The organism is Gillisella vitis (genome assembly GCF_021559775.1).
GTDB lineage: Bacteria > Pseudomonadota > Alphaproteobacteria > Rhizobiales > Rhizobiaceae > Allorhizobium > Allorhizobium ampelinum.
This window is the reverse complement of record NZ_CP056047.1, coordinates 403078-460748: the sequence shown is the minus strand read 5'-3', so window position 1 is coordinate 460748 and position 57671 is coordinate 403078. Positions and strand designations below refer to the sequence as shown.

Sequence of the window (57671 nt, the reverse complement as noted above, 5' to 3'; positions counted from 1 at the left end):
CTGCCTATCTGATCTATCTCTCCTTGAAGCTGATCGGTGCCAGGGTTGCCAATGCCAAATCCGCGCCACAGCCCCTGACCTTTATTGAGGCGGCGTCGTTTCAGTTCATCAACCCGAAGGCATGGGTCAAGGCGACAACAACAGCGTCGATCTTCATGCCGACCGGAACCTCCATCCTTGCTTCCGGCGTGGCGATTTTTACCGTCTGCACAGCTGTGAACATCGTCTCTTCATCGCTCTGGGCCAGTTTCGGGGTCGGCATTCGCTCGCTTCTGTCCAACCCGACCTATCTGCGCGTGTTCAATTACACCATGGCCGCGCTGCTGATCGGCACCGCGATCTATGTCGTCATGAATTGACCAATTTTCTCACCAAACCTCCGAGGCCAGCATGAATGTTCTTCTTCTTTCGCGCGTGGACAATGAGATCCTCGAGGATCTGGCCACGGATACCTTGCTCTTCCGCCATGACCTGGTCCGCAAGGGGCCTCGGCACCTGTCGCGTTTCCTGCGGCAAAATCCCGTCTCGGTGATTGTTACCGCCGACAGGGTGGACGCCGATGTGCTTGCCGAATGGTCGCGCGCCGCCAACAAGCCCGTCTATGTCGCGGTTTACGGCGAAGCGGGAACCGACAAGGCCTGGCAGCGGCAATTGGCAAACAGCCAGATCACCGTTCTCGGCCCGGCGACCAGCGTGGTTGCCGCCTTCAGGGATGCCGAACAATGCATCTGCAACGATCAGTTCGGCGGTGGCGTCCATACGGATCTGCGCGAAGAGGTGACATTCATCGGTGCCGGTATCGTCAATCTGATCACCGCCCATTACGCCATCGAGGCAGGCTATAGTGTCCGGATCATCGATGCCCGGCCTGATCCGCGCCGCAAGACCGATTGGCGATCGCTGGGATGCAGTGCGGGCGGTGGCGACGCGCGCATGTTTACCCTGTCAGAAATGGACAATTACAATTGCCGTAACATCCATGGTGACATGAACTGGCAATTTTCACGGCCCGTGACCGAGCGCGGCTGGAACGTTGCGCCATCCAGCAGCCTCAAAGAGGCCGAGCGCGACTGGATCGCCTCTTTCGAGAGTGTTCCGGGCTGGCTGGCCGAAAATTACAACGACTCGATCTTCCGCTTCAATCGGGAGAGCCATCCCCTCTGGGACGAATGGATCGCCAGGGAGCCGGAGCTGTTTGCCGCATCCGGTCTGCAACGCGACATCCTGCGGGTCTATTCGGATGCCACCCATTTTCAACGCTCCAAAAGCCGCCAGGACCGCATCGGCGCGACCTTGAGAAATGCCTCTCTGGACGAGATTGCCGCCGAGCAGCCCATCCTGCGCCGGGCCATTGAGGCTGGCGAAATTTCTGGGGGCGTCTATGTTCAGGGTTTCACCCTCAATCTGCATCGCTTCATGGCCAATTTGCTGGATCGGTATGAGGGTCGCGGGGTCATGTTTGAGTGGAATACCGAGATGACCAGCATGCCGACCCGCTTTGATGGTCAGGTAGATCATGTCGTACTCTCCACCGGCGAGCGCGTGACCGGCAATCTGGTGATCTCACCGGGGGTCTATGCAGGCGCGGCAATTGCAAAGACCGCCTCGCACCGCCAGATTTGCGGCGTGCTGGGCGCGTGGCTCTCGCTGCCCGACCCGCAAGGCCTGCTGCGCAATTCCTTGAAACTGGCGCGCAAGAACCATGTTACGGAAGATGCCAATGTCACCATCGGCTGGGGCGAACAAGGGGAACGCGCCGCCATCATCGGCTCAGGCTATGGCTTTACAGGCTTTAACCCCAATAATATCGACGAGGACCTTCTCAATACCATCTATGACGGCCTGATCGATACCGCTGCCACCTGTTTTCCTGAGCAATATCAGAGCTTGATCGAGGCAGGCAGCCTGCGTGAAACACTGAAATACTGCGTGCGGCCCTGGACACCTTCCGGTCTCGGCCTGTTCGAGACCTACAAATCCAAGGCATGCTGCGTGGTTCTGGTGGGCGGACACAATACGGGCGGCTTTGCACAAGCCCCAGCCATTGCCTCGGCCATTCTGGCCGCCATGCGCAACAATCATCACCAGATGCACATTGATTACCACACCGACCGGCTGTCTCTGATGACCCAAACAGATATGTGGATGACCTGATCACCTATTCCATGCAATCACAGGCAGCAACCAACGCAGATCATTACCAACCATAATGCTGCCGATATTTTCCGATTGCCATGGTAATCCCGCGACAATAGCGGACTTTCGTCGCAATCGAGAAGAGGAACAGGCTGTGAAATTAGGGCAAATCGCGCTGACACTGATCGCAGCCAGCTTTTTAGCGTCCACGGCGCAGGCTGGAACGATTTGCACGGTCATTGCCGATAGCAAAACCGGGAAGACCTTGGTCCAGGACGGCAATTGTGCGGAGCGTGTCACGCCCGCTTCCACCTTCAAGGTCGCCCTCAGCGTGATAGGCTATGATGCCACTTACCTGAAGGACGAGCATAATCCGACCCTGCCGTTTAAACAGGGTTATGTGGATTGGGGCGGCGACAATTGGAAACAGCCGACCGATCCGGTGCGCTGGATGAAATACTCCGTCGTCTGGTATTCCCAGCAGATCACCAGGACGCTTGGGCAAGACAAGCTTCGTGATTATGCGACGAAATTTGCCTATGGCAATGCCGATTTTTCCGGCGATCCTGGCAAAAACAATGGTCTGGAGCGGGCATGGATTGCCTCCTCCTTGAAGATTTCGCCGCTGGAACAGGTCGCCTTCCTAAGAAAGCTGGTCCAGCATCAGCTGCCCGTTCGCCCCGAAGCCATGGACAAGACACTGGCCATCGTTGAGCAACGCCAGATCGCCGATGGCTGGACCGTGCACGGTAAAACCGGCGCGGCCTTCCCTCGTCTTTCGGACACCGCGTTCGATTATAGCCGTGGATGGGGCTGGTATGTCGGCTGGGCCAGCAAAGGCAAACAGACCTATGTGTTTGCCCGTCTCATTCAGGATGAGAAAAAAGACCAGATCACCCCTGGGGGTCGGGCGCGCGACGCTTTGCTGGAAGAACTGCCAGAGTTGCTGGCCAGCAAGTGAACAGGGCCTTTCCGACTAGGCCTTGCATCACCCGTTGACGAAGGCCATGTCGTCCTGGGTCAGTTCGATGGAGCGCAATTCGCGGTTGACCAGGAAGTTTTCGTTCTCAATCGAAAATTCAGCCAGCTCGATTGTCGCGTCGAAGCGGGCCTTGAAGGCCTCGATGATTTCGTTGACCACCACTTCCGGTGCCGATGCGCCCGCCGACAGGCCAAGGCTGCGGATCTCACCGATGGCGTCCCAGTCCAACTCGCTGGCGCGCTGCACCAGGATGGAGCGCTTGGCGCCAGCTTTCAACGCCACTTCCACCAGCCGCTTGGAATTGGATGAATTGGGAGCGCCGACGGTGACGAACAGGTCGCAGCCGGGCGCTGCCTGTTTCACCGCTTCCTGCCTGTTGGTGGTGGCATAGCAAATACTGTCGGCAGCAGGCGCCTTCAGCTCTGGAAAGCGCTCCTGCAATTTGGCAATCACGCCTGCGGTATCATCCACCGACAGCGTGGTCTGGGTGACGAAGCCGAGGTTTTCGGGATCGATTGGCTGATAGACGGCGGCATCCTCAACGGTTTCCACCAGGGAAACGGTGCCTTCGGGCAATTGCCCCATGGTGCCGATTACTTCCGGGTGGCCTGCGTGACCAATCAGGATGACATGGCGGCCAAGCCGCTGGTGGCGCATGGCCTGTTTATGGACTTTCGAGACCAGCGGACAGGTGGCATCGAGATAGAAGAGATTGCGCTTCTGCGCATCTTCCGGCACGGATTTCGGCACGCCATGGGCGGAAAACACCACAGGCTGCTGGCGATGCTCGACCGGGATTTCATCCAGTTCCTCGACAAACACCGCCCCCTTGGCCTCCAGCCCCTCAACCACATAGCGGTTGTGGACGATTTCGTGACGGACATAGACCGGCGCGCCATAGCCCTTCAGCGCCAAGACGACGATCTGGATCGCCCGATCGACACCGGCGCAAAAACCGCGCGGGCCGCACAGCCGGATCGTCAATGGCGACCGGGTTACCGAGCCGGTTTCCAAAAGCGTTTTGTCCATCGCAGTCGTCATTGTTATCCAGCCAGTAAAACCAAAAACAGGGCAATCGCTGCCGGCGCGGCCTGGACGAAGAAGATCCGCCGCGACACGGTCCTCCCCCCATATAGGCCAGCAACCACCACAGCGCCAAGAAAAAATACCTTGAGCTGGAGCCCCATGGCCGGCAGCGGATGCAGAAGCGCCCAGAACAGGCCCGCAGCCAGAAATCCATTGTAAAGACCTTGATTGGCAGCCATCATCCGAGTGGTTTCAGCGCCCTGCAGGCTTTTACGGAAGATCTTCCGGGCGCGCGGTGTCGTCCAGAGAAACATTTCCAGCACCATGATGTAGATATGTTCCAGCATGACAAGAACGACCAAAACTGTCGCAATTAAGAATATCGTCATATCTCTCACCCCCGTTCGAGATTGTTGAAAGCAGTAAAATTCCGGCAATCCATATCGAAGAAAACAAAGTAAAAATGCAGATGGATTGCGCATCTATGCTTGAACCGATTGGGTTCAAGCATTTTGACAATATCCACATTATTGTTGATTCTGGAAATGACGTCAGGTTTTCTTTCTGAAAACCGAAATAACTGCGATCACCGCCAGAGCAAGCGCCAGACCGTACCAGGTCAATGCATATTGTAGGTGGCTATTGGGGAGGTCGATCATCGTGACACCGCCGATCGGCAGGCCGCCGGGCACCGGCGACGGCCCTGCATCCAGAAAAAACGGCAGAATCTTGGCCGCATCGATCCCGGTGCTGGCGGCCATGGCATCAAGATCTTTCCAATAAAACACATTCTTGGCGATATCATTGTCCGGCACCAACCGGGAGGGCTTTTCCGCCAGTTTCGCCCGCGCCAGGCCGGTGACGCGCTGGAGGCCCAGCAATTGCCCACCCATGCGTGTCGAAGGCTCCTTCTTCTGCTCCGGCACAAACCCGCGATTGACGAAGAGAATATGTCCATCGGCAAGCTGAAGCGGCGTGTAGATGTAAAAACCGGCATCGCCATCATAGGTCGCCAGGAAACGGCGTTCCTTGTCGTTGAGATAGGTGCCGGAGGCGGTCATGGCCCGGTAATCGACATCCCCGCCACTGCGTGCCAGCGTATCCATCTTCTCGACGCTGGCAGGGGGCTGGTGGCGGCGCGACTCAATATCGGCAATCAGGCCTTCCTTCCAGGCCAGACGATGCATTTGCCATGTGCCAAGCGATACCAGCAGCGCCAGGGCGACCAGCACCAGAAAGCCGCTTGCGGCAAGCCTTACACGCGTCATCGCGGCCATCCTACTCCCGGTCGATCTGGCCCGGATGGGCATTGTGCTTGTATTGCAAGGCAATCAACAGCGCCTTGATGGTACGCAGCAGCCAGAGCGACAATCCGATCGCCAAAGGTCCAAACACCAGAAAATGGACCCACAATCCCGGCGAATACGTGACCTCGGTATAAAGCGCCAGGCCAACCACCAGAAAATCGGCGATCAGAATGACGAAAATCGACGCCCCATCGCCGGGATCGATGCTGCTGTAATCGAAGCCGCAGGCGCTACAGGCGGGCTTCAGCTTGGTCAGTCCCTGAAAAAGCTTGCCCCGGCCGCAACGCGGGCAGGAAACCGAAAGGGCGGCCTGGACCGGTTCGACCGGCGGGAAATCGCTATTGCTGGCCATGGCGTCGAGGTCCTCTTTGCATTCCAGAGTTTGTGAGATTCAGTTTAAACCACACAATCTCTCGCTTTTCGTGTTTCGTCTATCTTCTCGGGAACATCCGGTTCCGTGCTCGGTACAGTCCTTAAGCCCAACTGCAAACAAGAAGGCGGCGCTCTTGACGCCGCCCTCGTTAAATCCAACTCGCTGGCGGTTAGAGCATTTCCAGACGCAAAACCGCACCGCACGTTTGCTGGAATGCTCTAGCCATGCGCCAGCGGCGCACCCCATCCGCCCCAGATATAGATAGAGAAGAACAGGAACAGCCAGACCACGTCGACGAAGTGCCAGTACCAGGCCGCCGCCTCAAAGCCAAAATGCTGTTTCGGGGTGAAATCGCCTTTCAGCGCCCGAAACAGGCAGACCAACAGGAAGATCGTGCCAACCAGCACGTGGAAACCGTGGAAGCCAGTGGCCATGAAGAAGGTCGCGCCGTAAATCGAGCTTTTGAACGCGAAAGGCGCATGCATATATTCATAGAACTGCACAAAGGAGAACAGCGCACCGAGCACCACCGTCAGCGTCAGGCCGCTGATCATGCCCTTACGGTCATTGTGCAGCATGGCATGATGCGCCCAGGTAACGCAGGTACCCGATAGCAGCAGGATGACGGTGTTATAAAGCGGCAGGTGCCAGGGATCGAGCACTTCGACACCCTTTGGCGGCCATTGCCCGCCGGTAAACTCGACCCGCGAGGCCTGGATGGCTTCATGGGGAAACAGGCTGGCATCGAAAAACGCCCAGAACCACGCGACGAAGAACATCACTTCAGACGCGATGAACATGATCATGCCATAGCGCAGATGCAGAGACACGACCCGCGTATGGTGGCCCTCATGGGCTTCCTTGATCGTATCCGCCCACCAGCCGAACATGGTGAACAGGATGATGGCAAGACCAATGTAGAACAGCCATGGATGCGCCAGTTCCATGCCGAACAGCTTGAACGAGCCACCATGCAGGTAGCGCATATAGCCGACCCCGCCGAAGGTCAGGATGAAGGCCCCGAGCGATGCCAGGATCGGCCATGGGCTCGGATCGATGATGTGATAGTCATGATGTTTCTGATGGGCGTCGGCCATGTCAGCAATCCCCGCTTGAAAACTCTCCTCAAATGATCAGCCGCCTCTCGCCGCCGATCACTCCATCCCTTACAGTTTATCCAATAATCGCCGCTGGCCGTCTGCAAATGGCAATTTTTGAACAGACTGTTAATTTCCTACCCTTGCTCCTAGTCCGCGCCCGCCGCTTTGATACAGCGGGACCCGCCCGTTAAAGCTTAGGTTGAACGGCGGCCTTGTCCTGCGCAATACCCGCCACCGGCTTTTCGCCGCCATGCGGATAGAATGTATAGGACAAGGTTACCGTTCCGATATTTTTGGTTTCCGGCTGCGCCATGATGTCAGGGTCGATATAGAAGACCACTGGCATGTCCAGCGTCTGGCCGGGCTGTAGCACCGTCTCGGTAAAGCAGAAGCACTCGATCTTATTGAAATAGACCGCCGCTTCCATTGGTGTCACGTTAAACACCGCCTGCCCCTTGGTTGGATAGGGCGAGCGATTGGTGACAGAATAATTGGCCTGAATGGTTTCGCCGATCCTTGGGGCAACGGATGCCTGCATCGGCTTGAAATCCCAGTTCAGACCGGGCGAGACATTGGCATCGAAGGTGACCGTCATCTTGCGGTCAAGAATGACAGATGACGGCTGCTCTGCCCTCTGGGTCGTACCGTTATAGCCGGTCAGCTGGCAATACATCCGATAGAACGGGGCCGCAGCAAAACTCATCGCGGTGACGCCGCCGACAAACGCCAGGCAAGCGAAAAACACGGTCAGGTCCTTGCCCTTGCCGCGCCGTTCTCCCGCTTGTGTGCCTCCCGGTTCTGCCATGGCTCGTTCCTCCCGCGCCGCTGCTTCAATGGTATGCGTATGTCAACAGTCTGTGCTTCAAAAACCCTGCTAAACGCTTCTCTCACGTCGAGCATTTCCAGTCTGCGCGTCGTCAAATGACGAGCCATGCGCAATCAGATCCTGCTCATTGTCCCATGCCGCTGATCTTCACCAGCGTCACGAGGTAAAACAACACGACAAGCCCGGCCAAGACCAGGCCCAGCGCTATATTGCGGCCGCGTCTCGATTTTCTCTGGGCTTCCGTCAGCTTGACCGTTTCCATCACAGCGCTCCCGAAGCATGAGCGATAAGGTTCGCCGCGTAGTGATCGACCAGCAGGGCTGAAAACACCGCAAACAGGTAGAAGATCGAATAGGCGAACATTTTGCGGGCCGGTGCCATGCGTTCATCGCCCTCTGGCATCCGCCAAACGGCAACGGAGCAGGCAACAAAGACGGCACTCAGCACACCAGCCACCAGCCCGTACCAGAGCGAAGCAAGCCCGGTAAAAGCCGGTGCCACGGCAAAGACCCCGGTCAGCACGGCATAGACGAACATCTGCCGCTTGGTGGAGGTTTCGCCTGCCACATTCGGCATCATCGGCACGCCGACCGAGCCGTAATCGCGCATCTTGTAGAGCGCCAGGGCCCAGAAATGTGCTGGCGTCCACAGGAAGATCACCATGAACAGTATGACGCTATCCAGCGACACGCCACCTGTCACGCAGGCCCAGCCGATCATCGGCGGGAAGGCACCCGATGCGCCACCAATAACGATATTCTGCGGGGTCGAGCGCTTCAGCCACATCGTATAGACGACAGCGTAAAACAGGATTGTGAAGGCCAGAAAGGCGGCGGCGAACCAATTGACCGCGAGGCCAAGAATCGAGACCGAAAAGACCGACAGCGTGATGCCGAAGGCCAGCGCCTCCTGCGGACGGATACGGCCTGCCGGGATGGGGCGGCGCGCCGTGCGGGTCATCACCGCATCAATATCGGCATCATACCACATATTGAGAGCGCCGGAGGCGCCAGCCCCAACCGCAATGCACAGGATGGCAATGACACCCAGAATGGGGTTGATCGTACCTGGTGCCAGCACCAGACCTGCGAAGGCCGTGAACACCACAAGCGACATCACCCGCGGCTTTAAAAGCGCGAAGAAATCCTTCGCGCCCGCTTCGGACAGACAGATCTCACTGTCCAGACCGATGATGTTGCTGTTGTCTATGGCTGCCATTATGCTGTCCTGACCTGTCATGTTCTCAACGCCGCAGCGGCTTCATCCACGGCGTTGATGGCTTTTTTTATGTCTATTTTATGCGGGGCAACTGTTCCCACTGGTGGTATGGCGGCGGCGAAGACAGCTGCCATTCCAGTGTGGTCGCACCTTCACCCCATGGGTTGTCGCCTGCCACACGCTTCCTGGCGAAAGCCTCGAACACGCCGAACAGGAAGATCAGCACCGCGACGCCTGAAAGATAGGAGCCGTAGGATGAAATCCGGTTCCAGTCGGCAAAGGCATCCGGGTAATCGATATAGCGACGCGGCATGCCAGCCAACCCGAGGAAGTGCTGCGGGAAGAACACCATGTTGACGCCGATAAACATCACCCAGAAATGCAGCTTTCCGATGAACTCGCTATACATATAGCCCGACATTTTCGGGAACCAATAATACCAGCCAGCGAAAATTGCAAACACGGCACCCAACGACAGAACATAGTGGAAATGGGCCACCACGTAATAGGTGTCATGCAGCGAACGGTCGAGACCGGCATTGGCCAGCTGCACGCCCGTTACACCGCCAACGGTGAACAGGAAGATGAAGCCGATAGCCCAGACCATAGGAGTGCGGAAAGACAGCGAGCCGCCCCACATGGTGGCAATCCACGAGAAGATCTTGATGCCGGTCGGCACTGCGATCACCATGGTTGCGAAGACGAAGTAGCGTTGGGCGGCCAGCGACAGGCCGACCGTATACATGTGATGCGCCCAGACCACGAAACCGACGGCGCCGATGGCGACCATGGCATAGGCCATGCCGAGATAGCCGAAAACCGGCTTTTTCGAGAAGGTCGAGATGATGTGGCTGACGATGCCGAAACCGGGCAGGATCAGGATATAGACTTCCGGATGTCCGAAGAACCAGAACAGGTGCTGGTAGAGGATCGGGTCACCACCGCCTTCGGGGGCAAAGAATGTCGTGCCGAAATTACGGTCGGTCAACAGCATGGTGATGCCACCGGCCAGAACCGGCAGGGACAGAAGCAACAGGAAAGCCGTGACCAGCACCGACCAGGCAAACAGCGGCATCTTGTGCAGGGTCATGCCCGGCGCGCGCATGTTGAGGATGGTGGTGATGAAGTTGATGGCGCCGAGGATCGACGAGGCACCCGACACATGCAGTGCAAAGATCGCCAGGTCGACCGCGGGGCCAGGCTGGCCGGAGGTCGACAAGGGCGGATACATCGTCCAGCCGCCGCCGACACCGTAAGCGCCCGCCGGGCCTTCGACAAACATCGACAACAGGAGCAGTACGAATGCCGGTACGATCAGCCAGAAGGAGATGTTGTTGAGACGCGGAAACGCCATATCCGGCGCGCCGATCATGATCGGGATCATCCAGTTGGCAAAACCGCCGATCAACGCTGGCATGACCATGAAGAAGATCATGATCAACGCATGTGCGGTGGTGAACACATTATACATGTGCTTGCCGCCATCGATGGCGGCATCGCCCTCAAAGCCGTAGACCATCGCAGCCAGACCGTGGAAGATCTGGATGCCAGGCTCCTGCAATTCCATGCGCATGGCAACCGACAGCGCCCCGCCGATCACGCCCGCGATAATGGCGAAGATCAGGTAGAGCGTGCCGATGTCCTTATGATTGGTCGAAAACAGCCAGCGGGCGGCAAAGCCCGGTTTGTGATCATGTGAATGTTCGGGTGCATGAGCGCCCTCGCCGGTATGTCCAGCCATTGTCCTCACTCCCCTCAGTTCGAAACGGTCATTGTGGAAACGTTCTGCGCCAGCTGATTGGCGGCCTTCGGGCCATCCGTCGCTGCCATCAGGACCTTGTTGGCCGCGCCGAGATCGCTTGCGGCCGCCGTCATCCACGCATTGTACTTGTCAGCCGAAACGACGCGGATGGCGATAGGCATGTAAGCATGATCCTTGCCGCAGAGTTCCGAGCACTGGCCGTAGAACAGGCCTTCGCGGTCGACGCGGAACCAGGTCTCATTCAACCGGCCCGGCACGGCGTCGATCTTGACGCCGAAAGACGGCATAGCGAAAGAATGGATCACGTCGGAAGGCGCTGCCGTCACCAGCATGCGAACCGTCTTGCCAACCGGCAAGACCATTTCATTGTCAACAGCCAGAAGACGCGGATAGATCTTGTGATCTTCCTTGCCAGCGCTGGCGCGGTCCTGATCCTTCAGCAGGTAGCTGTCGAAAGCCAATTGCTTTTCACCCTGATATTCATAGTTCCACTGCCACTGGGTGGCCGTCGCCTTGATGGTCAGGTCGGGCTTTTCCGGAATCGTCAATTCATAGGTGAGCAAATTGAAGGACGGGATGGCGAGAAAGAAAAGGATAAGAACCGGCCCAAGCGTCCAGACAATCTCGATCACGGTATTGTGGCTGGTGCGGGACGGCACCGGATTGGCGCTGGCCCTGAACCGCACGACCACGATGATCAACAGAGCGAGAACCAGCAGCGTCACCGGAACGATGAACCACAAGGTGTAATGGTTGAACCAGCGGATCTGCTCCATCACCGGGCTGGCATGGGGTTGCAGGTCGAGCTGCCAATCAACCGGCTGGTCCGCCATCGCACCAACGGCACTTATCAGACAGAGAACCATGGCCCTCGCCAGACCTGCCATCAGCCTTGCCGTCCCCGTGACCAAACTGGCCATCACTTTTAAAAGAGTTTTTATCACGGTTGCCTCTCCCTCCCGCGTTTGACCCAAATCAATGGCAAACGCACAATCCCTGATATGATACTAATTTAAAATCACAATTTTGCCAATTTCGCAACAACCGTACGTCCATGCCGCTGCGGCATTTTTGCTCATCCCACAGAGATCGCCATCAAGATCCAGGCCGAACTGGCGCAATTCTCGGGCCTGCGCTGCAAATGTCAGTACGCGCTTTGCGGGAAATGCCAGAGAAGATTCTCCTGAAACCTCGCCATCGCATGGACCTGAACTGGATCTGTCCCTGATCGCAACACAGGCAAACACCCCAATTATGCCGCACTCGGCTGGAAAGGAGACTGTCAATAGTCAGCCCATCTCCGGTTTTCGTCTTGTCCAGTTTTGGGCTAGGCCTTTTATCCGGTCGGGCCAATAACCGCAGATTGGATTTGTTTCGGCGATCATCGCAGGTTACAGGAAGATACAGCGCGCAAAGCGCAAGGATGTCGAAGGCCTTGGCCCTTGATCCTTTGTGCGGCGCAGGCGAGAATGACAAAATTGAACAGAATTCCAGAGGTATCCATGGGTTTCCAGAGAATGTTGCGGGCTAGACTTGTCGCGGCGGGGCTCCTTGCGGCAGGGTTTGCAACAGCATTGCAGGCGGGCGCGGCGCTGGCACAGCAGCCGCAGGCAGGCACGGTGCGCTCCAATCACGGTGCCTGGTCGATTATTTGCGATACGCCCGCCGGTACCTCGCAGGAGCAATGCGCCCTGATGCAGAATGTGATCGCCGAGGACCGCCCGGAAGTGGGACTGTCCGTAGTAGTGCTGAAGACCGCCGACCGCAAGGCCCGCATCCTGCGCATTCTGGCGCCGCTTGGCGTGCTGTTGAAGGACGGCATGGAGCTTTACGTCGATAATAACAATGTCGGCCGAGCTTTCTTCACCCGCTGTTTTGCCGAGGGCTGCTATGTGGAAGTGGAAATCGACGATCAACTGATGAAAGTGCTGCGTTCGGGCAAAAGCGCCGTGTTTGCCGTGCGCGAGTCCTCTGATCAGGACCGGGTCGGTATTCCCGTCGAGCTGAATGGCTTTGGCGAAGGCTACGACGCCCTGCCCTGAGTACGGAGCGGTCTGGCATCGGCCCTTGCCCCATCGGTCAGGTGCAATTACATGGGGCCGATGAAATGGGAACCACAAGCCAAGGAGATCCCGATGACCACCGACCTCATCAGCCTGTTCGATTGTGACGAGCACAGCCTGTCGAAAGCCGTCGCCTCGGCGCTGGAGGGATCGGATGATGGCGAATTGTATATTGAACATGCCCAGTCCGAATCACTTTCCTTCGACAATGGCCGCCTGAAGGGTGGCAGTTTCAACACCGACCAGGGTTTTGGTCTGCGCTCAGTGGCAGGCGAAGCAGTGGGCTACGCCCATTCCGGTGAATTGTCGCTATCGGCACTCAATCGCGCCGCCGATGCGGTCAAGGCCGTTACCCATGGCTATAGCGGCTCCTATGCCAGCGCTCCGCAGCGCACCAATGTCCGGCTCTATGGCGACGAAAATCCGATCGGTAGCCCGACATTCGAGGAAAAAGTAGCGCTTCTAGCTGAGATTGACGCCTATCTGCGCGCCAAAGACTCGAAGGTACGACAGGTCTCCGCCTCGATTGCCGCCAGCTGGCAGGTGGTGGAAATCCTGCGCGCCGATGGCCACCGCGTCCGCGATGTGCGCCCGATGACGCGCATGAATATCTCGGTCATCACCGGCCAGGGCGAGCGGCAGGAATCCGGCTCCTTCGGCACAGGCGGGCGGATGTCCTTCGCCGACTTCCTCAGCGACGAGAGCTGGAAGGCGGGCGCCGACGATGCGCTACGTCAGGCGCTGGTCAATCTGGAGGCCATCGAGGCCCCGGCTGGCAGCATGGACGTCGTGCTGGGCAATGGCTGGCCGGGCGTGATGCTGCACGAAGCCGTCGGCCACGGGCTGGAAGGCGATTTCAACCGCAAGAAAACCTCGGCCTTCGCAGGACTCCTGGGCGAAATGGTCGCCGCGCCCGGCGTCACCGTGGTCGATGATGGCACGATCAATAACCGGCGCGGCTCGATCACTGTCGATGACGAAGGCACGCCTTCTGCCTATAATGTACTGATCGAAAACGGTCGGCTGGTCGGCTATATGCAGGACCGCCAGAATGCCCGGTTGATGGGCATGACACCAACCGGCAATGGCCGCCGCCAGGGCTATGCCCACCAGCCGATGCCGCGCATGACCAATACCTACATGCTGTCCGGCGACAAAAGCCCGGAAGAAATCATCGCGTCGGTCAAGAAGGGCATCTACGCCGTGTCCTTCGGCGGTGGCCAGGTGGATATCACCTCGGGCAAATTCGTGTTCGGCTGCACCGAAGCCTATATGATCGAGGATGGCAAGATCGGCGCGCCGGTCAAGGGCGCCATGCTGATCGGCAACGGGCCGGAAGCGATGAAACGGGTATCGATGATCGGCAACGACATGAAACTCGACACCGGCATCGGCAATTGCGGCAAGGCTGGACAATGGGTCCCGGTCGGCGTTGGCCAGCCGCATCTGCGGATGGACCAGATCACGGTCGGCGGCACGCGGGCGTAATGGGGAATGCCCTGGTTCCGGAATTTGCAGTCACGGACTGGCATAGGAGCCAGGATTTTTACACTCGGCTGCTTGGCTTTTCCGTGCGTTACGAGCGGCCGGAAGAAGGGTTCAGCTTCCTTGAACTCGGTGACGCGCAGTTGATGATCGACCAGATCGGCCTCGGCCGCACCTTCGAAATCGAAGGCGCGCCGTTGGAGCGACCGTTCGGACGCGGCCTGAACGTGCAGATCTGCGTCGATGATGTGCAAGCCATCCTTGATCGTCTTGAAAAGGCAGCGATTGCCCTTTATCTGCCGCTTGAAGACAAATGGTATCGAAAAGATATGACCGAGGTCGGCAACCGGCAATTCGTCGTTGCTGATCCAGACGGTTATCTGCTGCGCTTTTGCCAGGACCTCGGCGAGCGCGAACTCTCATTGGACCTATAGCGACACATGCTGCCCCGCACCCCCAAAGCCGTTATTTTCGACATGGATGGTCTCATCCTCGACAGCGAAATTCTCTATCGGAAATCGGTGATTTCGGCAGGGGTGCAAGCGGGGCTGCTTGTCGGGCCATCGGTTTATGAAGGCATGCTGGGCCGCCCCTGGGACGGGATCGTGCATTTATTGAAGGACCATTATGGGCCGGATTTTGACGCCGAAGCCTTTCGGGCAGTCTGGGTGGACCATTTTGATCGGTTGACCGCCCTGGAACTGAAGCTAAAGGCGGGTGTGGTGGCCCTGCTCGATACGTTGGATACCAAGGCCATTCCACGGGCCATTTGCACCTCTTCCGCCCATTCCCAAGTGCAGCATCATCTCGCCGGCTTTGGCATTCGAGAGCGGTTCGATCACGTGGTTGCTTTAGGCGACTACGCCAGAGGCAAGCCCGCGCCGGACCCTTATCTCACTGCTGCCGAGCGGCTTGGCATTGCACCCGGCGATTGTCTGGCATTGGAAGATTCCCATAACGGCATCCGCTCGGCAGCCTCGGCGGGCATGATGGCGGTGATGGTACCCGATCTCCTGGCACCGACCGATGAAATTCGGGCGCTGGCAACATTGGTCATCGATGATCTGCACCAATGCTGCGGCTTTTTTGCATAACGCGCTTTCGGAACGCCAAATACTATAAGTTTGGTAGCGTTTCGCACTTCAGATACTCCGCATAAGCTTCAAGCCACAGACAAGCTTCTGGCCTTAGACCTACGGCATGCCATCGGGTTATCGCGCGGTGCAAACTGCGTCCGTATCTTGCCAGGAGTTCACAGGTGCACACACTCGTCATTGCCCGTTATGCGGAAGAGTTGGAATGGATCGCGCAGGTCCCCAGCAATTTCGAGATTTTCATCTATAACAAGGGCGAGGAGATCACATCGCCGCAGGTGCTTGAGCGTGCCAATCATATCATTGCACGTCCCAATGTTGGGCGGGAATCTGAGACCTACCTCCATCACATGATGGGTCAGCGCCAGCGCAATCACGATTTTACGGTCTTTGCTCAGGGTGACCCCTTCACGCACAGTCCTGACTTCCTGCAATTGCTGAACAATTGGACCGACTGGGAGAAAATCCAGACGCTCTCCTGGGCATGGGTCGAAGAGAAAAATGTACCGCCGCAGAAATTTCTGGATGCGTATCGCCCGAAGCTGCGGGGTGGTCCGCGGGTCCGAGAGGAATATTTCTCTCTCTACACCTGGGGTCCGGTCGACTTTATCGACAATGGCGCATTGGGCATGGGCACGGTCTACCGCCTGCTGAACGGCGGTATGGAAGCTTACATCAATATCGCCGCGCACATGTTGCGTCGCTGCCGCATGGACCACATTGCCGACGAAGCCGAAAAGCATTTGCTCGGGACGTTTTCCTATGGTGCAATTTTCGCGGTTCGCAACGATCTGGTCACAGCCGTTTCACCCGATAGCTATGCAAGGCTCTATGATTTCGCCACGGCGCCCGTGGTGGCGCATGGCTATATCCTGGAGCGCATGTGGCTACATTTCTTCGGTGCGCCCTTTACGCTTCGCAGACTCTGATACCAAGGCTAAGGTCTCAAATACATTGAACCTTTGAGATCTTCGCAACTGGCAACGTAAGGCGCGGGGCGGATTTTCATTCCGCTGCCGCAACCTTGGGATCGAACCGCCACTTCCGCCGGATCGCGCTTTCCAGATCGAGCCGGTGATGACGGGCAAAAAGCAGAACATGCCCGAAAAGATCGGCCGTTTCATCGGCGAGCAGTTGGCGCATTTCGTCTTCGCTCATGCCCTTTTGGCGACCGCGACCGCTGACACGGTTTGCCGCTTGAACCAGCTCCCCCGCTTCCTCCAGTAATTTCAGCAGGAACCAGGTCTCGTCCCGCTCGACACCATTGGCCGCTGCATAGGTAGCCGACGCCTTTTCAAAACGCTCCATCAGATCAGACAGCATATCGTTCTCCATTTGTTCTTGACTTTATCGCGCGATTCCGCAAGATTGTCGAGAGTGGAAAAACAGCGCGGCAAGAAAGATTGAACAGCCCAGGATTTGCACCGAAATCCGACGGAAACCTGAGCGCTCTTCGTCTTATAGCGAGGCATCGAAAATGCTGATGGAAAAAGAAGCGAAAACTATCCATTGGCTAGAAAACGAGAGTGCCGCCTATCGATGAGATAGACGGCACGAAGGATACGGATAGAAGTTGAAGGTAGAGTCGCCGGAAAGGCTTAGCCTCGCGCTGGCATCAGCACGCAATCATAACTGCTTTTCACCAGCCGCTCACAGGCGCTTTGAGCATCGTCCTTGTTGGGAAAGCCGGTGAAGCGGGCGCGATACACGGTGGCGCCATTGCGGGTGACGGCTTCGGTATAGATATCGCGGTCGGCCAGCGGCCCACCGATCTTGTCGCGGACCATTTGCAGCAGGCTCATGGCTTCCTCGGCGCTGGCGGCAGCCGCAATCTGGATTTGCCAGGTTCCGTCGCGATGCAGTGGAATGGGCTTCAGGGGACGCGGATGGGCGCCCGCAATCAGGGCTTCCGTGGCTGCAGCAGCGTTGTTGGCGCCACCACCGGCATAAGCATTGCCAAAGCGGGAGCCGAGAACCGGCGCATCAGCCTGCGCGCTGACGGAGGCGACCTGAGAAGCAACCTCTCTGCGGTCGATTGGGGCGCTGCGGTCGAGCGGCAAGGGAATGCTGCCAGTGGTCTGGGCAATGACAATCGGAGCGGTGGGAGCGGCGCTGGCGATCAGCGAATTACCGTCAGACGCCTTGCCGATATTCTTGGTGATCAGCTGCGCCATCAGATTGTCACGGCTGGCGCCGCTACGGCCGCCCATGATCACGCCGATCACCCGGCGCTTGCCATCGGCCACGGCGCTGACCAGGTTATAGCCGGATGCGTTGGTGTAACCGGTCTTGATGCCGTCCATGCCCTTGTAGCGGTACATGAGATTGTTATGGCCATTGATGGTGCGGCCACGAAAGGCAAAGCTGCGGGTGGAAAACAGCGCGTAATCGCGGGGAAAGTCGCGCAGCAGTGCTACGCCGAGGGTGGACATGTCGCGGGCGGTGGTGATCTGCCGATCGTCTGGAAGGCCGGAGGCATTGACGAATGTGGTATTGGGCATGCCGAGCTGGCGCGCCTTGGCGGTCATCATCGCCGCGAAATTCTCTTCCGTTCCGCCAAGTTTTTCGGCCATTGCGGCGGCGGCATCATTGGCCGACAGGGTCACCATGCCCAGCACCGCCTCGCGTACGGTAATTTCTTCACCTGGCTTGAGGCGAAGCTTGGTGGGCGGACGTGATGAGGCGTATTTGGAAAACGGCACGGGGCTATCCCAGCTCAACGTGCCACGGCGGATCGCATCGAAAACCATATAGATGGTCATCATTTTGGTCAGCGATGCCGGATGGTTGGGCATATCCGCATTTTCCGAGGCGATCACCCGACCGGTGCGCGCATCCAGCAGAAGCTGGGCGCTGCCTGCAAGAACCGGGCTGGCCATCATGCTGATCGACACAAACAACGATAGCGCGATCAGGGTCCTGCTCATTCGGCCTCCAGACTGGTTACACTGCAAATACTTGGGCAAATTCATCGGCAAATTCACGAAAACGACCTCGAACACTTCACGGAACCGGCACGAGGACGTGCTGGCATTAGACCCAAAATGGGGCAGGAAATTGTGCAACGCCTTCATCTTGCCCAATATTGTTAATGAAGAGTTGCCCAATTATGGCAACTCTGTGGAATCTGCAGGGTTTCCCCCTTCGTTCCTATCAGAATCGAGAAGAAATACAGCCCCCTCGCCGCGCTCGCCCGCCATATCCTGGGGATTGAAGATATTGCAATGCGTCATCGACAGGCAACCGCAGCCGATACAGCCGTCGAGATCGTTGCGCAATTTGCCGAGCATGGCGATGCGCCGGTCCAAACTGTCGGCCCAACGTGTCGCAATCCGGCGCCAGTCCTCCCGGCCCGGCGTCTGGCCTTGCGGCAGATCCGCCATGATCGCCGCGACCTCCTTCAAGGGAATGCCTAGCGCTAGCGCCGCCCGAATAATTGCCACGCGGCGTAGCACGTCCCGGTCGTAGCGCCGCTGGTTGCCGCTGGTGCGCCGGGCGCGGATCAGGCCCTTGCGCTCGTAAAAATGCAAAGCCGAAACCGCAACGCCGCTGCGCTCCGCCAATTCACCGACGCTCAAACCCTGCATCCGCATTTTTCCTCTTTACCTCAACTTAGGTTGAGGTTGTAGCGTGGCGATCATCAATTGACCAGAGCAGATGGCAAGGGCTGAAAAAATATGGAAATTCAGGAGATTAACCCCGAATCCGCAGAGGCTGATGCGACGATGCCGGAGAATGGGCATTGGCGCGATCTGTTCGCCCCGGGCCTCGGAGCAGCAACCGTCATGGTCAGCCTTGGTGTTGGACTGCATGCTTTCAACGCCTTCCTTGTTTCAACCGCCCTGCCCTCGGCCATTGGCGAGCTTGGCGGCGCGCAGTGGTTGCCCTGGACCAGCACGCTTTATCTGGCCGCATCGATTGTGGCAGGCGCAAGTTGCGCCAGCCTCAAGGCCCGGGTCGGCACGCGGGGCGCGCTCGCTATCGTCACGTTGGTATTCCTGGCGGGGACACTGACCGCCGGTCTGGCGGGATCGATGGCGGGCATCATCATCGGGCGTGTCTTGCAGGGGCTTGGGGAAGGCGCTGTCCTGGCTCTGTGCTATATGCTGATCTCGACGCTGTTCCCGCGCAGGTTGATTGCCCGCATTTTCGGTATCGAAGCCGCCGTCTGGGCGGTGTCGGCCTTTGGCGGGCCGGTGCTGGCCGGATTGTTGACTGAGGCGATTTCGTGGCGCGCAGCCTTCCTCGTCAACGTTCCCGCCGGCATCGTCTTTCTGATTTTGGCCAGGATCGCCGTTCCAAAAGGGGAGAAAAATGGCAAAAAACCGGCCAATCCGGGTGGCTTGCCGATAGGCCGACTGAGCCTGCTGCTGGTCGGGCTGGTGCTGCTGCTGGCGGCGAATCTGACGGCGCTGGACATCTCCCGTAACACCATGATCGGCATGGCGCTTGCCGCTTGTCTGCTGTTTGTCGCGCTCGACAGAAACAGTCTTCAGCCGATCCTGCCCGCCGGCGCCTTTGTGGCGTCAACACCCGTCGGGCTGGGCCTGTGGATCGTGTTGCTCATGCCACTTTCCGAAGCGGCTCTCGGTGTCTATCTCGTCTATACGCTGCAACATCTCTGGTCGATGGGACCAATGGCAGCGGGTGCGTTGAGCGCGCTGATGGCGGTCAGCTGGAGCCTAACGGCTGTGATCACCGCCAATATCTCCACCCAAAAAGCCAGAGAAAGACTGATCCTGCTGGGGATCTTCACCGAGGCTGGCGGCCTTGCCGGCACCACGCTTGCCATTGCAACCGGTCACCTACCGGGACTGATCCTGTCGCTTATCGCCGTGGGCATGGCCTTTGGCATGGCGTGGGCGGCGCTCAGCCAAACAATGATGGAGGCGAGCCCAGCTGACGACCGCGACCGGACCTCAGCACTTTTGCCCACATTGCAAACCGCCGGTTATGCCATAGGGGCCGCACTGGCCGGTCTCATTGCCAATCGCTCCGGCTTTTCCGGCACAGCATCGCCGGAGGTGCTGCGCCATGCGGTCGGCAATAGCTTCCTGTTTGGCCTGGCCTGCCTTGCTCCGGCAATCCTGCTGGCGCCCTGGATGGTGAGAAGCCTGAGGAAAACCCGATGAAGTCCAGGCTCTGCCATAGATTTTATCCTGAGAACAACAGTTTCATCGCCGGAGTCGGGCTTAAAACCGGAGCCGATGCACAATTCCTTAAATCCGTACCATTAATCTGGCATGTATTGAGACGATAACCCTTTGGGCCGGATGGGACTGCCCATTCGATTAAACCGATCCGGTCCATTCCGGACACCTGTTATAGAGCATCTTTTTTCAAAGACAGCGCAGCCGCGGCTGCCGGAAAACCACGTATGGATGGGACTATTTTCAAGCAGGGGCTGATCGCGGGCGGACTGGTCGCGGCGGGGATGGCGCGCAGGTTCGGTGCGTGGAAGGATGCGCGCGGGCTCGGCGCGATCTTCACCCTGCATCAGGTGCGCCCATATCTTCCTCTGAGACCCGACCCCAACCGGCATCTGGAAATCACTCCCAAATTCCTGGATACTGCCCTTCGCGCCCTGTGGCGGGAAAATTACGAATTCATTCGCCTGGAAGATGTGCCCGCACGGCTTGCCACAGGGCAAGGGCAAAGGCCGTTTGCGGCCTTTACTCTTGATGATGCCTATTACAGCAGCCGTGACTTCGCCCTGCCGATCTTCGAGCGGTTCGATGCGCCCTTCACGGTTTTTGTCTGCCAGGGCCTCAGCGAGCGCAGCCATGGCCTCTGGTGGGAAACCCTTGCTGCCCTGACCCGCAAGGCTGAGCAGCTGAAATGGGACTTCGACGGCAGGAGGCGCATCCTGTCCACCGACACACCATTGCGCAAAGCCGCCGCGTTCCGGCAGATCGCCAGCCAGATTACGGCGATGAACGAGGCAGACATGATCGGCAGGCTGAACCGGATGGCGGCAGAAGTCGGGATAGACAGCCGCGACATCGTTGCCAAAGCCGTCCTGCCTTCGGAGGCGCTGGCCGATTTTGCCGCCCATCCGCTGGTCAGCCTGGGCGCTCATACAGTCAGCCATCGCGGCTTGACCGGGCTTGATGATGAAACGGTGCAGCAGGAGTTGAAACTTTGCGCCGATTATCTCGAAACCCTGACCGGAACGCGACCGGTCAGTTTCGCCTATCCCTATGGCGATGGCCGTAGCGTCAATCAGCGTACCATCGATTTGGTGCGCGAGGCCGGTTTCAGTCTGGCAGTCACCACCCGGCCCGCGACACTGTTTGCAAACGACGGAGCGCGCCTGCACGCCCTGCCGCGCATTTCACTCAATGGTCATTTCCAGACGCCAGCCACGGTCCGGACGCTGGCATCGGGCATTCCCTTTCGTCTGATGTCACGCAAACCGGCTGCGTGACACAGGAGAAACACAGCCCTTGCGAGATCAAGGATACATACGCACCTTGCTCCAGGGCTGCCCCAACGCCTCGCGGCGAAACTCGATCCGGTCATGCAGCCGGAATTTACCGTCACGCCAGAATTCGATGGTCAATGGCTTGATCCGGAAACCCGACCAATGGGCTGGACGGGGAATAGACCCCAGGGCGTAACGCGCCGTATATTCGGCAACCGCTTTTTCCAACGCAAACCGGCTTTCCAGCGGCCGCGACTGTTTCGAGGCCCAGGCGCCGATCCGGCTGCCGATCGGTCTTGTCTGGTAATAGGCATCGGCCTCGGCGTCGGACACGACCTCCACTTCGCCGCGCAACCGCACCTGACGTCGCAGGGATTTCCAGTGAAAGCACATCGCGGCTTTCTTTTGGGAAAGAATCTCCGTACCCTTCTGGCTCTTGAAGTTGGTATAGAAGACGAATCCGTTTTGATCGAAATCTTTCAGCAGCACCATGCGCACATTTGGCAAGCCGCTTTCATCGACTGTCGCCAATGCGACAGCGTTGGGATCGTTGATCTCGGAGGCCTTTGCCTCCGTGAGCCACGTTTCGAACAAGCCAAAAGGTTCATGCTCCTCGGTAAAGTCACCGGTTGTTAACTCATTTTGCGACATATTATGTTAAATGCTCCGCATATGCCCGCGCCGCCAACGACGCATGAAGGACAGGACAGGTCTTGAGAGACATAGCAAAGCCGGATCGATGCAGAAAGGGACGCTGGGCGACCAGCGGTCGTTTTATGGCCATGGCGGCGCTTTGCCTCATGTTGGGCGGCTGTGTCGGTGGTGTCATGGACTTCGGAGGCGATGCGCCTAAGGTTGATCGGTCGATTTCGACCGGCACCATTCCAAACGAACCGGAAAAGCGGTCCGACCAGGATACGGTTCGCAATGCGGTTTCTTCCGCCGATCTTGAAAAACTGGGTCCGAGCCCGGTTCCCTGGGCCAATACCACAACGGGAAGCGCCGGTGTGATCAACTCGATTTCCGAGGATCGCAGCAATGGCGTGATCTGCCGGGTGTTCGTCACCAGCCGCCATGCCTATGACGGCATTGCCAAATTCTATGGCCGCACCTGCCTGGCCGGCGATGGCCAGTGGCAATTGGTGAATTTCGACAAGCAGTCCTGAGATCAGCAATTCCGTGCTGTAAAAACGCCGATTGCACCGCCTTTCCATGACTTGCTAAGGGTCATAGCCGCTGACGGCAGCACCCATTGCGTAAATTCCATTGGCATCAAAGCCGGATTCAAGGAATTATTCCCCAAGCGTAACCACTGGTTAGCATCTGCTTCCTAATATAATCATGTCCCGTGGCGAGACAGATAAAGACAATGCTTGCCACGTATGAGCGTGAATGATTCACCTTTCTGCGAAATTGCTGGGCAAAAATCTTTTGTTCTGAAATTTCCGCAACAGATTGAAAGTGTTACGGTACATCATATTTCCCCTTACGGGTGCGATGTCGTGACCCGGACAGATCTCAATTGAACCGCTCTTGTATTTGGTTGGTGGTAAAATGCGTGATCCCTACTCCATTCTCGGCGTGCAGCGCGATGCTGGTACTGACGAGATCAAGGCTGCCTGGCGCTCGAAAGCCAAGACCTCTCATCCCGATCAGAACCGGGAGGACCCAACAGCAACCCAACGGTTTGCGGAGATCGGGCAGGCCTATGATGTGCTCAAGGACCCCGCAAAACGAAGCCGCTACGACCAGCAACGCTCGAAAATGGACGCCATGAAACGCGAACAGACGATCATGCAACAACGCGAGGAAGCCCGTGCGGCCGCCGAGCGCGCCCGTCAGGCCAAGGCCAATGCGGAGCGCGTCATGGCCGATCTGGCGCGCATCGAGGCGGAAAAGGCCAAGGCTGAAAAAGCCGCCGAAATGCTGAATGTCAAGGTCGAGGCCGCCCGCGCCCGCGCGCAATCCGCCGAAGCCCAGGCCGCCAATGCGTCGGCCGACGCAACAGCAAGCGCCAACGCCTCGGCCAAAGCCCAGGCTCAAACGCAGGCTCAAGCCCAGCCCCAGGCCGCAGCAAAACCGGAAACCGCGAAAGCGGCTCCCGACACCGCCGAAACGGCGGCCTCCAGCCGCCCCGCCAGCCCGGATGCGGCAGACGATGCCGTCTCGAAGATTTTTGGCACCACCCAGACCGAGCAGCGCCAGACCGATCAGCGGCGAGGTGAAGACGAGGCGAGCGAAGACGGTAACCGGTCACGCGGCTTTGCACTTCCGGTTCTTGGCCTGATTTCGTCGCTGGTGCGACGCATCCGCAAACCGGCGCCGCCGGTTCTCGAAAAGGCCCCCGACATCATGGTCGAGGCTACCATCGCCATTGACGACCTGTTGCAACACAACACCATTTCCGTCCAGCTCAGCGATGGACGCGAGGTGAGGCTGCCGCTGGAAGCAGGGTATACCGATGGCAGCATTGCTCGGCTGTCCGGCAAGGGACTGAAAGTGCCGAGCATGTTAACAGGCGATGTGCTGGTCACGCTGAGGGTGTTGAAAAGCCCTGCCTTCAGCGTCGATGGCTATGACATTCACTGCGTGGTGCCGATCAAGCTTGAGGATGCCGTGCTGGGATGCGACACGGTGATCGAAGGGCCGCAAGGACCGCTCGACATTACCGTACCGGCCTGGACCGGCTCGGACCAGAGCATTCGCATCGAAGGCGAAGGCCTGCCCAGCGGCCCGGACGAACGGGGCGCACTGGTGGTGGAAATCAGGGTCGTGCTCTGGGAAAAACCGGACGAAAAAGTCACGGATCTGATGAAAGTGATGAAGCACGGGCTTTTCCTATAGTTTCCGCCCCCCGGAAAAATGACGGGGTAAACCGAATTTCGCTGTAATCACACAGTGATAGCCACACCCTTTGTTACGGCTCCTTACAGTATTTGTTGCCTCTCTCCCATGAAGACAGGTGTAGCACAGCTTGAACCAAGGATCGGCCTATGCGATAGGCAGGTTCGATAGAAGTCTTAGGGAGCAACGAATGGCTCAAATTTCGGGCCTCATGGCAGGCAAACGTGGCATCATCATGGGTGTTGCCAATAATCGTTCCATCGCATGGGGCATAGCGAAGGCCTGCCGGGATGCCGGCGCGGAGATTGCGCTGACATGGCAGGGCGATGCGTTGAAGAAGCGTGTCGAGCCGCTGGCCCAGGAGCTTGAGGGCTTCATGGCAGGCGATTGCGACGTGACCGATCTGGAAAGCGTCGATGCCGTGTTCAAGAATGTCGAGGACAAGTGGGGCAAGATCGACTTCGTCGTGCACGCCATCGCCTTTTCCGACAAGGACGAGTTAACCGGCCGCTATCTGGATACCAGCCGCGAAAACTTCGCCCGCACCATGGATATTTCTGTTTATTCGTTTACCGCTGTCGCCAAGCGGGCAGAAGCCATTCTCAAGGATGGCGGCGCATTGCTGACGCTGACCTATTACGGTGCGGAAAAAGTCATGCCGCATTATAATGTGATGGGTGTGGCCAAGGCAGCGCTGGAAGCCAGCGTCCGCTATCTCGCCGTCGACATGGGCAAGCGCGGCATTCGCGTCAATGCCATTTCGGCCGGTCCGATCAAGACCTTGGCAGCCTCCGGCATCGGCGATTTCCGCTATATCCTGAAGTGGAACGAATATAATTCGCCGCTGAAGCGCAATGTCACGACCGACGAAGTCGGCACATCCGGCCTCTATCTGTTGTCGGACCTGTCCAGCGGTGTGACCGGCGAAGTCCATCACGTCGACTGCGGTTACCACACGGTCGGCATGAAGGCCGTGGACGCGCCGGATATGTCGGTCGTCAAGGATTAAGACCCGGACACAAGGCCGGGAACAAGGCCAAGAACAGGGCTTGAAAGGTTCGTCTGCCGTGCTGCTTTACGTCATTCGCCACGGACAGACGGACTGGAACGCCGAAGGTCGGTTTCAGGGCCAGACGGATATTCCGCTGAACGCCACAGGCCGTGGCCAGGCGATGCGCAATGGCGAAACCCTGCGCCATGTGCTGGGCGATACAGTCGATGTCTTCGATTTCGTCGCCTCCCCTCTTGGCCGCACCCGCGAGACCATGCAGCGGGTCCGCACCGAAATGGGGCTCGACCCCGAGCGTTACCGGCTCGACGACCGGCTGAAGGAAATCTGTTTTGGCGACTGGGAAGGTCATACAACCCGCGAATTGAAAGAGCTGTACCCAGAGCGGGTCAAACAGCGGTCCCAGGGAAAATGGGACTTCATTGCCCCTGGCCAACGGGCTGAAAGTTATGAAATCCTGTCCTGGCGCACCGGTGCCTGGCTTGCCTCGGTCCGCCAGCCAACCGTGGCCGTGACCCATGGCGGCGTTATCCGCAGCCTGTTCCGGCTGATTGGGAATGTCGATGCCAACGAGGCCTGCGCCATGCCAATCCCCCAGGACAAAATTCTCCTGATCGACCTTGAAAACAATAGCCTGAATTGGCTTTGACAGATCGGCGTCAGTTCACGACCTGCAAATCGTCCACAACGCGCTTGCCATCGACCATGGTGTAATAAACCACAACCTTGACGCCGGTCGTCAGGCCGTCGAAATTGAATTCTGCTGGTACAGAATAGGTTTTGCCATCCTCCAGCGTCAGGGTCAGCTTTTCGGTGCTGATCGACTTGATGGTCGATTCCACGTCATCGCTTTGCGCAAGCGCACCCATTGGCGAAAACAGGCTGCCGGCCAGCAACAGCATAGCGATAAGGAAGCGCATGGTTTTTGCCCCTGCTTTCGGTCTAGAATCGTCACGTACTTGCAAATAAGCCTCCGAATGTGGCAGAATTTTCCCCTCGCCGGCACTTATCCCCTGCACTCATCAGGAGAGTCATTGAGGTGGCAGCTCGGATTCCGTTTTCGAATATCTCAAGTCGTTGCCGCATTTGAGATATTCGAAAATCTTGTCAAGTGAGGACGCACGAGCATCTTCGATAACTTGGTATTAAAGCGTGGTGCGATATTCCAGGATAGCATCTCACGCCCAGATTTTTTATTTTACCGCAAAGCTCTACAGCATCGCACAGAAAACTGGAATCCACTTTTCTTAAGGAAAATTCTACTGCATAATTTTTCCGAAAAGACAAACGGCAAACAACAGATCAAAAGCCATCCAGAAAGGCGGATGCAAGCATTCACACCACTGAACACAGCAGACTGTCCTGCACCAATGTTTCAGTCATGAACAGCACCATCCCCTCCCTCACGTTTTATTGACGATACCTTTTAAATCCCACTGATTTCAACTAATATAAATGCTAAATTAACAACCTTTACAATATCATATTACCTAAGATCAAAGCATAGCATCAGATGTTTCAGGCAGAATAAATGGCCGAGTACAACGTCTCTGATGTATGTGAGATATCAGAAATTCTTATCAGCCGAAGATGTGTGAGCATCTTCGATGCCTCGGTATAATGTGTATGGCAGGATAATGACAGAATTCGTAAATCCCGCCGATCTCCAAACACGCCGTTCCAGCAATGTGGCGATGGCGTTACTGGCCCTGGCGTTTGTCCTGCTGACAAGCCTGCTCGCCTATATCGGTTATCTCAATGTCACCGACTACCGCGGCCAATTGCGCAGGCAAGTCCAAGCGGACCTGCAGCGGGTCAGCGGGATGATGACCCAAAGAACCGAGGAGAATTTCTTCGCGCTTCGGCATCTTGTCCACGCATTGTCACCGCTTGAAGGCGCATTGGCCTCGCCGCAAACGGAGGGGCTTGTTCGCGGTATTCTAAGGGAACGTCCGGAATTTCGAGCTTTGGCGCTGGCCCGAGGCACTGTCATAGAACAGGTGTGGACGCAGCAAGGGCTCTCCCCCAAGACCAGCATGACGATCGGTTCGGATTCGGACACGGATATGCTATTGCTGGATGACGGGCAATTGCAACTGGATCTCACCGCCGCCGATGTGACGCCCTCCCCTATCCATGTCCGTGCCATTCTGGATACCGCCAAATTCATCCAGTCCGCTATCGCCGATGGCGCCACCGCTCCGGTCGGCAACGGACCGGCTATCGAGATTGCCGTCATGGTGCAGACCGCATCCGGTACGCGCACTGTTTTTGGTAGCCCGTCGCTCGCGGCTGAGGATTTAGCCAGGCCGGATTTGGCCAAGCAGAACATGACCGGGGAAAACCCGGAAATACTGACCATGGCGCTTCAAGGCGGGACGCTACAAGTGTATGGCCGCCCCCGGGCAGGCTGGCAGCAGAAACCGCAGGATCACAGTAATTTCGTCATGACGCTGGTTGCCGTGGATCTGGCTTTTGCAGCACCGCTTTGCGGCATAGCAATGCTTTTCATCTCCCGCGCCAAACGCCGGCGTGCGCTCCAGCAGATGGAAGACAAGTACCGGGCCTTGACCCGGCGCTTCGAACTGGCAATGGACAGTTCCAATATCGGCATGTGGGAACTTGCAACCGACAATCCGACCCTCCATCAAGACAGCCGTGCCGCACAATTGCATGGATCAGGCAGCGGCGGCGATCTCGATCAGGACATGACCCGCTGGTTGGAAACCGTGCATCCGGAAGACCGCGCCAAGGCGCAAGCCCATGTTATGGCCTGCCAGCAAGGCGAAAACAGCCAGGATTACCGTGTCGTGCTGGAGAGCGGCGTGATCCGCACCTTGCGCTCCGTCGGCAGCCATGCGGATGCCTCCGGGCATAACCGTGTGACGGGGCTCGTCTGGGACATTACTGCCGATGTCGCCATGCAAAATGACCTCCGAGCTGCCAAGGAGAGCTCAGACATCAAGAATGCGGAACTGGAACTGGCCCTGGACGAGTTGTCCATCCGAGAGCAGCAGTTGGAAAGCCTGTCCTATCGGTTTGAACTCGCGCTGGATTCCTATGGCTGCGGCGTCTGGGAACATGATTTTTCCACAGGCCACACCGTCTGGGACGAACGCATGTGCTATCTCTATAATATTCCGGCCACCAGCAGTCATATCACCGACGCATTGTGGCTGAGCAAGATCCATAAAGACGACCACGAAATGTTGATGGAGGCCGCACGCAACGCGGTAAAGCAGCATACGCGCCTCAACACCAGCCAGCGGGTATTGTTGGACCAGGGCGGCACACGCTGGGTGCGCTCCGTTGGTCAGGTACATGTCGACCGTAACGGACGCAAAAAGCTGATCGGCATCAGCTTCGATGTGACGGCCGACGTGCTGCTGACCGAAGAATTGCGCACGGCGAAGGCCGAAGCGGAAGCGCGCAATATCGAGCTTGAACTGACCAAGAACCGGATCGAATTCAATGCCTTGCATGACCCCCTGACCGGCCTTGCCAATCGACGCAAGCTGGATATCGCCCTGGATAGCCTGACGCGGCAGTCCCAGGCAAACAGAAGCCGCTTCACCATTCTGCATCTCGATCTGGATCGGTTCAAGGAAATCAACGACACGCTGGGCCACGCCGCAGGCGATGCCATGCTGGTCAATGCGGCACGGGTTCTATCGCGCCACATGAACAACGGCGATCTGGTGGCGCGGATTGGCGGAGACGAATTCGTGGTTCTGCTGCATGGACCAATCGATGCCAAGGCCGCCGCCGAGCTTGCCGAGCGCATCATCCAGGACATCAACATACCCGTGGATTTCGAGGGCTTCATCTGTCGCTGCGGCGTTTCCATCGGCATTGCCGAGGCCAAGGGACTGCGAACCGATGCCCGCAAGATCCTGATCAATGCCGATCTGGCGCTTTATGAAGCCAAGCGGCAGGGCCGCAACTGTTTCCAATTCTTCACGGACAATCTCCAGGCCAATATTGTCAGTTCGAAGCGCATTGCCGACGAATTGCTGCATGCCCTTGAAAATGACGAGATCACCGCCTGGTACCAGCCGCAATTCTGCGCCAACAGCATGGAACTGGTCGGCGCTGAGGCGCTGGTCCGCTGGCAGCATCCAACCCGCGGCATCCTGCCCAGCAACAGCTTCCTGAAAGTGGCGGAAGACCTGAACGTCATGGCGCGGATCGACCAGATCGTGCTGGAACTGGCGCTGAAGGACAAGATGCGCTGGGCCGCCATGGGGGTGAAACTGCCCAAGATTTCCGTCAATGTCTCGTCCCGCCGCCTGCATGATGCCGGGCTGATCGAGACGCTGGAAAGCCTCAGCATTTCACCCGGTGAAATTTCCTTCGAACTGGTCGAATCGATCTTTCTCGATGAAAGCGAGGATATTGCCACCACCAATATCGAGCGGATCAAGGCGCTGGGCATCGACATCGAGATCGACGACTTCGGCACGGGCCACACGTCAATCATCAGCCTTTTGAAACTGCAACCCAAGCGACTGAAGATCGACCGGCAATTGGTCATGCCCCTGCTCAATTCCAGCCGGGAACGGGCCATGGTGCGCTCGATCATCGACATTGCCCGCTCTCTTGGAGTGGCAACCGTGGCCGAGGGCGTCGAAAGCACCGCCCATGCCCAGATCCTGCGCGAATTGGGCTGCGACCTCTTGCAAGGCTACGCTTTTGCAAAACCGCTGCCCTTCGAGGAGTTCGGCCGTTTCGCCTTGCAGACAGACCGCCAGATGGCGTCATAAGCCCCAACTCACGCAAAGCTTTTCCGGTTTTTGCGCCATTGCCGCAAAGAAAGGCTTTTCACGCTCGCGGCTTTTCTACTAAGAGTGGGGCCTTGTAAAAGGCAGGGCTTATCCCCTGGCAAAGCGGACCCGGTTTCAGCATATGTCGCATAATAGTTTCGGTCACCTTTTCCGTGTCACCACCTGGGGCGAAAGCCATGGTCCAGCCCTTGGCGCAGTGGTGGACGGTTGTCCCCCCGGCCTGAAATTCACACTCGAAGACCTGCAAGTCTGGCTCGACAAGCGCAAGCCCGGCCAGTCGCGGTTCGTCACCCAGCGGCGCGAGGACGATCTGGTCAAAGTGCTCTCCGGCGTCATGCCGCAGGACGATGGCTCGATGATCACCACCGGCACGCCGATTTCGCTGATGATCGACAATACTGACCAGCGATCCAAGGATTACGGCGAAATCGCTCAGCAATATCGCCCCGGCCATGCCGATTATACCTACGATCTGAAATATGGCATTCGTGATTATCGCGGTGGTGGACGCTCCTCAGCGCGTGAAACGGCAGCGCGGGTGGCGGCGGGTGGCATTGCCCGTCTGGTTCTGCCCGGCGTCACCATTCGCGGCGCGCTGGTACAGATCGGCACCCACAAGATCGATCGCGCCAATTGGGATTGGGCCGAAGTCGGCAATAATCCGTTCTTTGCGCCGGACCCGAAGATCGTCCCCGTCTGGGAAGACTATCTCGACCAGATCCGCAAGCAGGGCTCCTCGGTTGGTGCCGTGGTGGAGGTGGTGGCCGAAGGCGTACCAGCCGGGCTGGGCGCACCGATCTATGCCAAGCTGGACCAGGATATTACCGCGCTGCTGATGTCGATCAATGCCGTCAAGGGTGTTGAAATCGGCAATGGCTTTGGTGCCGCCGAAATCACCGGCGAGGAAAACGCCGATCAGATGCGGATGGGCAATGACGGGCAGCCGATTTTCCTGTCCAACCATGCGGGCGGCATTCTCGGCGGGATTTCCACTGGCGAGCCCATTGTGGCGCGGTTTGCCATCAAGCCCACCTCGTCGATCCTCACCGAGCGCCAGTCCATCGATTCGCAAGGCCGCAATGTCGATATTCGCACCAAGGGCCGCCACGACCCCTGCGTCGGCATCCGGGCCGTGCCGGTTGGCGAGGCGATGGTGGCGTGTGCGCTGGCGGATCATTATCTGCGCGACCGTGGCCAGACCGGTCGTTTGAAGTAAGGAAATCGATCATGACCTATGAGCAGACCCGTGTCGTTGACGCTATCAGGGCTTTTGAGGCTGGCGAAATCGTCATTGTCACCGATGACGACGACCGCGAGAACGAAGGTGACCTGATCGTTGCCGCCGTGCATTGCACGTCGGAGAAGATGGCCTTCATCATCCGCCATACGTCAGGCATCGTCTGCACCCCAATGCCGAAGGAGGAAGCCAAGCGGCTGAACCTGTCGGCCATGGTCGCCGAAAACGACAGCGCCCATACGACAGCCTTTACGGTCAGCGTCGATTTCAAGCATGGAACCACGACCGGCATATCCTCTGATGACCGGACGCTGACGGTGCGCAATCTCGCCAATCCCAATGTCGGTCCCGCCGATTTCGTCCGCCCCGGCCATATTTTCCCGCTGGTGGCGCGCGAAGGTGGCGTTTTGATGCGGTCTGGCCATACGGAAGCGGCTGTCGATCTCTGCCGGCTGGCCAACCTGCCGCCGATCGGCGTGATCTCGGAAATGGTCAATGACGACGGCACGGTGATGCGTGGCCCGCAGGTCTCAGCCTTTGCCGAAAAGCACAAGCTGAAACAGATCTCGGTCGCCGACCTGATTGCCTATCGCCAGCGCAAGGAAACCCTGATCCAGCTGATGTCGACCTTTGACATCCAGACGGCTTATGGCCCGGCGAAGGCCCATGCCTATTCCCTGCCCTGGGACCCGATGCAGCATCTGGCGGTGGTGTTCGGTGACATCCGCGACGGCGTCGATATTCCAGTGCGTCTGCACCTTGAAAATGTCGGTGCCGATGTGTTCGGCGGCGCCCGCCAGATCGATAGCATGCTGAAACGGATCGCAGAAAAAGGCCGCGGCATTATCGTTTATCTGCGCGAAGGCTCCGTCGGGGTTGGCGCCTCCACGACGGCCAGGGGAGGCATGCATGACCGCGAGGCCCATCAGGAAGCCCAGACGCGCGAAAGCGAATGGCTGGAAATCGGCCTCGGCGCCCAGATCCTGAAAGATCTCGGCGTCACCTCGATCCGGCTGATGGCCTCGCGTGAACGCCATTACGTCGGCCTGGAGGGCTTCGGCATCAAGATTTCGGAAACCGAGATCGCCTGAAGCCTGGCCATACCCATGATTATACGCGCCTCATAAGGTCTCGCAGGGCAAGGTTGCGCGGAGAAATGAGTTTTTCGGGAACCCAATCCATGTCACTGAAGCTTTATCTCGCCGGTCCCGAAGTGTTTCTCGCTGATGCCCGCGAGGTGCTCGATGCCAAGGCGGCGATGACACGGGCCTATGGGTTCGAGCCGATCTGCCCCGGAGATATTTCCATTGAGCCGGCCCCGACCTTGCATGAGTTCGGGTTGAAAATCAGTGCCGTCGATGAGGATATGATGAACCGGGCCGATGGGGTGATCGCCAATCTCACCCCATTTCGTGGCATTGCCGCCGATCCCGGCACGGCTTTCGAGCTGGGCTATATGTGCGCGCAGGGCAAGCTCGTCGCTGCCTATACCAACATCACCGACAATCACTATGCCCGCACCGCCGGATTCTATCAGGGCAAGGTCACGCTCGGTCCTGGTCAGCGCAAGCGCGGGCCGGATGGTCTGTCATTGGAGGATTTCGATATGATCGAAAATCTTATGCTGCATGGCGGGATCGAACGCCGGGGCGGGCCGATTTTTACCCATCAGGCGCAAGCCGATCAGCTCTATAGCGACCTGACGGCTTTCGAGCTTTGCCTGAAGGCACTGTCGGCGAAGCTTCCCACCGTAGTATAGTTCAAGTCTTGCAGGTCTCGAGCGCCGAATATTTGTATGATTTGAGTTGATCTTTACAAATTCTAACAAAATTGGCGGGAAATTCGTATTTTCTTCAGTAGAAAATGTTGATAAAACTAGATCTAGTGCAAATGCCTACCGGCTCCACAATTTCTCGGAAAAACCGGATCTGACGCAAGCCTCGCGCAAGCTTCGTTCGTTAATAAAGGGTTAACGAAGCGAACAGAAAGGGCCTGCGATGAGGATCGACAGCAGCCTTGGCAATTCACAGTATCAGAGCCGCTACATTCATGGCGCGTCCAGCGTCGAAGATGTTGCCGTAGAGTCTGCGACCACGCCCCGCTCGCGCTCTGCCGGTGGAAATTCCACCAGCACGCTATTGTCTGCCTCCCTGGCCAACGCGCTCTGGAGCCTGGATTCGACCAAGAAAACAGCTGGTGTGAAAACCGGCGCCTCGGCGGCCATCGACGAGGCAAAAGCAGCATCTCCGATCCAGCAGGTCGAAGCGCATTATCTGGAATATATGGATACGGACGAGGAGTAGCCACGCATCTGCATGGGCTGCGCGAAAGAAGGGTGTGTGGCGGCACACCCTTTTTTGCGTTATCTCTCGGTATGGAACAACTGATAAACGGTTGAGGAAACCATGCCTGTTATCAAAGCTGAAAACGCCGCCTTGGATATTGGCACCGCCGAGGGCATCAACGCTGAACTTGGCCCCTACAGTGCACGGCGCTTAAGCGATGCGGGCGGCCTGACACAATTCGGCGCGCTCCTGGAAACATTGCCACCCGGCTCCCGTTCGTCTCACAAACACTGGCATGAGCAAGAAGACGAATTCCTCTATATGCTCAAGGGGACTGCCACCTTGCTTGAGGGCGACGTGGTCACCGAGATGATGCCGGGCGATGCCGCAACGTTCAAGGCTGGTGTTCCCCTTGGCCATTGCCTGGAAAACCGCTCCAATGCGGATTGCGTCTATCTGGTAGTCGGCACTCGCTCCGCCAACGAAATTGTCCATTACAGCGACAAAGACATGGTCATGACCAAGGTCAATTTCGTCAAAACCCTCACGGATCGCGCTGGCACGCCAATCAAGAACTGAGCCAACCATCACCATAAACGACCGCGTCCACCCCGGTAAAGCGGGCAAGTCTTGCCAGTTCCTGATCGAGCTTTTCCAGCCGTCCGGTCGATGGCCTGACACCCGGCTCCAACCATAGCCGTTTCACATCCAGCGTACCCGCCTTGCGATTGGCCTTCATATCGATCCGGCCAATCAGCCGGTCACTTTCCAGCAGCGGAAAGACGTAATAGCCATATTGCCGTTTCGGCTCCGGCACGAACACCTCGATCCGGTAGAAGAAGCCGAACAGGCGCTCGGTGCGAGCGCGATCGCGGATCAGCGGATCGAAAGGACTGAGGACGCGGATGCGGGCGGGTGGCTCTGGTGGAGTGGTCAGTGTTTCCAGCCGATCCGCCAGCGCGAAGGAAGGGCGCGGCTTTCCGCCATCGGCGGGCGCGATCTCGATCTCTTCTAGCTCAGCGCGATGGGTCTCCAGCCAGAGTTTTGCCTCCTGCGGGCTGACCAGATTCCAGAAGGCAGCGATTTCACCTGACGTGGCAAAGCCGAGCCGGATCAGCGCTTCGCTGCAGGCCCAATCGATGAAAGCGTCATGCGTCACCTCGGCCTGCAAATGGTCCGGAAGAATGCAGCGCTCCGTCAGATCATAGATCTTCTGGAAGTTCTCCCGGCCGGAAATCGACAGCTTGCCGGTACGCCAGAGAAATTCCAACGCGGTTTTCGACGGATGCCAGTTCCACCAGCCGCCGGATTTATGGTCACCTTCCTTCATGTCCCGCGACAAAGCCGGGCCGCCCTCGGTAATCCGCCGGTGGGTTTCCTCGAAAGCATCCTCGAAGCCCGGCTCGCGCCAACTGCGCCAACGCTCCAGAATCCGGCTTTCCTCGCGCCGGAACCGGTGTTTCCAATAGGGGAAAAAAGCGGAAGGCAGGATCGAGGCATCATGGGTCCAATGCTCGAACAGCAGCCGGTCCTGCTCCAGCAATGCCGTCAGATCTTCGCGCCGGTAGGTCTGATTGCGGGAAAACAGGATCTGGTGATGCGCCCGCTCCACCGTGCCGATACTATCCACCTGCACAAAGCCGAGATCGGTAATCAGCGCCAGCAGGCCCTGACGGCTCAACGCCCGTCCCGGTGGTCGGGAAAGCCCCTGCCGCTCCAAAAAAATCCGCCGTGCCGTGCTGTTGTCTATCCCTATCGCCATGGGGTGACGATAGGGTATGTTCTCTTTTTGTTCAAGATGGTTTTCTCTTGAAAAGTGCGTTCAACGCCGATCCGCCACCGCTTTCGCCATGACGCAGAGCAGTTCAAACATCATGGTGGCACCGGCCAGCGCCGTCATGCCGCCGACATCGAAGGGGGGCGCGACTTCCACCACATCGGCACCGACAATATTGACGCCCTCCAGCAGCCGCACCATGGCCTGCACTTCGCGGGTCAGGAAGCCGCCGATTTCCGGTGTGCCGGTTCCAGGCGCCATCGATGGGTCAATGCAGTCGATATCGAAGCTGACATAAGTCGGGCCATCACCGGCAATGGCGCGGGCTTCCGCCATCACGTCTGCCACGCTGCGGGCGACGAATTCCTCCATATAAATAATACGGATGCCCTGGTCCTTGGCCCATTGATGCTCGTCAACTTCGTAATTGGAGCTGCGAATGCCGATCTGCACCATGCGTTTCGGATCGAGCAGGCCCTCCTCAATGGCGCGGCGAAAGGGCGTGCCGTGGGTAAAGCGCTGGCCGCCGAAATAGCTGTCATTGGTATCGGAATGGGCATCGAAATGAATGAGCCCGACTGGCTGAGATTTCGCCACCGCCCGCAGCACCGGCAGCGTGGTCAGATGGTCGCCCCCGGCGCAGAGCGGCAGCGCACCGGCAGCGACAACTGCCGCCACGCCGTTTTCTATTTGTTGAAGCGCCAGCATCAGGTCTATGGGGTTGACGGTCACATCCCCCACATCGGCAATATTGGCCAGGCTGAATGGCTCGATTTTCGAGACATGATGCACCCGGCGCATCAGGCTGGACTGGTTGCGCACCTCGCGCGGCCCATGGCGGGCACCGGCCCGGTTGGTGGTGCCGCCATCCCAGGGAATGCCGATCAGCGCGATATCAAGCCCTTCCGCCGAGGTAACGGCAGGCAGCCGCATGAAGGTGGCATGTCCAGCAAAACGCGGCACTTCAGCGGCATCGACAGGCTGATGAAAGGATGAGGTCACGGGCGGGTCCTTCGGGAATGGGTCGGATAGCCCATCCGATCAAATCGCAAGGCGGCTGTAAATGGGAAAAACCCGGATTTGCCTTTGTCGGTCTGCGGGCTATAGAACAGGGCAGTCAACGCAGGGTAACGACATCGTGCAGATCCATTTCGATCAGGCCAGCGCCAGTTTCGACGGCCATGTGGCCCTGGAGCCGCTGACCATCACCTTCGGCGAACAGCGGATCGGGGTCATCGGCCTGAATGGATCAGGCAAATCCACCTTTGCCCGGCTGATCAATGGGCTGGTCAAGCCGAGCAGCGGCCATGTGACACTGGATGGACTGGACACGGTCAAGGACGCCAAGGCCGTGCAGGCACGCACCGGCTTCATCTTCCAGAACCCGGCCAATCAGATCATCCTGCCGCTGATCGGTGAGGATATTGCCATGGGGCCAAAGGCACGTGGGCTGAAAGGCAAGGCGCTGGACGAGGCCGTGGACAGCGTTGCCGCCCGGCTCGGCATAACCCATCTGCTGCGCCGCCGCCCGCATGAATTGTCCGGCGGCGAGCTGCAATTGGCGGCCCTGGCCGCCGTTCTGGTCACTCGGCCCGGTCTGGTGATTTTCGATGAACCGACCAACCAGCTCGATTTGAAAAACCGGGCGCTGGTGGCTGGCACCATTGCGGCGCTGGAGGAACAGGCACTGGTGATCAGCCATGATCTCGACCTGATCGCCGGGTTTTCGCGGGTGCTGGTGTTTCACCGCGCCAAGCTTGCCTTTGATGGTCCGGCCAGCGACGCCATTGCCCGCTACCGCGAGATCGCCGCATGTTGAACAGCCTACATGTCGAGGGCAATAGCTGGCTGCACCGGATGCCGGTCGGGGCGAAACTGGCCGTCCTGTTGGTGTTCGGCCTTGGCCTTGCCTTCAGCCTGTCCATGCCGCTCCAGGCCACGGCAGCCTGTGCCACCGGCGCGCTTTATTTCAGCCTGGGGCTTGGCGGGCGGGCGGCCTTGCGGCGCATCCGCCCGATGCTGATCAGCATTGCCGCGCTTGGCCTGTTCAACATCTATGCGCTGGATCTTATCACCTCGGCAACGCTGACGCTGAGGCTGCTCGCCATCCTGTTTCTCGCCTCCTCCATTACCGCCACGACCTCGCTTGGCGCCTTCATGGAGACGCTTGACCGGTTGCTGGCCCCGCTCGACCGGCTGGGATTGGTCCGGGCCGCCGATATCAGCCTGGCACTGGGGCTGACCCTGCGCTTCGTGCCTGACATCGCCGACCGCTATGAGGCGCTGAAGGCCGCGCATCAGGCGCGTGGCATCCCCGTGCGGCTGCACCGGATGCTGGGGCCGCTGTTTATTCTGGCCTTGAAAGAGGCCGATTCCATCGCCGAGGCCATTGACGCCCGCGGCATTCGTCGTCACGAAAAGAGAACAGACTGATGAGGAGATCACCATGACCACGCGAGACCTGGTTCTGATTGCGCTGTTTGCCGCCATCGTTGTTGTCCTCGGGCTTATTCCGCCCGTGCCGCTCGGCTTCATTCCGGTGCCGATCACCGCCCAATCGATGGGCGTCATGCTGGCCGGCTGCATTCTCGGCGCCAAGCGCGGAGCCTTGGCCTATGCGCTGGTCGTGCTGCTGGTGGCCATGGGCCTGCCGGTGCTGTCGGGCGGTCACGGCGGCCTGAATGCGCTGTTTGGTGCCACCGGCGGCTATATTTTCGGCTGGATTATCGGCGCTTTCGTCACCGGCCTTGCCGCTGAACGCTTTGCCCGCGCCTCCTCCACCGCCAGCGGCCAGACAATCGGCTTCTTTGCCGCCAGCATCCTCGGCGGCATCGGCGTGGTCTATGCCTGCGGCATGCCCTGGTGGAGCTTTGTGGCCGGCACCCCGATCGACAAGGTGTTGATCGGCTCGCTGGCCTTCCTGCCCGGCGACCTGATCAAGGCCGCCATCGCCGCCCTTGCCGCCCGCGCCGTGATGGTTGGCTATCCGCTGCTGCCGAAGCGGGCGTAAATTTCTGTCACGTTTCCGGCCTTTAGAATCCGCAAAGCAAAACGGCGGCCCGGGTTATGGATGACAGACTGATGATTATGGCAGCCACTGATACAGCCAATCCCGCAGCGCTTCCGATAGCGCCACCGGTTCGGCACTGTCTTTGTTCACAGCCGTCCAGGTGATCTCGACGTCAGCGGCGCGGGTTTTGCCGCTTTCGACGCCAATGGCAAAGCCGACGGATTTACCGCCGATTTTGTCCACCTGCACGGTGAAGCGCAGCGCGTCGCCCGGCCCCAGCATCTCGAAGAGCCTCGCCTCGAATTTTGTGGCGCGAAAGTCCGGCTCCTGCTCTTCTGCGGGCCGGGCCTGCCAGAAGCGGTGGAGCGCTTCTTCGCACAGCGCCAGCAGCGCGCTATTGTTCAGCCGTCCGCTGATGCCGACATCGCGCAGGCCGATCAGCGTTTCGGTTACATCAAGCCGTTCTCTTTTCGCCATTGCCCTTGCCCTCCATGCCGTGATCGCTCATGTAAAGGAAAAGAGATTGGTCGCGCAAGTTTGGCGCGGCAGGAGGATGCGTCATGACAACCCGGCTCTATGAGAACCCGATCTTTCTGGAACACAACACGCCAGAAGGCCATCCTGAACGGGCCGACCGGCTGCGCTCGCTGAATATCGCCCTGGAGCATCCGAATTTTTCCGCCCTGGAGCGCCATCAGGCGCAGCAGGCCAATGAGGATGCTGTCATGCTGGCCCATCCGGAAGAGCATTTCATCGCTGTCATGCGGCAGGTGCCGGAGGAGGACGACCGGATCAACAAGCTGGAAGCCGATACCTATGCCTCGCAGAAAAGCCTGCAATGCGCCCTGACCGCCATCGGCGGGGCGATGGCCGCTGTGGACGACGTGATGACCGGTGCTGCCGACAATGTGTTCGTGGCGGGCCGTCCGCCCGGCCATCATGCGGAAAAAACCAAGGCGATGGGCTTTTGCCTGTTCAATACCATCGCCATCGCTGCCCGCCATGCCCAGCAGGTCTATGGCGTCGAGCGGGTCGCCATCGTCGATTGGGATGTCCATCATGGCAATGGCACCCAGGATATTTTCTGGGACGATCCATCCGTGCTGTTCTGTTCCACCCACCAGATGCCGCTTTATCCCTGGACGGGCAAGAAGGATGAGGTTGGGCCGCACAATACCATCGTCAACGCGCCGCTGTCGGCCAATAGCGGCTCGGACCATTTCCGCGAGGCGTTCAAATCGCGGGTGCTGACGGCGCTCAATGATTTTTCCCCGGATCTCATCCTGATTTCCGCCGGGTTTGATGCCCATCACCGCGACCCGCTGGCGCAGATCAATCTGGTCGGTGAGGATTTTGACTGGGCAACCGGGCGGCTGATGGAAGTGGCCGACCGCTTTGCCAAAAACCGGGTCGTCAGCCTGCTGGAAGGCGGCTATGATCTGGAAGGTCTGGCCGAGTCGGCTGGCATGCATATTTCGAGATTGATGAAGGGTTGAGTATGACCGACGTTGCCGCCACCGATATTGCCGCTTATTCCTTTGAAAAGGCCGTGGCCGAGCTGGAAAGCATCGTGGCGCGGCTGGAGCGCGGTGATGTGGCGCTCGACGAATCCATCTCGATCTACGAGCGCGGCGAATTGCTGAAGAAACATTGCGAGGCGCTGCTGTCGGCAGCTGAAAACCGCATCGAGAAAATCCGGCTGGACCGGGCCGGCAAGCCTGTTGGTGCCGAGCCGCTGGACAAGAACTAGGCCTGATCCTGGCACGCCCACAGCAAGGAAGATGCGTTTGTCCCTTTGCCGAAGGGCATTTAAGTCCTATATGCATCAACAGGGCAGTTTTGCTGGATCTGCCCTATCATTGACCTGAACGTCCTGATTGACAGCGGCGCACTGCGCCTGGGAAACAAACAGGGGTCGCGGGCAAATGACATTGAATACTGTATGATTTCCCCATTCATGGACCATTCAGGCCGTGCAATGCATTCGGGAGGAAACTTGTGCAGCCGATAGACCGAGTGATGAGAAAAAGAGGCTGGAGCCTGTGACATCGAAGCCAAACACGCCGTTGCTGGATCAGGTCGTGTTTCCGTCCGACCTTCGCAAGATCGAAGACAAGGACATGCCCCAAGTGGCGCGTGAACTGCGCGACGAGATGATCGATGCCGTGTCGGTGACGGGCGGACATTTAGGCGCCGGGCTTGGCGTGGTGGAACTGACGCTCGCCATCCACAAGGTTTTCAACACCCCGGAAGACCGGCTGATCTTTGATGTCGGACACCAATGCTATCCGCACAAGATCCTGACCGGCCGGCGGGAGCGTATCCGCACGCTGCGCCAGGAACATGGGCTTTCGGGCTTCACCAAACGGGCTGAGAGCGAATACGATCCGTTCGGCGCAGCCCATTCCTCCACGTCCATTTCGGCAGGCCTTGGCATGGCCGTGGCAGCCGAGCTTGGCCAGACCGACCGCAAGGTCATCGCTGTGATCGGCGACGGGGCGATGTCAGCGGGCATGGCATTTGAGGCTCTGAACAACGCCGGCGCGCTGGACGCGCGGCTGATCGTCATTCTCAACGACAATGACATGTCGATTGCCCCACCAACCGGCGCCATGAGCGCCTATCTGGCGCGGCTTGCCTCCGGGCGCACCTATATGGGCATGCGCGAAATCGGCAAAAAACTGACTGCCTATCTCGGCAAGAATATCGACCGGGCCATTACCCGCGCCGTCGAACATGCGCGCGGCTATGTGACCGGCGGCACGATGTTTGAGGAAATGGGCTTTTACCATATCGGCCCGATTGACGGCCATTCCTTTGATCATCTCCTGCCGGTGTTGCGCAATGTGCGCGACAACGCCAAGGGGCCGGTGCTGATCCATGTGGTAACCCAGAAGGGCAAGGGTTATGCGCCTGCCGAGGCAGCCGCCGACAAATATCACGGCGTCAACACTTTCGATGTCATCACCGGTACCCAGGCCAAGGCCAAGCCGAATGCGCCGAGCTATACCGCCGTGTTTGCCGACGCGCTGGTGGAAGAAGCACGCCATGACGACAAGATCGTCGGCATTACCGCCGCCATGCCATCAGGCACCGGGCTTGATAAGCTACAAAACCTGTTCCCGGAACGGACCTTCGATGTCGGCATTGCCGAACAACATGCCGTGACCTTTGCCGCAGGCCTTGCCGCCGAGGGCTACAAGCCATTCTGCGCGCTCTATTCGACCTTCCTGCAACGCGGCTATGATCAGGTCGTGCATGACGTCGCCATCCAAGGCTTGCCAGTGCGTTTTCCCATCGACCGCGCCGGTTTTGTCGGTGCCGATGGGCCAACCCATGCCGGATCGTTCGATACCGGTTTTCTGGCCAGCCTGCCCGGTTTCGTGGTGATGGCGGCAGCTGATGAGGCGGAGCTGAAGCATATGGTGCGCACCGCCGCCGCCTATGATGAGGGTCCGATTTCCTTCCGCTATCCACGCGGCGAAGGCGTTGGCGTGCAGATGCCGGAGCGCGGCGAGATTTTGCCAATTGGCAAGGGCCGGATCATCAAGGAAGGCTCGAAAGTGGCGCTGCTGTCCTTCGGCACGCGGCTGGCTGAATGTCTTGTCGCAGCAGAAGATCTCGATGCCGCCGGCCTGCCGACGACTGTGGCCGATGCCCGGTTTGCCAAGCCGCTCGATCTCGACCTGATCCGCCAGCTTGCCCGCCACCATGCCGTTCTGATCACCGTCGAAGAAGGTGCTGTTGGCGGGTTCGGATCTCAGGTCCTGCATATGCTGGCCAATGAGGGTCTGCTTGACCACGGCCTCAAAGTCCGCAGCCTGGTTCTGCCGGATCTGTGGATGGATCAGGCCAAGCCTGACGTCATGTATGAAAAGGCCGGACTGGATGCCAAGGGCATTGTTTCAACGGTGTTCACAGCGCTGTCGCGCGATGCCTTGGCCCAGGATAGTTTGGCATAGCCGAAGGTCGCCTTTCAGCAGGCGATAATCCACACCGCCTTAAACACCAAAACCCCGCTGGCTATGGAGCAAGCGGGGTTTTGTTGACGTACAGTCACCGATGATGGTGGATAGTTCGATCAGAATTCCGCCCATTCCTGTTTCACGGCGGCGGACGATGCACCTCCGCCGAAGGCCTTGCCGATCTTGGAGGCAAGAGCACGGGCGGGTGAGGCAATTGGACGCTGCGATGCGCTGGCAACTGCCGGATGTCCGGCAAATGGCCTCCGACCCGCAAGCTGGAACTGGCTCACAAGCGTCTTCAGACGGTTGGCTTCCGTGGCAAGAGCGGCAGCGGCGGCGGTCGATTGCTCGACCATGGCCGCATTCTGCTGCGTCGTCTGGTCCATCTGGTTGACCGCCGAATTGACTTCGGCAAGACCCGTGGACTGTTCCCTTGCCGATGTGGCGATTGCTTCCATCAACTGGTTGATCTGGACCACGTGATCGCCGATCGACTTCAGGGCAACACCGGTTTCACGCACCAGCTTGACGCCGCTATCGACTTCCGCAGAGGAGTTCTGGATCAGGCCCTTGATTTCCTTGGCAGCCTGGGCAGACCGTTGCGCCAGTTCACGTACTTCCTGGGCAACCACCGCAAAGCCCTTACCGGCTTCACCGGCACGCGCTGCTTCGACACCCGCATTGAGCGCCAGAAGGTTGGTCTGGAAGGCGATTTCATCGATCACGCCGATGATGTTGGAAATCTGCTGCGAGCTTTCCTCGATCCGCTTCATGGCGTTTTCGGCCTGATTGACGACTTCCGACGACCGCACGGCGTTCTGGTTGGCGGTAATCGCCACAGAGCGGGCTTCTTCCGTGCGCTGCGAGGAATTGGTCACATTGACGGTGATCTGGTCGAGCGCCGCCGCTGTTTCTTCCAGGGCTGCTGCCTGCTGCTCGGTCCGCTTGGACAGATCATTCGTGCCATCGGCAATTTCACGGGTGCCGTTTTCCATGCCTTCGACGGTCTGGAGCACGGAGCCGAGCGTCGTTCCAAGCTGTTCCAGCGAGGCGTTGAAATCCTGGCGCAGCGATTCATATTCAGCGGCGAAGGCATCGTTGAGCTGGAAGGATACGTCGCCCTGCGCCAGGCGCTTCAAGCCCTCGCCAAGGGTCTGCGTTGCAAATCGCAGATTGGCCGCTTCCTGCTCAGCACGCTGTTGATGGGCAGCCTGGGTCTGTGCCGTTTGCTGGCGGTTGACCGTTGCCTGCTCTTCCAACTCGCGATTGGCAATGGCGTTCTTGCGGAACACTTCAACCGCATCGGCCATATGACCGACTTCGTCGCGGCGGCCAATGCCGGGGATGTCGATTGCCGTTTCACCGGTTGCAAGCGCACGCATTGAGGCGGTGATCCGGGTCAGCGGCGCAATCATGCCCTTGTTGAGGAGAAGAAGCGACAAACCGATCAGCAAGACAAGTGTACCGCTGCCCAGCAGAATATTGCGGCGGGCATCATAGGCGGCGGCGTTAGCAGCTTTCTGGCGCACGCTGAGAAGCGCGCTTTCATCATCGGCAATTTCCTTGGCCTTGGCGCGAATGCCATCCATATAGGTCTTGCCCGCACCGGAAATCTCCAACTGGCGGCCCTGATCGCGGGTCGCCGGGTCTTTCGCCAGGGCAAGCTCCTTGGCAACGACTTTCGTCTGCCAATCCTGAACCATGGCATCGAGATCGGCGAGACGCTTCTGCTGGACCTGATTGTCAGATGTCAGGCTGCGAACAGCTGCATAGGCATCAGTATAATTCTTTAAGCCAGCCTTTTGCGGATCGAGAAATTTCTCATCAGCTTCCGACAGAAGATAAGCGCGAATGCCGGTTTCCTGATTGACCATGGACGCGACGATGGCATCCATCTTTTGCAGCACTTGATAGGTATGTACAGTCCAATCAGACGATTGCTCCTGGTTGGAGAGCGAACGCCAGCTGACCGCATTCACAACAAGACTAACAGCAAGCAAGATTGCAAATGTCAGTCCAATTTTTGCTACGATCCGTATATTATCCAGAATTTTCATCGTCCAGTTCCCTCATTCGCGAACTTGAAGAGATGAATTCTTTCAAGAGGCGAGCCGTTGCTATCTCAAAACATGATTAATTCGGCGACAGTCCAGCATCATGCCGGGATAAACACAATCTTGGGAATCCCTCTCCCCTGATTGCAACTCGTCACTCGGTTTTTTGTTTTATTGTATATGCATTAAAAAATCTATAATAATATAAATACATTCGCCTCCTCACGAAGCACAACCTTTAAACATTGAAGAAAATACATGTGAAAAGACCTAGTATAAAATCTACCTAGGCGCGAATAATGGTTTTTGTTTTAATTTTTAGATATGTCGCATTTCTTATACATGAAACATATTTTCAACATCTCCAAGTTGAAACATAGAATATTATTCCTGCCTGAATATTTCTTTATGCTCATTTAGTTGCTTTCGCTTTATGCTGAATTTTTGACAAAAATCAATTTTATGATGTGCGTGTCGATGTATATTAAGCCACTTATAATTTGCATTTTTGACCAGTAAATTATTGGAATCATTTTAAAAACACTCTGGCAAATAAGAGAGTGATCCTATCTCTGCGAAATTGACGCCTCTCAAAAGATGCTTATTACAAGTATCGATGTGAAAAATGCTTACACTCCTGGACGACAGGCAAAGGCTTTTCATCGTCGAAGCCAAGGAAAAGCGCTTTCCCCTTCGCCCTCAACTCCCGACTGTAAAATGATAGCGAAGATTTCAAACCTTTAATTCTGGTGATTTTCTCGGTGGCAATTGCGGTGGCTCGACCGCATTGGCTGCGCCGCTCAACGCTGCGTTGAACCGAGCTGAAAGGAGAAAGACCCTCAGCATTTCGGACTTCCCCTCCACCTTCTCATATCAAGGCGCTGACATGCTGACGCATCCTCGCCTTGAACGCATTGCAAACATCTCAAATGCTTGCACCGCTTGAGATATTTGCAAAAGGAATACGAAGAGTCATCTTCAATGACTCTTCGTATAAGAGTAGCGAGGAGGTTGAACTCGTCATCCTCTATCTTTTGGGTTCAGTTTGTCTCTTCGGGAAACGTAGGCCCCATTTTTCCTAACAGTCTGTTCAAGAATTGCTGTTGGCGTGGCGAAAATGGTGATTTCGAGAACCGGAGCGGAGCGTACTTAACGTACGTGAGTACAAGCATTCCAGGAAAAGTGCGAAGCGGTTTTCCGTTTGGAAATGCGAATCAAGCAGGCAAGCGCAGAAATTGCCTTTTGCAGCCCGTCAGCGGCGATTGTTGAACGGACTGTAAGACAAATTCTAGAATTCCGACCATTCCTGTTTGACGGCGGCTGCCGCTGTGCCGCCCCCAAAGGCCTTGCCGAGCTTGGAAACAAGCGAGCGAGCCGGAGAGGAAACCGGACGCTGCGATGCAGCGCTGGAGACAGGATGAGCCGGACCCGCCGAGGCGGTATATTGGGCCACCCCCGGGCCATCCTCCAGCTTGAACTGGCGCAACAGATCCATCAGCGCATCGGCCTCCGTGGCGAGCGTATGGCTGGCTGCGGTCTGTTCTTCCACCATGGCGGCGTTTTGCTGTGTGCCCTTGTCCATGTCGGTGACAGCCACGTTGATCTCCGAGAGACCCGTCGATTGCTCCCGCGAGGCGGTGACGATGGCCGCGACATTTTCGCTGATGTGCTGGACGGCGGTGACGATCTGCTCCAGTTCGCGACCGGTCTCTCCGACCAGCGACACGCCTGCCCCAACCTGGGCGGAGGATGCGCTAATCAAAACCTTGATTTCCTTGGCGGCCTTGGCAGAGCGCTCGGCCAAGGCCCGCACTTCCTGTGCTACCACGGCAAATCCCTTGCCTGCCTCGCCAGCACGGGCCGCTTCCACGCCAGCATTGAGTGCCAGCAGATTGGTCTGGAAGGCAATATCCTCGATAACGCCAATGATATTGCCTATTTCGCCGGAAGATTTCTCGATCTCGGTCATGGCAGCCACGGCGTTTCTCACCACCTGGCCGGAGCGTTCAGCACCGGTGCGGGTGGTGGCCACCAGCTGGCCGACATCTTCGGCACGCCGTGCGCTGTCTTTCACCGTGCGCGTAACCTGTTCAAGGGCGGCTGCGGTTTCTTCCACCGAGGCCGCCTGCTGCTCGGTCCGCTTGGCCAGATCGTCCGCCGAGGCGCGAATTTCCGCCGCCCCAGCATTGATCGCCTGGGCATTGGCACCCACCGTCTTCAACGCCGCCTGGAGCTTGGAAAGGGATTCGTTGAAATTCACCCGTAGCCCATCCAGCCGCTCGACAAAGGGTACCGTGAGGCGGTGAGCAACATTGCCATTGGCGAGCGCCGCAAGCCCTTCCGCCAATTGCACGACGACAAACGAAATCTCGTCGGCTTCCTGTTGCTTCTGGGCCTGGGCGGCCTGCTGCTCATCCTCAGAGCGGCGGCGCATGCTATCGGTTTCCTGGGTCAGGCGCAGTTTTTCAATCGCCGCATCCTTAAAGACCAAAACGGCCTTTGCCATCCGGCCCACTTCATCGCCCCGGTTGATGGCGGGGACATCGACCCCGTGGTCGCCGGACGCCAGTTTGCTCATCGCAACAGTCATACCGGTGATCGGGTTGACGATAGAACGCGCCAGAAGCCAGATCAGCAAGACAGCCAAGCCACCGGCCAGCGCGCAACCGGCCAGCAGCGCCAGTTCAAGACGCGACTGCGCATCGCGCTGGATTCCCCTTTGCTCGTTGCCCATTGCCACCACAACGGTCTTTGCCTTGGCGGCAGCATCGCGGAACGCATCCAACTCGCCTTTCGACGCATAGACACGGGTGATCTCTTCCACCGTCTTCCCGCTCTTGCGGGCTTCCAGTTGCGGCAAGACCAATTGCGTGTGAAATCTGTCGGCCGCCGTCTTGATATCGTCCAGCATGGACTGAACGGCCTGATGACCGGCAGCGGCAGTGCGGGCATCGTCCAGGGATTTCAACATTTTGTCGCGGCTGTCGAAGACGGCCTTATAGGTGCTGTCGGACCCCAATAGCAGATAGCCCCGTTGATTGACCGCCTCTTCCAGCATCGCCTGGAGCGTCAAATCCAGCGCATAACCGACCTGTTCGATCTGAGCATGTTCCTCAAGCGCCGCCTTGACCTGCCGACCCTGGAGAAAAACGACAGCAGAAGCAATGAAGCACCCCGCCATGATCGCGACGAAGGTCAGGTAGAGTTTTTTGCTGAGGGACAAATCCTGAAAAGACATGGGGGCCTGCTTCCTATTCTCACTGCATTTGGGCGGCAGCGATTGCCACGCGCCATATGAAAGCCCGATACTCAGGTAGGAAACGTCACAAAGCCGCGAAAAAGCGATCCAAACCCATCAGGCGTGGATGTCACGATCCGGCTATTCGGCGTCGTCCTTGCCAAGACCTTTTCAGACCCCGGAGACCATCCCTGGCTTTCATTCGAGGCGAGTATTGCCGCAGTGGGTCTAAAAAAGTGTTACAGCTGTACCGTGAATAAGCACATGTACACATTTGACCACAAATTCCGAACCGAGGGCCTGTGTAGATTTGACGAGTGTCAAAACCACCTGTCCGAAAGTATGAGAGTGAGCCTCCTGCCCCTGTTCGAGCCTTGCCCAATTGCCGCAGTTTTCCTCTTATGGGACGCGCAAAGCGATGGCGGCGATCCTACGACCTAGCCTGACAAGGGCAAGAGGCTTGCAAGTCGCAGCATAAACCGGCATTGACGGGGGTATGACCCAATCGCCAAGCCCCCAATCGTTGGAACCCCAACGTCTCGACCAGTTGCTGGTTGCTCTCAATCTTTTCGCCAGCCGCTCGCGCGCCCGCGACGCCGTGCAGCGTGGCGGCGTCAAGGTGAATGGCCGCACCGTGACAAAGCCAAGCTTGACCTTCTCCCCTGATGTGACGATCGAAATCGACGATCCGGCCCAGGATTACGTGTCGCGCGCCGCGCTGAAGCTGGTGGCAGGTCTCGATCACTTCAAGCTCGACCCCAAGGACCATGTCTGTCTCGATGTCGGTGCGTCCACCGGCGGCTTTACCGAAGTGCTTCTGCATCGCGGCGCAGCGCATGTCATTGCCATTGATGTCGGCCACGAACAGTTTCATCCCCGTCTGGAAAGCGATCCCCGCACCACCAATATCGAAGGGCTGAATGCCCGCTATCTGGAGCCGGAGGATATTGGCAATCAGGAGTTTACCTTCCTGGTCTCCGACGTGTCGTTCATTTCGCTGAAACTGGCCCTGGTGCCTGCTCTCGAAATGGCCGAGCCCGGCAGCCATTGCCTGCTGCTGGTCAAGCCGCAATTTGAGGCGGGCCGCGAGGCCATCAGCAAGGCAGGCCTGCTGAAGGAGCCGGAAACCGCGCCGCTTGTGGCTGCCGAACTGGAACGCTGGTTAAGCGAAGACATGGGCTGGACAAGCCTTGGCATGATCCCCTCGCCGATTGCCGGTGGCGATGGCAATGTGGAATTCCTGCTGGCAGGGCGAAAGCCGGAAGAACAGCCTGAGGATGCAGAATGAGCACCGAGACACTGACGATCAACAGCCTCGGCGCCCAGGGCGATGGCATTGCCAATGGCGCGGACGGCCCGGTCTATGTGCCGTTTTCCCTGCCCGGCGAGCGGGTGGCGGTCGCCCGCGTCAAGGACCAGGGCACGATCATGTCGATTGCCTCTGCCTCGCCGGAGCGGATCGAACCGGTCTGTCGGCATTTCGGCCCTGACGGGGTCGGCGGCACCTGCGGCGGCTGTTCGCTCCAGCATATGGAAAAATCCGCCTATAATGAATTCAAGCGCTCGACGCTGATTGCGGCGCTAAAATCCAAGGGCATCGAGACCGAGGTGAACCCTCTGGTCGAAGCCTTTCCCGGCGAACGGCGGCGGCTGGTATTTACCGCCCGCAAACGCGAAAAGGGCCTATTGATCGGCTTCAACCAAGCCGCATCCCGCCATATCGTCGAGTTGGAGGAATGTCCCGTCACATCCGCAGGCATTCTTGCCCGGCTGGATGACCTGCGCGCCATCGGAGCGGCGATTGCCACCGGATCGGATCATTTCCGCATGACGGTGACGGAAACCACCACCGGGCTGGACGTGTCGCTTGACGGGGTGCGGGGCGGCCTGCCGGACCGCGAGCGCCGGGCGATTACCGAAGTGGTGTTGAAAATGCGCGGCGTGGCCCGCGTTTCCGTCAATGGCGAAATCGTCATTGAGCCGCATAAGCCGATGCTGGATTTCGGCGGAGCGCTGGTCGCCATGCCGCCCGGCACCTTTACCCAGGCGACCCGCCAGGCCGAAGACGCCATGACCGCCTTGGTGCTCGACCATGTCGGCAAGGCCAAGCGGGTGGCGGATCTGTTCTGCGGGATCGGCACATTTGCATTGAGACTGGCGCGTCAGGCCCAGGTTCTCGCCGTCGAATCCGATGAAAAGGCGGTGAAGGCGCTGGATCTGGCGGCCCGCAACACCAAGGGCTTAAAGCCGATCAAAGCCGAAAAGCGCGACCTGTTCCGCCGCCCGCTGATGGTTTCCGAACTGAAGGGACTGGACGCCGTGGTCTTCGACCCGCCACGGGCCGGAGCCGAGGAACAGTGCGCGGAACTCGCCCGCTCGCAGGTGAAAACCATCGTTGCCGTCAGCTGCAATGCTTTGACGCTGGCCCGCGACCTATCGATCCTGATGGCCGGCGGCTACCGCATTACCGCCGTCACACCCATCGACCAATTCCTCTGGTCGCCGCATGTCGAGGTGGTGGTGGCGCTCACCAAGGGCTGAGATTAATACTGCCGCAGCTTGCCGCTACCAACCGCGTTGGCGCAGCGGCAGCTTCCCCCGACCCGGCCCGGACTGGCCGGGCAGGAATACCGCCCCGCACCCGCATCGCTGGCCGGTGGCTTGATGATGCAGACATAGCGCGGCGGACGGACATTGCCGCCCTGCTGGGGAATATTGCGGTTGATCGTATCCGGCTGCGCCTGGGCAAGCTGGAGGAGAGGTGCCGCGGTAGAGGGTTCAGTGCCGGGTCGGTCTGCGGCATGAGCCGCTGGCGCCGCCGCGATCATCGCCATGGCAATCAATAAGCCTCGCATCTTTCCCTCCCGAGCAGATAGCCGCAAAACAGTGAAATTCTCTAGAGTTTGTCAGGGACAAGTGGAACCCGGTTTTCCCGAAAAGACAAACGAAAACAAGAAAACTTAGAGTCTGTCTGGTTCAATCTGAACCTGACAGACTCAAGAGAACTGCTGCATCAGCCCTTAACAGAAACCTATGAATATCCACTGAACGACCCGCAAGCCTGCGGCCACACTGGCACAAATAAGGTCAATCGTTCTTAAAAATATGGAAATAACGCTATATTAAAAAATTCCAGTAATACTTAAAATTATTTAACATATAATTCATGAATATTTCACAGCCATCGAAGATGGACAGCAAATAGACATCTTCAAAGTGCCGTCGTCTAAATCTTCATTGGACTGTCATGTTGTATTAAGAGAATTTTAGATCCTTCGAGACAGTTTCGAGACCAGTTGTACCCGGTGTCATTACCAATCTATTCAGGGCTTATGATGATGTGGGGTTATGTCGTGCCGGACCGCATAGTGGAAACCGGTTTTTGAACAAACGATGCAGAAACAAACGCGATAGCAACGTGCCGATCCGGCTTTGTGCACATTGCTGTAAACTCAATTTAAACTGCCGACCGCGTGGGGCGATGGGGTGTCTTCACATGCGCAATTTCGGTGTCAGGATATATTTCGGATGGCTAGAAATTTGAATCTGATGTCCAAGATTCTGATCGCCGCATGTGCGGCTGTTGTCTTGGTGCTGTGTGGATTTTCGTTCTATATTGATAATCTTCAGCGCTCGACCATTGGTAAGACTGTGGCGGACGAAATCAATTCTTCCGGCCTGCAAGCCTCTGAAAGCATTGCCAATTGGCTGAACGCCCGCGTGATGCTGACGGAATTCGCAGGTCAGGCTGCCGGCAAGATCGGCACGCCAGAGGGAATTTTGACCGAGTTTGACAATCCGGTGCTGCTGCGCGAATTCATGTCCACCTATGTCGGCCATCAGGCGGATGGCAAGTTTACCTCGGTTCCATTCCAGCCTCTGCCGGAAGGCTATGATCCCCGCATTCGTCCCTGGTATCAAGGCGCGGTCAAGGCCAATAAGGTCGTGCTGACAGAGCCATATACCGACGCATCAACAGGGCAGTTGATCCTAAGTGCGGCGGTGCCGGTGAAAAGAGAGGGCCAATTGTATGGCGTCGCTGCCAGCGATTTCTCCTTGAAAACGCTGGTGGGTCTGATCAAGGCCGTTGATATTGGCGGCAAGGGTTCGGCTTTCCTCGTCAACGGCAATGGTACGATTCTGGTTCATCCAGATCAGGCATTGGTGACAAAGACGCTTTCGGATGTCTTTCCGGCTGAAACACCGAAAATCGGTGGTGGCTTGGTGGAAAGCCAGTTCGCCGGTAAGCCGGTGCTTGTCAACTTCATGCCGATTAAGGGCCTGCCGGTCGATGGCTGGTATCTGGCGCTGGTGGTGGATGAGGCAAAGGCCTATGCCGCAATAGGCGAGTTCCGTCTTGCTGCCGTGATTGCCACGGTGATTGGCGTGATCGCCATGGTCGGCATTCTTGCACTGGTGCTTTCGACCCTGGTGGTACGTCCTGTGGTGCAGATGACCACGGCGATGAGCAAGCTGGCCGGCGGCGATGTGTCCGCCGCCATTCCCGACGTGCAGCGCGGCGATGAGATTGGCCAGATGGGTGCGGCGGTCGCTGTATTCCGTGATAACGCTATCGAGCGGGTTCGTCTGGAACGCGAGGCCGACTCCACCCGCACGATGAGTGAACAGGAACGGCGCGACCGCGAAGCCGTAAAGGCACGTGAAGCGGAACAGGTCTCCTTTGCGGTACATGCGCTGGCCGATGGACTTGGCAGGCTTGCCGATGGTGATCTGGCCCAAAGTATCGAGACCCCTTTTGCCGGTGATCTTGAGCGGCTGCGCTTCGACTTCAATGCGGCGCTGGCCAAACTACACGACGCCATGGCCGCCGTTGGCCAAAACGCCAGACAGATTGATGGCGGAGCCATGGAAATCCGCGCCTCGGCTGATAATCTTGCACGCCGTACAGAACAGCAGGCCGCCTCGGTTGAGCAGACCGCAGCGGCGCTGGAAGAGGTGACAACGACCGTCAGAGATAGTGCTCATCGCGCCGAAGAGGTTGGCCAGATCGTGACCCGCGCCCGCAGCGGGGCGGAAAAATCCGGCAAGATTGTCCAGAATGCTGTTAATGCCATGGAAGCCATCGAGACATCCGCCAACCAGATTTCCAACATTATCGGGGTGATTGACGAAATCGCCTTCCAGACCAATCTCCTGGCCTTGAACGCTGGCGTGGAAGCAGCCCGTGCTGGTGAGGCCGGCAAGGGATTTGCCGTTGTCGCCCAGGAAGTGCGCGAACTAGCCCAACGTTCGGCAACGGCCGCCAAGGAAATCAAGCAATTGATCCAGGTCTCGGGAGAGCAGGTGGCAAATGGCGTATCGCTGGTAAGCCAGACCGGTGAGGCACTGGACGGCATTATCAATGAGGTTCAGGAAATCAACAAGCATATCAATGCTATTGTTGTCGCCTCCCGTGAACAGTCACAGGGATTGCAGGAAATCAACGCCGCTGTGAATGTGATGGATCAGGGCACGCAACAAAATGCCGCCATGGTCGAAGAGCAAACAGCGGCAAGCCATGGACTGGCGCAAGAAGCGGCTGCCCTGACCGAATTGCTGGCGCAATTCAGACTGGCCCGGGAGCCTGCAAACCTTACGCAACGGCGCGCCGCCTGACGGGACTTGTTACCAAGGCGAGGATGCATAAGCATCTTCGATCCCTTTGTATAAGGTGTTATGCGATAGGCTTTAAACCGGGTGCCGTTTCCGCAATCAATATCAGGCAATCACTTTCTGGCCAGAAATGCCTCGAACGCCGCCCGTGCCTCGGCACTTTTCAGCCGGGCGGCAAAATGCGCCAGCTCTTCGTCCAGGCGGGCCAGGACCAGGCTGCGATCGCCGCGCAGCAGGTCTCTGGCGATTTTCAGGGCCTGGGGCGGCTTTTTGGCAAGGTTTGCGGCGAGCGCCAGGGTTTCGCGCTCGACCGCATCCGGCTCGACCACTTTCCAGATCAACCCGGCCTCGCGCGCTTGCTCGGCTGAAAAGCCTTCCCCCAGCGCCAACAGTGCGAAGGCGCGCTGGTGGCCCATGGCAAGCGGTGCAAGCAGGCTGGAAGCCGCTTCTGGCACCAGCGCCAGATCGACGAATGGCGTCTTGAACAGGCTGCGGCTGGAGGCAATCGTCAGGTCGCAATGCATGTTGAGGGTCGTGCCGATGCCGATGGCGAGACCATCGACGCCGGATACCAGAGGCTTTTCCGCTGCCACCAAAGCCCGCAGCACCAGGGCCGCCGCCGGAAGTTTGCTGCCGTCAGACAGGGCATAGGCGAGAAAATCCCCCATGTCATTGCCTGCGGTAAAGCAGCCTTCGGTGCCAAGGAACGCGACGACACGCACCGCGTCGTCACCCTGCGCCTCATTCAGGGCGGCGGTGATGCGGTGATACATCGCCTCGGTAATCGCATTCTTCTTATCCGGCCGGTTGAAGCGGATGACCAGCACGCCGGGATGGGTTTCAGGCCGCTCGACAAGGATATGCTCGCTCATGATTTAGGCCTCCAGCACCGCGCGGGCAGCAGCAAGACTAGCCCCACCGCCGACCACCGCCTGTTTCAGGCCGGAACTTTCGCCCAAAAGGTTTTCCGCCACAAACCGGCAAAGCGACACGCGCTTGTCGTCTTCCCCCTGCGCCAACGCCCCCTTGGCCAGATAGGCACCGGTCAGGGTCAGGCCAAACAGCCGCTGATAGGGCGTTGCGCCAGCAAGGGCTTCGGCTTGCGCGCCTTCGCCTAACCGGGCCAACAGGTATTCCGTCGCATCTTCGAGATCGCGGATCGCGGCAAGCAGCCGGGTCGCCGTTTCGCCGAATCCAGGCCGGTTGCTGGCGTCCACAGCAACGGCAAGGGCTTTCAACTCGCTGAGGAAGCCACGCACATGCGCGCCCTCGGCCAGCGGCAGCTTGCGCACCACGAGATCGATCGCCTGGATACCGTTGGTGCCTTCGTAAATCGGCGCGATGCGGGCGTCGCGCAGCAGACGGGCAGCGCCCGTCTCCTCGATAAAGCCCATGCCGCCATGCACCTGAATGCCCATCGAGGCGACATCGACGCCGATATCGGTGGCAAAGCTCTTGGCAATCGGCGTCAAAAACGCAGCACGCGCCTGCCAGTGGCGAGCCTCATCACCTTCGCTATGATGGCTCATGTCGATGGCATGGGCGCAGGAATAGCAGATCGCCCGCGCCCCTTGGGTCAGCGCCTTCATGGTCAAAAGCATGCGCGCCACATCCGGGTGCTCGATGATCGGGCTCATGCCCGCACCGGTCCAGCCGGGTGCCTTGCCCTGGGTGCGCTCTCTTGCATAGGCGGTGGCAAGCTGGGTCGCGGCTTCGGCAATCGCCACACCCTGCATGCCGACGGCCAGCCGCGCATTGTTCATCATCGTGAACATGCAGGCCAGACCCTTGTTTTCCTCACCAATCACGTAGCCAATCGCGCCCGGATCATCGCCAAACCGGCCATCGCCAAAAATCATCGTGCAGGTGGGAGAGCCGTGAATGCCCAGCTTATGCTCCAGCGAATGGCAAAACAGGTCATTGCGCGCACCAAGCGAGCCATCGTCATTCACCAGGAATTTCGGCACCAGAAACAGCGAGATGCCGCGTGTACCCGCAGGCGCATCGGGAAGCCGCGCCAGAACCAGATGGATGATATTGTCTGTGGCGTCGTGTTCGCCCCAGGTGATGTAAATCTTCTGGCCGAAAATCCGATAGGTGCCATCGTCTTGGCGCTCGGCGCGGGTTTTCATCACACCCAGATCAGAGCCTGCATGGGGTTCGGTGAGATTCATGCTGGCCATCCATTCACCGGAGACCATTCTGTGCAGGAATTTTTCCTTCAAGGCCTCGCTACCATGGGCCGTCAATGCCTCCGAAGCGCCCATGGTGAGGACTGGGCCCAGCGCAAAGCCCATGGAGCCGGAATTCCACATTTCCAGTGCTGCGACATTGAGCAGATGTGGCAGGCCCTGGCCGCCATAGCGCTCCTCTGCCACCAGCCCGTTCCAGCCGCCTTCAGACCAGCGACGATAGAGATCCGCCCAGCCATCCGGCAATTGCACCTTGCCATCCACCAGTTTCGCGCCCTGCCGGTCGCCATTTGCGGCCAGCGGCGCGATCTCGTTGGCGGCAAACCGGCCAGCCTCTTCCAGAATGGCATCGGTGAGATCCTCGGAAAGGTCGCCGAACCGGCCCTCTTCCAACGCCTGCGCCATGCCGGCAACCTGTTTCAGGGTAAAGGCAATCTCCTCCACGGGGGCCTTGTACATCGCGTTCTCCTCCGTCAAATCCCGGCTTGCAGCGGGCCACTCCCGACCCGGATAGTTCCTGATACTTCAGCTAATTGATTTTTACGTAAACGTCAATAAATCGCAAGCCCCTTCGCGTTTTGTCGGCTGTTGATCCGGGCGTCACAATCGGCGCATATAGCGTAGGCACAGCCTGTGGCCAAAAGTGTATGAGACGCGATGCGAGGAAGTTCGGTACCATGCTGACAGCGACGACCCCTATTCCCGGTCTGGTTTGGGCCTATCATATCGACGCCCGCCACCAGAGCGCCACCCGCCTGCCGATGGATGCAACACTTACGGGTCTGATGCCGGAACAAGGGTTTCTCTGGCTGCACCTCAATCTTGCCGACGTGCGAGTGCCCGGCTTTATCGAACAGTTTCCGGGCCTGAGCGAAGCGGCCCGCGCCGCCCTGATCAATCACGAACATCACGCGGCGCTCTCGGTGGACGAGCAGCTGATCTATGGGACGCTGGTGGATTTCCAGCGCGAATTTGCCGCCGCCACCCGGGACATCGGCTGGCTACATTTTGCGCTTTCGGACCGGTTCATCATCACCACACGGCTGCAACCGATCCGCTCGGTGGATATTCTGCGCGGTGCCATTGAGAAAAACCCGGCGAAATTCGCCTCCCCCATGCAGGTCTATGAAGTGCTGGTCGCGGAGTTTCAACGCGGTATCATGGCGCTGGTGCTGGAACTGATGGAAGAGATCAACCGCATCGAAGACGTCGTCTATGATGAAGACATGCGCGACGAGCGCACCCAGCTTGCCCCGCTGCGCCGGGTGATCGTGCGACTGCATCGGCATTTGCGAGGTATGCTGAGCATGATGCGGCGCGCCAATGCCGTGGACGAGGATGAAATGCCCGCCGGCTTCGAAGATGTGGCGAGCCGCCTGACCAACCGGCTGGAAGCCGCTGACCATGATGTCTACGCCCTGCATGAGCGCGCCCGGCTATTGCATGAAGAAATCGACAGCAAGCTCTCCTCCGAGACCAACCGCCATCTCTATATCCTGTCGCTGATGACGGCCTTTTTGCTACCGCCCTCGCTGGTCACAGGCTTTTTCGGAATGAATACCTCGCATTTGCCCTTTACCAGCGGGCCGGAAGGATCGGCCTATGCGATTGCCTTTATCCTCGGGTCGATTTTTCTCGCCTGGTTTATCCTGAAGCGCGCCAGAATTCTCTAAAAACGCAAGAGGCCCGGCGCAATCAGCACCGGGCGCTTCATCAATGAACAATAACGCTTTAATAGTAAGGCGAATAGCACTGCTGACGCGCACCGCTATAGGTCACGAACGTATTGCTATAGGAATCATAGCTGCGGTAGCGACCAGCGCACCAATCGTAATGGCGCGGATTGATGCCATTGCTATAGGCGGGC

54 protein-coding genes (2 of these 54 only partly in view) are annotated in these 57671 nt (G+C 58.2%); 30 read left to right on the top strand and 24 right to left on the bottom strand.

Annotated features, from left to right (window positions below):
* From AVCG78_RS02085 to blaOXA, 3 genes are all read left to right on the top strand, one after another.
* Positions 1-359 carry the 3' portion of a LysE family translocator gene (locus tag AVCG78_RS02085; protein ID WP_015915173.1) on the top strand. It extends 244 nt beyond the left edge of the window, so the window shows 359 of its 603 coding nt (coding positions 245-603); its start codon lies off the left edge, out of view; the stop codon is at positions 357-359.
* A gap of 31 nt (positions 360-390) precedes the next feature.
* Positions 391-2154, top strand: a complete 1764-nt coding sequence (locus AVCG78_RS02080) for an NAD(P)/FAD-dependent oxidoreductase (protein WP_071202618.1) — start codon at positions 391-393, stop codon at positions 2152-2154.
* Between the two features lie 136 nt (positions 2155-2290).
* Positions 2291-3097, top strand: coding sequence for a class D beta-lactamase (gene blaOXA, locus AVCG78_RS02075; protein ID WP_049777135.1), 807 nt, complete (start codon positions 2291-2293; stop codon positions 3095-3097).
* Positions 3098-3124: 27 nt separating this feature from the next.
* Here the strand turns inward: blaOXA and ispH are convergent, their stop codons facing one another.
* From ispH to coxB, 10 genes are all read right to left on the bottom strand, one after another.
* Positions 3125-4147, bottom strand: a complete 1023-nt coding sequence (gene ispH, locus AVCG78_RS02070) for a 4-hydroxy-3-methylbut-2-enyl diphosphate reductase (protein WP_049777272.1) — start codon at positions 4145-4147, stop codon at positions 3125-3127.
* 14 nt (positions 4148-4161) lie between these two features.
* Entirely contained in the window at positions 4162-4533 is a 372-nt protein-coding gene (locus AVCG78_RS02065) for a DUF1304 domain-containing protein (protein ID WP_071202616.1), read from the bottom strand.
* A 162-nt stretch (positions 4534-4695) separates the two neighbouring features.
* A complete protein-coding gene (locus AVCG78_RS02060) occupies positions 4696-5421 on the bottom strand; it encodes an SURF1 family protein (RefSeq protein WP_156601649.1) in 726 nt (241 codons plus the stop codon).
* Position 5422: 1 nt separating this feature from the next.
* Positions 5423-5803, bottom strand: coding sequence for a DUF983 domain-containing protein (locus AVCG78_RS02055; RefSeq protein ID WP_071202614.1), 381 nt, complete (start codon positions 5801-5803; stop codon positions 5423-5425).
* 239 nt (positions 5804-6042) lie between these two features.
* A complete protein-coding gene (locus AVCG78_RS02050; RefSeq protein ID WP_015915166.1) occupies positions 6043-6921 on the bottom strand; it encodes a cytochrome c oxidase subunit 3 in 879 nt (292 codons plus the stop codon).
* 190 nt (positions 6922-7111) lie between these two features.
* Positions 7112-7729: a cytochrome c oxidase assembly protein gene (locus tag AVCG78_RS02045; protein WP_015915165.1), complete on the bottom strand. Its 618-nt coding sequence runs from the start codon at positions 7727-7729 to the stop codon at positions 7112-7114.
* A gap of 145 nt (positions 7730-7874) precedes the next feature.
* Entirely contained in the window at positions 7875-8012 is a 138-nt protein-coding gene (locus tag AVCG78_RS02040) for a hypothetical protein (protein WP_060719083.1), read from the bottom strand.
* On the bottom strand, positions 8012-8968 hold the full coding sequence (cyoE, locus tag AVCG78_RS02035) for a heme o synthase (protein ID WP_071202610.1): 957 nt from the start codon (positions 8966-8968) through the stop codon (positions 8012-8014). Before cyoE ends, AVCG78_RS02040 begins: the two co-directional genes overlap by 1 nt.
* A gap of 73 nt (positions 8969-9041) precedes the next feature.
* Positions 9042-10709 (bottom strand): cytochrome c oxidase subunit I, encoded by a 1668-nt coding sequence (gene ctaD, locus AVCG78_RS02030; protein WP_071584994.1) that lies wholly within the window; start codon positions 10707-10709, stop codon positions 9042-9044.
* Positions 10710-10723: 14 nt separating this feature from the next.
* Positions 10724-11617, bottom strand: a complete 894-nt coding sequence (coxB, locus tag AVCG78_RS02025; protein ID WP_071202935.1) for a cytochrome c oxidase subunit II — start codon at positions 11615-11617, stop codon at positions 10724-10726.
* A 615-nt stretch (positions 11618-12232) separates the two neighbouring features.
* Between coxB and AVCG78_RS02020 the strand changes: the two genes are divergently transcribed.
* The 5 genes from AVCG78_RS02020 (at position 12233) to AVCG78_RS02000 (ending at position 16301) form a co-directional block, all read left to right on the top strand.
* A complete protein-coding gene (locus AVCG78_RS02020) occupies positions 12233-12772 on the top strand; it encodes an invasion associated locus B family protein (RefSeq protein ID WP_087727436.1) in 540 nt (179 codons plus the stop codon).
* A 93-nt stretch (positions 12773-12865) separates the two neighbouring features.
* The gene (gene tldD, locus AVCG78_RS02015) at positions 12866-14281 is read left to right on the top strand and encodes a metalloprotease TldD (RefSeq protein ID WP_071202932.1); all 1416 of its coding nucleotides are present in this window, start codon (positions 12866-12868) and stop codon (positions 14279-14281) included.
* On the top strand, positions 14281-14712 hold the full coding sequence (locus AVCG78_RS02010; RefSeq protein WP_071202604.1) for a bleomycin resistance protein: 432 nt from the start codon (positions 14281-14283) through the stop codon (positions 14710-14712). Before tldD ends, AVCG78_RS02010 begins: the two co-directional genes overlap by 1 nt.
* A 6-nt stretch (positions 14713-14718) precedes the next feature.
* Positions 14719-15372, top strand: coding sequence for an HAD family hydrolase (locus AVCG78_RS02005; RefSeq protein ID WP_071202602.1), 654 nt, complete (start codon positions 14719-14721; stop codon positions 15370-15372).
* Positions 15373-15536: 164 nt separating this feature from the next.
* Positions 15537-16301 carry an HAD family hydrolase gene (locus tag AVCG78_RS02000; RefSeq protein WP_015915156.1) on the top strand — a complete coding sequence of 255 codons (765 nt, stop codon included), beginning with the start codon at positions 15537-15539 and terminating at the stop codon, positions 16299-16301.
* A 76-nt stretch (positions 16302-16377) separates the two neighbouring features.
* Here the strand turns inward: AVCG78_RS02000 and AVCG78_RS01995 are convergent, their stop codons facing one another.
* The 3 genes from AVCG78_RS01995 to soxR form a co-directional block, all read right to left on the bottom strand.
* Positions 16378-16695 carry a pyrophosphohydrolase domain-containing protein gene (locus tag AVCG78_RS01995; protein WP_041697591.1) on the bottom strand — a complete coding sequence of 106 codons (318 nt, stop codon included), beginning with the start codon at positions 16693-16695 and terminating at the stop codon, positions 16378-16380.
* Between the two features lie 275 nt (positions 16696-16970).
* Entirely contained in the window at positions 16971-18299 is a 1329-nt protein-coding gene (locus tag AVCG78_RS01990; protein ID WP_015915154.1) for a D-alanyl-D-alanine carboxypeptidase, read from the bottom strand.
* A gap of 180 nt (positions 18300-18479) precedes the next feature.
* Positions 18480-18965, bottom strand: coding sequence for a redox-sensitive transcriptional activator SoxR (gene soxR / locus AVCG78_RS01985; RefSeq protein ID WP_015915153.1), 486 nt, complete (start codon positions 18963-18965; stop codon positions 18480-18482).
* Positions 18966-19049: 84 nt separating this feature from the next.
* On the opposite strand from soxR, the gene AVCG78_RS01980 reads away from it, so the two are divergent.
* Together AVCG78_RS01980 and AVCG78_RS01975 are read left to right on the top strand one after the other, a co-directional pair.
* Positions 19050-20504, top strand: coding sequence for an MFS transporter (locus tag AVCG78_RS01980; RefSeq protein WP_156582817.1), 1455 nt, complete (start codon positions 19050-19052; stop codon positions 20502-20504).
* 245 nt (positions 20505-20749) lie between these two features.
* Positions 20750-21799 carry a polysaccharide deacetylase family protein gene (locus AVCG78_RS01975; RefSeq protein WP_156582816.1) on the top strand — a complete coding sequence of 350 codons (1050 nt, stop codon included), beginning with the start codon at positions 20750-20752 and terminating at the stop codon, positions 21797-21799.
* A gap of 27 nt (positions 21800-21826) precedes the next feature.
* Here AVCG78_RS01975 and pdxH read toward each other — a convergent pair whose 3' ends face one another.
* Positions 21827-22447 carry a pyridoxamine 5'-phosphate oxidase gene (pdxH, locus tag AVCG78_RS01970; RefSeq protein WP_071202598.1) on the bottom strand — a complete coding sequence of 207 codons (621 nt, stop codon included), beginning with the start codon at positions 22445-22447 and terminating at the stop codon, positions 21827-21829.
* Positions 22448-22509: 62 nt separating this feature from the next.
* Between pdxH and AVCG78_RS01965 the strand changes: the two genes are divergently transcribed.
* The 4 genes from AVCG78_RS01965 (at position 22510) to AVCG78_RS01950 (ending at position 26298) form a co-directional block, all read left to right on the top strand.
* Entirely contained in the window at positions 22510-22962 is a 453-nt protein-coding gene (locus tag AVCG78_RS01965; RefSeq protein ID WP_071202596.1) for an RT0821/Lpp0805 family surface protein, read from the top strand.
* Positions 22963-23350: 388 nt separating this feature from the next.
* On the top strand, positions 23351-24640 hold the full coding sequence (locus AVCG78_RS01960; protein WP_071202594.1) for a DnaJ C-terminal domain-containing protein: 1290 nt from the start codon (positions 23351-23353) through the stop codon (positions 24638-24640).
* Between the two features lie 190 nt (positions 24641-24830).
* Positions 24831-25649 carry an enoyl-ACP reductase FabI gene (fabI, locus tag AVCG78_RS01955; protein ID WP_041696286.1) on the top strand — a complete coding sequence of 273 codons (819 nt, stop codon included), beginning with the start codon at positions 24831-24833 and terminating at the stop codon, positions 25647-25649.
* 58 nt (positions 25650-25707) lie between these two features.
* Positions 25708-26298: a histidine phosphatase family protein gene (locus AVCG78_RS01950; RefSeq protein ID WP_071202591.1), complete on the top strand. Its 591-nt coding sequence runs from the start codon at positions 25708-25710 to the stop codon at positions 26296-26298.
* A gap of 10 nt (positions 26299-26308) precedes the next feature.
* Here the strand turns inward: AVCG78_RS01950 and AVCG78_RS01945 are convergent, their stop codons facing one another.
* Entirely contained in the window at positions 26309-26569 is a 261-nt protein-coding gene (locus tag AVCG78_RS01945) for a DUF1344 domain-containing protein (RefSeq protein ID WP_060719096.1), read from the bottom strand.
* Positions 26570-27286: 717 nt separating this feature from the next.
* Between AVCG78_RS01945 and AVCG78_RS01940 the strand changes: the two genes are divergently transcribed.
* The 6 genes from AVCG78_RS01940 to AVCG78_RS01915 all read left to right on the top strand — a co-directional run bounded on the left by AVCG78_RS01940 (position 27287) and on the right by AVCG78_RS01915 (position 34534).
* The gene (locus AVCG78_RS01940; protein ID WP_234665093.1) at positions 27287-30412 is read left to right on the top strand and encodes an EAL domain-containing protein; all 3126 of its coding nucleotides are present in this window, start codon (positions 27287-27289) and stop codon (positions 30410-30412) included.
* A 142-nt stretch (positions 30413-30554) separates the two neighbouring features.
* Positions 30555-31649, top strand: coding sequence for a chorismate synthase (gene aroC / locus AVCG78_RS01935; protein WP_071202588.1), 1095 nt, complete (start codon positions 30555-30557; stop codon positions 31647-31649).
* 11 nt (positions 31650-31660) lie between these two features.
* Positions 31661-32761 (top strand): 3,4-dihydroxy-2-butanone-4-phosphate synthase, encoded by a 1101-nt coding sequence (gene ribB, locus AVCG78_RS01930; RefSeq protein WP_071202585.1) that lies wholly within the window; start codon positions 31661-31663, stop codon positions 32759-32761.
* A gap of 89 nt (positions 32762-32850) precedes the next feature.
* Positions 32851-33429, top strand: a complete 579-nt coding sequence (locus AVCG78_RS01925) for a nucleoside 2-deoxyribosyltransferase (RefSeq protein WP_071202583.1) — start codon at positions 32851-32853, stop codon at positions 33427-33429.
* 238 nt (positions 33430-33667) lie between these two features.
* The gene (locus AVCG78_RS01920) at positions 33668-33973 is read left to right on the top strand and encodes a hypothetical protein (RefSeq protein ID WP_015915140.1); all 306 of its coding nucleotides are present in this window, start codon (positions 33668-33670) and stop codon (positions 33971-33973) included.
* Between the two features lie 102 nt (positions 33974-34075).
* Positions 34076-34534 carry a cupin domain-containing protein gene (locus AVCG78_RS01915; RefSeq protein WP_071202581.1) on the top strand — a complete coding sequence of 153 codons (459 nt, stop codon included), beginning with the start codon at positions 34076-34078 and terminating at the stop codon, positions 34532-34534.
* Here AVCG78_RS01915 and AVCG78_RS01910 read toward each other — a convergent pair.
* Together AVCG78_RS01910 and speB are read right to left on the bottom strand one after the other, a co-directional pair.
* Positions 34524-35717, bottom strand: coding sequence for a winged helix-turn-helix domain-containing protein (locus AVCG78_RS01910; protein ID WP_071202579.1), 1194 nt, complete (start codon positions 35715-35717; stop codon positions 34524-34526). The two genes, AVCG78_RS01915 and AVCG78_RS01910, sit on opposite strands and share 11 nt — an antisense overlap.
* A gap of 60 nt (positions 35718-35777) precedes the next feature.
* Positions 35778-36734: an agmatinase gene (gene speB, locus AVCG78_RS01905; protein ID WP_174089638.1), complete on the bottom strand. Its 957-nt coding sequence runs from the start codon at positions 36732-36734 to the stop codon at positions 35778-35780.
* Positions 36735-36870: 136 nt separating this feature from the next.
* Here speB and AVCG78_RS01900 point away from each other — a divergent pair, with 136 nt between their 5' ends.
* The 3 genes from AVCG78_RS01900 to AVCG78_RS01890 are packed head-to-tail and all read left to right on the top strand — an operon-like array spanning position 36871 to position 38742.
* On the top strand, positions 36871-37551 hold the full coding sequence (locus AVCG78_RS01900) for an energy-coupling factor ABC transporter ATP-binding protein (RefSeq protein ID WP_071202576.1): 681 nt from the start codon (positions 36871-36873) through the stop codon (positions 37549-37551).
* The gene (locus AVCG78_RS01895) at positions 37545-38165 is read left to right on the top strand and encodes an energy-coupling factor transporter transmembrane component T family protein (protein ID WP_081355430.1); all 621 of its coding nucleotides are present in this window, start codon (positions 37545-37547) and stop codon (positions 38163-38165) included. Before AVCG78_RS01900 ends, AVCG78_RS01895 begins: the two co-directional genes overlap by 7 nt.
* A gap of 13 nt (positions 38166-38178) precedes the next feature.
* Entirely contained in the window at positions 38179-38742 is a 564-nt protein-coding gene (locus tag AVCG78_RS01890; RefSeq protein ID WP_071202574.1) for a biotin transporter BioY, read from the top strand.
* 75 nt (positions 38743-38817) lie between these two features.
* Here the strand turns inward: AVCG78_RS01890 and AVCG78_RS01885 are convergent, their stop codons facing one another.
* Entirely contained in the window at positions 38818-39219 is a 402-nt protein-coding gene (locus AVCG78_RS01885; protein ID WP_071202572.1) for an acyl-CoA thioesterase, read from the bottom strand.
* A gap of 83 nt (positions 39220-39302) precedes the next feature.
* On the opposite strand from AVCG78_RS01885, the gene AVCG78_RS01880 reads away from it, so the two are divergent.
* From AVCG78_RS01880 to dxs, 3 genes are all read left to right on the top strand, one after another.
* Positions 39303-40238, top strand: coding sequence for a histone deacetylase family protein (locus AVCG78_RS01880; protein WP_071202569.1), 936 nt, complete (start codon positions 39303-39305; stop codon positions 40236-40238).
* A 2-nt stretch (positions 40239-40240) separates the two neighbouring features.
* Positions 40241-40492 (top strand): exodeoxyribonuclease VII small subunit, encoded by a 252-nt coding sequence (locus tag AVCG78_RS01875; protein WP_071584987.1) that lies wholly within the window; start codon positions 40241-40243, stop codon positions 40490-40492.
* 292 nt (positions 40493-40784) lie between these two features.
* Positions 40785-42704, top strand: coding sequence for a 1-deoxy-D-xylulose-5-phosphate synthase (gene dxs, locus AVCG78_RS01870; protein WP_071202565.1), 1920 nt, complete (start codon positions 40785-40787; stop codon positions 42702-42704).
* Positions 42705-42823: 119 nt separating this feature from the next.
* Here dxs and AVCG78_RS01865 read toward each other — a convergent pair whose 3' ends face one another.
* The gene (locus AVCG78_RS01865) at positions 42824-44764 is read right to left on the bottom strand and encodes a methyl-accepting chemotaxis protein (RefSeq protein WP_071202563.1); all 1941 of its coding nucleotides are present in this window, start codon (positions 44762-44764) and stop codon (positions 42824-42826) included.
* A gap of 1285 nt (positions 44765-46049) precedes the next feature.
* Positions 46050-47999 carry a methyl-accepting chemotaxis protein gene (locus AVCG78_RS01860; protein ID WP_015915127.1) on the bottom strand — a complete coding sequence of 650 codons (1950 nt, stop codon included), beginning with the start codon at positions 47997-47999 and terminating at the stop codon, positions 46050-46052.
* A 496-nt stretch (positions 48000-48495) separates the two neighbouring features.
* Here AVCG78_RS01860 and AVCG78_RS01855 point away from each other — a divergent pair, with 496 nt between their 5' ends.
* Together AVCG78_RS01855 and AVCG78_RS01850 are read left to right on the top strand one after the other, a co-directional pair.
* The gene (locus AVCG78_RS01855; RefSeq protein WP_071202559.1) at positions 48496-49287 is read left to right on the top strand and encodes a TlyA family RNA methyltransferase; all 792 of its coding nucleotides are present in this window, start codon (positions 48496-48498) and stop codon (positions 49285-49287) included.
* Positions 49284-50540 (top strand): class I SAM-dependent RNA methyltransferase, encoded by a 1257-nt coding sequence (locus AVCG78_RS01850; protein WP_071202557.1) that lies wholly within the window; start codon positions 49284-49286, stop codon positions 50538-50540. The genes AVCG78_RS01855 and AVCG78_RS01850 overlap by 4 nt, the downstream gene beginning before the upstream one ends.
* Before the next feature lie 2 nt (positions 50541-50542).
* On the opposite strand, the gene AVCG78_RS01845 is transcribed toward AVCG78_RS01850, so the two are convergent.
* Complete coding sequence (locus AVCG78_RS01845; protein ID WP_071202555.1) at positions 50543-50854, bottom strand: hypothetical protein; 312 nt, start codon at positions 50852-50854, stop codon at positions 50543-50545.
* 673 nt (positions 50855-51527) lie between these two features.
* Here AVCG78_RS01845 and AVCG78_RS01840 point away from each other — a divergent pair.
* A complete protein-coding gene (locus AVCG78_RS01840) occupies positions 51528-53615 on the top strand; it encodes a methyl-accepting chemotaxis protein (protein WP_081355429.1) in 2088 nt (695 codons plus the stop codon).
* Positions 53616-53725: 110 nt separating this feature from the next.
* Here AVCG78_RS01840 and AVCG78_RS01835 read toward each other — a convergent pair whose 3' ends face one another.
* Together AVCG78_RS01835 and AVCG78_RS01830 are read right to left on the bottom strand one after the other, a co-directional pair.
* Positions 53726-54484: a crotonase/enoyl-CoA hydratase family protein gene (locus tag AVCG78_RS01835; protein WP_071202553.1), complete on the bottom strand. Its 759-nt coding sequence runs from the start codon at positions 54482-54484 to the stop codon at positions 53726-53728.
* Between the two features lie 3 nt (positions 54485-54487).
* Positions 54488-56263 (bottom strand): acyl-CoA dehydrogenase, encoded by a 1776-nt coding sequence (locus tag AVCG78_RS01830; protein WP_071202551.1) that lies wholly within the window; start codon positions 56261-56263, stop codon positions 54488-54490.
* A 218-nt stretch (positions 56264-56481) separates the two neighbouring features.
* Here AVCG78_RS01830 and AVCG78_RS01825 point away from each other — a divergent pair, with 218 nt between their 5' ends.
* Positions 56482-57477, top strand: a complete 996-nt coding sequence (locus tag AVCG78_RS01825) for a transporter (protein WP_070151857.1) — start codon at positions 56482-56484, stop codon at positions 57475-57477.
* Positions 57478-57535: 58 nt separating this feature from the next.
* Here AVCG78_RS01825 and AVCG78_RS01820 read toward each other — a convergent pair whose 3' ends face one another.
* Positions 57536-57671: the final stretch of a BA14K family protein gene (locus tag AVCG78_RS01820; protein WP_015915118.1), read on the bottom strand. Its footprint extends 323 nt past the window's final position; 136 of the gene's 459 nt are visible here — the last part of the coding sequence; its start codon lies beyond the right edge, outside the window; the stop codon is at positions 57536-57538.

Bases quoted from the DNA above. Each gene is read 5' to 3' on its own strand.
- AVCG78_RS02080 (WP_071202618.1), top strand. From the start codon at position 391: ATGAATGTTCTTCTTCTTTCGCGCGTGGACAATGAGATCCTCGAGGAT.
- ribB (WP_071202585.1), top strand. From the start codon at position 31,661: ATGACCTATGAGCAGACCCGTGTCGTTGACGCTATCAGGGCTTTTGAG.
- pdxH (WP_071202598.1), bottom strand. From the start codon at position 22,447: ATGTCGCAAAATGAGTTAACAACCGGTGACTTTACCGAGGAGCATGAA.
- AVCG78_RS01860 (WP_015915127.1), bottom strand. From the start codon at position 47,999: ATGTCTTTTCAGGATTTGTCCCTCAGCAAAAAACTCTACCTGACCTTC.
- AVCG78_RS01960 (WP_071202594.1), top strand. From the start codon at position 23,351: ATGCGTGATCCCTACTCCATTCTCGGCGTGCAGCGCGATGCTGGTACT.
- cyoE (WP_071202610.1), bottom strand. From the start codon at position 8,968: ATGGCAGCCATAGACAACAGCAACATCATCGGTCTGGACAGTGAGATC.
- AVCG78_RS01990 (WP_015915154.1), bottom strand. From the start codon at position 18,299: ATGAGCAGGACCCTGATCGCGCTATCGTTGTTTGTGTCGATCAGCATG.
- AVCG78_RS01855 (WP_071202559.1), top strand. From the start codon at position 48,496: ATGACCCAATCGCCAAGCCCCCAATCGTTGGAACCCCAACGTCTCGAC.
- AVCG78_RS01885 (WP_071202572.1), bottom strand. From the start codon at position 39,219: ATGGCGAAAAGAGAACGGCTTGATGTAACCGAAACGCTGATCGGCCTG.
- AVCG78_RS01840 (WP_081355429.1), top strand. From the start codon at position 51,528: ATGGCTAGAAATTTGAATCTGATGTCCAAGATTCTGATCGCCGCATGT.
- AVCG78_RS01890 (WP_071202574.1), top strand. From the start codon at position 38,179: ATGACCACGCGAGACCTGGTTCTGATTGCGCTGTTTGCCGCCATCGTT.
- AVCG78_RS01865 (WP_071202563.1), bottom strand. From the start codon at position 44,764: ATGAAAATTCTGGATAATATACGGATCGTAGCAAAAATTGGACTGACA.
- aroC (WP_071202588.1), top strand. From the start codon at position 30,555: ATGTCGCATAATAGTTTCGGTCACCTTTTCCGTGTCACCACCTGGGGC.
- AVCG78_RS01975 (WP_156582816.1), top strand. From the start codon at position 20,750: ATGGATGGGACTATTTTCAAGCAGGGGCTGATCGCGGGCGGACTGGTC.
- AVCG78_RS01920 (WP_015915140.1), top strand. From the start codon at position 33,668: ATGAGGATCGACAGCAGCCTTGGCAATTCACAGTATCAGAGCCGCTAC.
- AVCG78_RS02050 (WP_015915166.1), bottom strand. From the start codon at position 6,921: ATGGCCGACGCCCATCAGAAACATCATGACTATCACATCATCGATCCG.
- tldD (WP_071202932.1), top strand. From the start codon at position 12,866: ATGACCACCGACCTCATCAGCCTGTTCGATTGTGACGAGCACAGCCTG.
- fabI (WP_041696286.1), top strand. From the start codon at position 24,831: ATGGCTCAAATTTCGGGCCTCATGGCAGGCAAACGTGGCATCATCATG.
- AVCG78_RS01995 (WP_041697591.1), bottom strand. From the start codon at position 16,695: ATGCTGTCTGATCTGATGGAGCGTTTTGAAAAGGCGTCGGCTACCTAT.
- AVCG78_RS01945 (WP_060719096.1), bottom strand. From the start codon at position 26,569: ATGCGCTTCCTTATCGCTATGCTGTTGCTGGCCGGCAGCCTGTTTTCG.
- coxB (WP_071202935.1), bottom strand. From the start codon at position 11,617: ATGGCAGGTCTGGCGAGGGCCATGGTTCTCTGTCTGATAAGTGCCGTT.
- ctaD (WP_071584994.1), bottom strand. From the start codon at position 10,709: ATGGCTGGACATACCGGCGAGGGCGCTCATGCACCCGAACATTCACAT.
- AVCG78_RS01845 (WP_071202555.1), bottom strand. From the start codon at position 50,854: ATGCGAGGCTTATTGATTGCCATGGCGATGATCGCGGCGGCGCCAGCG.
- AVCG78_RS02005 (WP_071202602.1), top strand. From the start codon at position 14,719: ATGCTGCCCCGCACCCCCAAAGCCGTTATTTTCGACATGGATGGTCTC.
- AVCG78_RS01910 (WP_071202579.1), bottom strand. From the start codon at position 35,717: ATGGCGATAGGGATAGACAACAGCACGGCACGGCGGATTTTTTTGGAG.
- AVCG78_RS02010 (WP_071202604.1), top strand. From the start codon at position 14,281: ATGGGGAATGCCCTGGTTCCGGAATTTGCAGTCACGGACTGGCATAGG.
- AVCG78_RS02055 (WP_071202614.1), bottom strand. From the start codon at position 5,803: ATGGCCAGCAATAGCGATTTCCCGCCGGTCGAACCGGTCCAGGCCGCC.
- AVCG78_RS01895 (WP_081355430.1), top strand. From the start codon at position 37,545: ATGTTGAACAGCCTACATGTCGAGGGCAATAGCTGGCTGCACCGGATG.
- AVCG78_RS01915 (WP_071202581.1), top strand. From the start codon at position 34,076: ATGCCTGTTATCAAAGCTGAAAACGCCGCCTTGGATATTGGCACCGCC.
- AVCG78_RS02060 (WP_156601649.1), bottom strand. From the start codon at position 5,421: ATGGCCGCGATGACGCGTGTAAGGCTTGCCGCAAGCGGCTTTCTGGTG.
- AVCG78_RS01925 (WP_071202583.1), top strand. From the start codon at position 32,851: ATGTCACTGAAGCTTTATCTCGCCGGTCCCGAAGTGTTTCTCGCTGAT.
- AVCG78_RS01940 (WP_234665093.1), top strand. From the start codon at position 27,287: ATGACAGAATTCGTAAATCCCGCCGATCTCCAAACACGCCGTTCCAGC.
- AVCG78_RS01830 (WP_071202551.1), bottom strand. From the start codon at position 56,263: ATGTACAAGGCCCCCGTGGAGGAGATTGCCTTTACCCTGAAACAGGTT.
- AVCG78_RS01850 (WP_071202557.1), top strand. From the start codon at position 49,284: ATGAGCACCGAGACACTGACGATCAACAGCCTCGGCGCCCAGGGCGAT.
- AVCG78_RS01825 (WP_070151857.1), top strand. From the start codon at position 56,482: ATGCTGACAGCGACGACCCCTATTCCCGGTCTGGTTTGGGCCTATCAT.
- AVCG78_RS01835 (WP_071202553.1), bottom strand. From the start codon at position 54,484: ATGAGCGAGCATATCCTTGTCGAGCGGCCTGAAACCCATCCCGGCGTG.
- AVCG78_RS01875 (WP_071584987.1), top strand. From the start codon at position 40,241: ATGACCGACGTTGCCGCCACCGATATTGCCGCTTATTCCTTTGAAAAG.
- AVCG78_RS02065 (WP_071202616.1), bottom strand. From the start codon at position 4,533: ATGACGATATTCTTAATTGCGACAGTTTTGGTCGTTCTTGTCATGCTG.
- AVCG78_RS02020 (WP_087727436.1), top strand. From the start codon at position 12,233: ATGGGTTTCCAGAGAATGTTGCGGGCTAGACTTGTCGCGGCGGGGCTC.
- AVCG78_RS02045 (WP_015915165.1), bottom strand. From the start codon at position 7,729: ATGGCAGAACCGGGAGGCACACAAGCGGGAGAACGGCGCGGCAAGGGC.
- ispH (WP_049777272.1), bottom strand. From the start codon at position 4,147: ATGGACAAAACGCTTTTGGAAACCGGCTCGGTAACCCGGTCGCCATTG.
- soxR (WP_015915153.1), bottom strand. From the start codon at position 18,965: ATGCGGATGCAGGGTTTGAGCGTCGGTGAATTGGCGGAGCGCAGCGGC.
- AVCG78_RS01880 (WP_071202569.1), top strand. From the start codon at position 39,303: ATGACAACCCGGCTCTATGAGAACCCGATCTTTCTGGAACACAACACG.
- AVCG78_RS02040 (WP_060719083.1), bottom strand. From the start codon at position 8,012: ATGGAAACGGTCAAGCTGACGGAAGCCCAGAGAAAATCGAGACGCGGC.
- AVCG78_RS01980 (WP_156582817.1), top strand. From the start codon at position 19,050: ATGGAAATTCAGGAGATTAACCCCGAATCCGCAGAGGCTGATGCGACG.